We start from the raw sequence: 56,841 nt of genomic DNA, 5'->3' as shown, positions 1-56,841 counted from the left end.
TGGCGCGCGGCGAGCTGCCCTCGTCGCCGAAGGCGATCATGTGCTCGCTGAGGATGCCGGCCCCGGCGCTGGTGCCGCCGACCGTGATGCCGGCGGCGCTGCGCAGCCGGATAAGTTTGGCGACGGGCGTGCCGCCGATCAGGGTCGACAGGCGCAACTGGTTGCCGCCGGTGAAGAACACGCCGGTGGCCCGTTCCAGGCGGGCCAGCCGTCCGGGCTCGTGGCAGTCGCGGCGGGTGTCGAAGTCCATCACCTCGACCTGCCCGGCGCCCAGCCCGGGAAACAGCTGCGCATAGGTCTCGCCGGTGGCGAGCAGGCGGCTGGCGGTGGGAATGACGACGATGTCGGCGTCGGCGCCGCCGCACAGCTCGACGAAGCGGCGCAGGATGCGCGGATCGGTCTCCTTGTCCTCGGCACCGCCGATCGGAACGATCCAGCCCCGCTGTTCCCCGTCCGCCACCTTGCTCGGCATGCCCAGACTCCTGTCGCCGCAGGCGCTGCGCATCCTGCTCCGGCCGTTACGCACATACGATCCGCGGCGCGATCTGCGCGCGGACCCGCTTCCCCCCGACCCCCCGCGGCGGCGCCTGCCGGATGCCCTCCGGACCTGGCCGCCCGCCCGCTCAGCGCGCGGGCGCCTCGAACATACCATGGCGCAGCGCGCGGCCCTCGGCGACGTGGCGGATGCCGCCCAACCACACCTCGGCCGCCCGGCCGTCGCCGTCCAGCGCCACCAGGTCGGCGTCGGCGCCGACCGCGATCACGCCCTTTCCAGGCAGGCACCACAGCCGCGCCACATTGCTGGTGAACGCGGGCAGGACCTGCGCCAATGTCAGGCCGCGACCGACCAGTTCGTGCACGGTGGCAAGGAGGGCGCCGGCATCGCCGACGCCCATGCCGGTCACCCGGCCGGTGTCGTCGAAGCAGGGCAGGCAACCGCCGGCGTCGGAACTGACGGTCACCCGATCGGCCGGCGCGCCGCTGTCCAGGTAGCGGACCAGGGCATCGGCGGCCGACCAGGCGTCCTCGCCATCCTCGACCGGGAAGGCCGTGATGTCGATGCTGCTGCCGCGCCGGGCCAGGTCGATGGCTTCGTCGAACAGCGCACGGCGGCGGTTGACGTGGGTGGGATGGAAGACGCGCGGCGGCAGCTCGCTGCCATCCAGCGCCCGGCGCACCAGATCCAGGCCGCGCGGCCCGTCGCCCAGGTGCAGGTGGACGATGCCGGCCTTGCCGGTCATCAGGCCGGCGACGTGCGCGATGGATGCGATGCGCAGCAACTCGTCCAGGGTCGGCTGGCTGGAACGGTGGTCGCTGAGCGCCAGCTCGCCGACGCCGACCAGGGCCTCGACGAAGGCCAGGTCGGCGCGCAGGTCGCCACTGAGGGTCGCCGGCGGCAGATGGTAGCCGCCGGCCAGCGCCCAGGCCGACAGGCCCTGCTCGCGCAGGCCGTGGACATTCGCCAGCAACTCGCGCAGGCCGCGGCCGACGTCGTCGGTGCCGAGCAGGCCGATCACCGAGGTCACCCCGGCGCTGGTGTAGCGCGACAGCATCGGCGCCGGCACCCGCGAGGCGAAACCCGACTCGCCGCCGCCACCGGTGACATGGACATGGCCGTCGACCAGGCCGGGGATCAGGACCGCGCCAGCCAGGTCGACCTGGTCGACCGGCAGCGTCGGCGGCAGAGGCGCCAGGCCCTCGCCCAGCCACAGGATCCTGCCGCCGCCCAGCAGCAGGTCGCGGCGGCCCAGCGCCTCGGGGGCGTAGACCTCGGCATTGCGGATCAGGGTCAGGCTCATGGCCGGGCTTATAGCAGACAGCGGGCGGGCGCCGTCGACGAAGCGGATGCCGTGCCCGGGCAGTCGCCTGCCCGGGCGCCTCGCCATGACCCTCCTTTCCGCCCGGGGCGACGCCGCTGCGGTGCCTGTCGAACCGCTGCCCGGGAAGATTCCATCCCACGCTGCCGCGATGTCCTGCCGGCCGCCCCCAGCCTGGAAATCGCATGAGCGCAGGGGTCGGGCGCGCGCATCGTGTTGGGAGAGCCAACGACCGCAGCGCTGGCCGCCCAGACGGTCTGCCGGAGGCCTGCGGGAGGGACCCAGAAGGGCCCGGCGCGCAGGCGCGGCAGCGATCGATGTAAATGTCGCTTGACATTGGCCCGGAAGGATGGAAAGCTCGCTTTACTTTCAGTCAAGGAAGCTCCCCATGACCCGCTGCGCCAGCCCCGCCGCCCGCCGCTACGCGCGCCGCCTGTTCGTCGCCATGGGGGCCTACCTGGTCACCCTGGCCCTGGCCGTGGCCTTCGTCCGCGACGGCGGCGTCACCGGCCCGCTGGCCTGGCTGCTGGCCCTGCTGCCCGGCCTGAGCGTCGCCAGCATCTTCTGGATCATCGGCCGCCTGCTGGTCGAGGAAAGCGACGAGTACCTGCGCATGCTGCTGGTCCGCCAGGCCCTGTTCGCCTCCGGCTTCGCGCTGTCGGTGGCGACCCTGTGGGGCTTCCTGGACACTTTCGGCCTGGTGCCCCGGCTGCCGGCCTTCTACCTGGCGGTGCTGTGGTTCCTCGGCCTGGGCCTGGGCAACTGCTGGACCTGGCTGTCCGACCGCGACACGGGGCGGTCGGCATGAACAACCGCCTGAAGGTGCTGCGCGCCGAACGCGGCTGGAGCCAGGCCGACCTCGCCGAACGCCTGGGCATCTCGCGGCAGAGCGTCAACGCCATCGAGACCGGCCGCTACAACCCCAGCCTGCCCCTGGCCTTCCGGATCGCCGCGGTGTTCGGCCAGCAGATCGAGGCGATCTTCAGTCCGGCACCCGATCGCCAGGAAGCCTGACCATCGGCTCGGGTGCCATCGACGACTGTCCGCCGCCGGTGCCGGTGCCGGTGCGCACGGTCAGGCATGCGTGCACGTTTCCAGGCGGAGGGGCCGGGGATCCGCGTACCGGGTACACCAGGCCCGCGGGGAACCGGGCGTCCCATGAACGCCCGCCCCTACGCCTCGATCCGGGTCACCCGCGCCAACCGCTCGCCTCAGGCCACGACAGACGCGGCGCGCCCCGGCCTGGGCGTGGCCGGGTCGTCAATGCACGCGGTTGTTCGCCACCGGGTAGTCGCCGTTCGTTCCATGCGGCACTTCCAGCAGGGGGGCCGGTGCCGAACTGCGGCGCACCACGAACTGCGATTGCCCTGGCGTCACGCTCGGTCCCCAGTAGGCATAGTCGTCGAGACCGTCGCCATCGTAGTCCCCGGTGACCGGGAAGGAGGTCGCCGACGGTCCGAGCAGCAGCGCCGGTTCGACTGCGCCGGTCTCGCCATTGCGGGTCGTCCACTGGACCTGTCCACCGACGCCACGCGCCACGGTCGTATCGGCCCGCGGCGAACCGACGTGGTTGCCCAGCACGATCACGTCGGTCGGCGTACCGAGCAGGAAGGTGGTCACCAGCGCGCCGCTGACGCCGTTGAAGATGTTGAACGCACCCTGTCCACCCCCGGCATTGGACTGGATGGCGATGTCGGCGCGGCCGTCGCCCGTGTAGTCGCCGCCGATCGAGGCGAAGTGGCCATTCTGGCCGGTGATGAAGTCGCGATCCGGCCCGCCGCCACTGGGTCGGATAAGCGTCCGCGAGACATCGCCCGGCTGCGCCCCGGCGCGGTAGACGGTGGCGTCGTCGATGCGGTCGCCGTCGAAGTCGCCGATCTGCGCCGGATCGTCGCCGGACTGGCCCCAGGGCAGCACCAAGACGGCATCGAGCGGGCGACTGGAGCGCCGCACCAGGAACTGGCCGGTCGGCCCCGGCCGCCACACCACCGCGTCGGTCAGTCCGTCGCCATCGAAATCGCCGTCGACGAAGAAGTCGCCGGCCCGACCATGCACGAACTGCTCGACGGTGCCGCCGGTCGTGCCGTCGTTGTTCTTGATGAACCAGGTCATGTCGCCGGTGGGGCCGCCGCCGGTATTGCGCACCAGCACGTAGCTGGTGCGGCCGCTGCCGGTGTAATCCATGCGCGCCGCCTGGCAGGTGCCGCGCACCGGCGCATCGAAATCGTCGTCGAACAGATCGTCCTGGCTGCCGCGCACGCTCAGCACGGCCGCATTGAGCGTACCGGTATCGCCACCGGCCAGGTCCGAGACGGTCAGGGTCCAGGTGCCATTGGCCTGCGCTGGGGTCAGCCCCGCGAAGGCGCCTGCCAGCCAGGTGCTGCAACCGCCGCGCTGGGTCCCCGCCGCTGCGCCGGTGCTGGTCCGGTAGCGTCCGGGCGGAACCACCGCAGCGGTCGCCAGCGGCGCAGCCACCGCGCGCAGGTCGCCCGGTGCATCGTCGGCGAAGCGATAGGAACCACCCAGGTTTGCAGGGGCGCCGAAATTCGCGCCGGGCTGCAACCCGATCCGGCTGAACACGACCAGTCGTGCCTGACCGCCGGGCGAGCGCAGAACCGCCGAGAGGTCGCCCGTGAAGCTGTGGGTGATGTCGAGGTCCAGCTCCACCGAGGTCACCGGCGAAGTCATTCCGGCCAGGGCAAAGCTCACGGTCAATCCCGCCGGGTTGTTGTCCGGAACCGGTCCGCTTCCGGTGCCGACCACATCGATCGCCGGTGCGGCGACCGGCAGCAGCGCGACCAGGAACGACAAGGCACGCAGCCCCGGGCGACGGCCCAGGCGCACAGGCAGCAGACGCATCTTCGGACCCCTCCCCAGGGTGACTCGGGCCGGCGGCGCCGTCCCTGGCGCGGATCATGCGCTGGCCACCACTCGTCCCGCAAGCGCCCGGGCGCCACGGCCGCCCGCATGGCTCTACAACCCCGCCACCGCCTGCGCCACGGCGCGGAACAGGGCGCGGCCCTTGTTCATGGTCTCCTCCCATTCGCGGGCGGGGTCGGAGTCGGCGACGATGCCGGCGCCGGCCTGGACGTGCAGCTGGCCGTCCTGGATGACCGCGGTGCGGATGGCGATGGCGAGGTCGGCGTCGCCGTGCCAGCCCAGCCAGCCGACCGCGCCGGCGTAGACGTTGCGGCGCACCGGTTCCAGTTCCTCGATGATCTCCAGGGCACGCACCTTGGGCGCGCCGGAAACGGTGCCGGCCGGGAAGGTGGCGCGCAGCACGTCGAGGGCGTCCAGGCCCTCGCGCAGGCGGCCCTCGACCTGGCTGACGATGTGCATGACGTGGCTGTAGCGCTCGATGACCATGCGCTCGGGCACGGTCACGCTGCCCGGCTGCGCGACCCGGCCGACGTCGTTGCGGCCGAGGTCCATCAGCATCACGTGCTCGGCCAGCTCCTTGGGGTCGGCCAGCAGCTCGCTCGCCAGCGCCGCATCCGCCTCGGCGGTGGCGCCGCGCGGCCGGGTGCCGGCGATAGGCCGCACGGTGACGGTGCCGCCGGCCAGGCGCACCAGGATCTCCGGCGAGGAGCCGACCACGTGGCTGCCGTCGAGGTCCATGAAGTACATGTAGGGCGAAGGGTTCATCGCCCGCAGCGCCCGGTACACGTCCAGCGGCCGCGCCCGGAACGGCACGCTCAGGCGCTGGCTCAGCACCACCTGGAAGATGTCGCCGGCCAGGATGTACTCCTGGCAGGTGCGCACCGCCGCCTCGAAGGCCTCGCGGCTGAAGCCGGACACGAAATGGCTCTCGTCGATCGCCGAGGGGTCGAGCACCTCGGGGTAGCCGGGCGCACCTCCGCGCAGCCGGTGCACCAGGCTGTCCAGGCGGCGCTGCGCCTGGACGTAGGCGCCGGCCTCGCGCGGGTCGGCGTGGACGATCAGCGCCAGGGTGCCGCGCAGACTGTCGAACACCGCGAGGGCGTCGGACTCCATCAGCAGGATGTCCGGGCTGCCCAGGGCGTCGGGCTTGTCGCGGCGGGCAAGGCCGGGCTCGATGTAGCGGATGGTCTCGAAGCCGAAGTAGCCGACCAGGCCGCCGGTGAAGGCGGGCAGGCCGTCCAGCACCGGCACCGAGTACGCGGCCTGCAGGCGCGCGACCTCGGCCAGCGGATCGTCGACCTCGCGTTCCTCGACGGTCTCGCCCAGCACCTGGGCACGCCAGGTATGGCCGTGCACGGTCCAGGTGCGCCGTGCCGGCAGGCCGATGATCGAATGCCGACCCCAGGTCTCGCCGCCCTCGACCGACTCGAACAGGTAGGCGTAGGGCCCGTCGGCCAGCTTCAGGTACACCGACAGCGGCGTGTCGAGGTCGGCGTGGACCTCGCGCACCAGCGGGATGCGGGTGTGGCCCTGGCCGGCGAGGGCGTCGAATTCGGAACGGCTGAGCATGTCGGCGGCGACGGCGGGACGGCCGGGGATTATCGCCGCTGCCGGGCGCGGCTGCGCGAACGGACCGACCCTCGCGCTCAGGTGCGCGCCGCGGGCGTCGCCAGGCGCAGCTCGAACTCGACGCCGCTGCCGTCGTCCAGGTCGCGGGCGCCGGCCTGGCCATGGTGCAGGCCGGCGACCAGGCGGACGATGTGCAGGCCCAGGCCCAGGTGCACACCGCCGGCGCGGTGCTCGCGCACCGACACCAGGGAATCGAACAGGCGCTCGCGCATCGCCGCGGGCAGGCGCGGGCCGCTGTTGGCGACGCGGATGACGGCGCCGCGCGCGCCGGCGTCCAGGGCGATGCGGATCCAGCCGTCGGGCGGACAGAAGCCGCGGGCGTTGTCGACCAGCTTGTCCAGCGCCTGGGCGATCAGGTCCGGGGCGCCGGTGAACGGAAGCGGCGCGGCCGGCAGCGCGACCTCCAGCCGGCGCGGCGCCAGCAGCGGCCGGTAGCCCTCGGCGCAGTCGGCGACCAGGGCGCGCAGGTCGAAGTTCTCGATGTCGGCACCTGCCACCGTCTGCTCGATGCGGGTCGCCTCGCCCAGGGCGCGGACCAGACCGGCCAGGCGCTCGACGCCGGTGCGGGCGCGCTCCAGGTAGATGCGCGCCTGGGCGCCGCCGGGATCGGCCTCGAGGTTCTCCAGCGAGCCGCGGACGATGGCGATCGGCGTCGACAGCTCGTGGCTGAGGGTGCCGGCCAGGCCGCGCAGGTAGCCGGTGTAGTCGCGCAGTTGCGCGAGCAGGCGCGCGAAGCTGCGCGACAGGTCGCCGATCTCGTCGCCGGCGCGCGCCGCCGGCAGCACGGCGATGCGGCCGTCCTCGCCGAGCGCGCCCTCGACGCCGTCGCGCAGGGCACGGATGCGGCCGCCCAGGCGCGCCGCGAACAGCAGCAGGGCCGCCACTACGACCAGCACCGCCAGCGCGGTGACCGCGAACACGCCCGAGAAGGCGCGGTCGGTCAGGCGCAGCAGGGCGTCGCTTTCGCGCTCCAGGCGCAGGCTGGCGCGCACCACGTCGTTGATCCGCACCGGCACCGCGGCCGCCAGCACCGGACGCTGGCTGTCGCCGTCGCGCCACCAGGCGGTCGCCACCGCGCCTTGCGCCACCTGCGCCTGCAGCGCGTCGTCGGCGCGTCCGAGCACGGCATGACCCGGCGGCAGCGGGTGAGAGGCGTCGAACAGCAGGCGCTGGTACAGCCAGCGCCGCCACAGCGGCACCGCGCCATCGATGCGCAGGGCGCCGGGCTCGCCGGCCTGGGCCAGCGGCCAGCCGGCCGGATCGTGGACGCGCACGCGGCTGCCGGGCGGCACCAGCTGCGCCAGCGTCGAGGCCAGCGCACCGGAAGGCTCGACCACCGGCCAGGGCCGCCCGTCGTTGCCGTCGCTGCTGTCGGCGACCCGTGGCGGCCCGGCTTCGTCGGCATCGTGCATGCGGATGGCCAGCGCGCGCAGGCCGTAGCCCTGGGGGAGGGCCAGTTCCACCCGGTAGCCGCCGGCGCGTTCGTGCCAGCGGCCCTCGAGCTGCAGCGGCGACTGGCCGCCGCCGGCCGGCGCCGCCTGCAGCGGCCCGGCCTGGGCATTGGCCAGGCGCAGCTCGACCAGGCCCTGGCGGCCGTGCAACGCCAGCCACAGGTGGTCGAAGCGGTCGGCGATCGACCAGTGGGCGTCGCCGCGCTGCGGCGTGTCGTCGGCGACGTCGATGCGCAGGTACAGGCGCTCGGCGTGGCTGCCGAGCAGCACGCGCACGGCGTCGCCGCCGGCGCGGGCGCTGCCGAAGCCGCGTTCCCCGGCCAGGCCGTCGCTCCAGGGCCGCTCGTCGCCATCCAGTCGCGGCCGCGACCGCAGCGGCTGCACCGGCAATGCGGGTCCGGCCGACGGCAGCAGGGCCGGCTGGCGCGCCCGCGCCCGCGCCAGTGCCTCGGCCGAGGCCAGGAGGGCGCGCTCCTCGCCCTCGCGCAGGACCTCGCCGACCAGGCGCAGGTACTGCCAGCCGGCCCAGGGCAGCACCAGCAGGCCGAGCGACAGCAGCAGCAGCTTGCCGCGCAGCCTCACCGCGGGCGGCCGGCGCTCACGGCCGCCACCGGTAGCCGGCGCCGTGCATGGTCTCGATCTCGGCGAACGCCGGGTCGGCGGCCTCGAACTTGCGGCGGATGCGCTTGACGTGCGAGGTGACGGTGGCCTCGTCGACCTCGACCTGGGCCTCGCGCATCAACTGTTCGCGGCTGCGCACATGGCCGGGATGGCGGACCAGGGCGTGCACCATCCAGAACTCGGTGACGGTCAGGGCGATCTCGGCGTCGTGCCAGGCGACCCGCATGCGCTCGACCTCGAGGGTCAGGCCGCGCAGACGCAGCACGGTCTCCCGCGCGGCCGGGCCGCGCTGCGCGTCCAGGCGCCGGAACAGGGCCTGGATGCGCGCGGTGAGCTGGGCCAGGCTGACCGACTTGCCCAGGTAGTCGTCGGCGCCCAGGCGCAGGCCGGAGATCACGTCCAGGTCGGTGTCGCGGGCGCTGAGGAACAGGATCGGCAGGGTCGGCGCGCGCACGCGCAGTTCCCGGCACAGCTCGAAGCCGCCCTCGGCCTCGGCGCCCAGGCCGACGTCGATCACCACCAGGTCGGGCAGGCGCAGGGTGAACGCCGCCAGCGCACCGGCGCGGTCGGCGAAGGTCGCCACCTGGTAGCCGTAGCGGCGCAGCGCCTCGGCATAGTTGGCGGCGATCGCGGGTTCGTCTTCGACGATGGCGATGGTACGGCTCATGGCGCAAGCATAGCCGCGGCATCCGTGGCCCCGGCTGCGCTGCCCGGAAATCGCCACATCCGGCCAGCGTGCCGCCCGTCGCCGCCCCGGCGCCGTCCGGCCACGGCGCTGCAATGACCCTGCCCCAACCCGAGGAGCAGGCCATGAGCAGCATCCGTATCCCCGATCCCGCCACGCCCGCGCCGCGTCGCGTACGCAGCCGGCGACCCGCCCGCGTCGCCCTGCGCCTGTGCGCCTGGCTGGCCCTGGCCGCCAGCCTGGCCGGCAAGGCCGGCGCCGACGACAACGCAGGCCTGCAGGTCCGCGACTTCACCGGCGAATGGCGCGACCTGGTCGCCCTGGAAAGCAGCGTCGACCTGCGCGTGCGCGGCATGGTCAACCGCGGCACGGTGCGCCAGCGCTACGTCAACGACACCGGCGAGTGGCTGGAAGGCCGCTACCTGCTGCCGCTGCCAGGCGACGCCGCGGTCGACACCCTGCGCATCCGCGTCGGCGACCGCCTGATCGAGGGCGAAGTCCAGGAGAAGGCGCAGGCGCGCGCGATCTACGATGCCGCCGCCGCCAGCGGCCAGGTCGCGGCCCTGGTCGAACAGCGCCGCGACAACCTGTTCAGCACGGCGGTGGCGAACATCGGTCCGGGCGAGCTGGTCGAGGTCGAGATCGCCTGGTGGCAGTCGGCGCGCTTCGATGACGGCGCCTTCTCGCTGGTGCTGCCGCTGACCTTCGTGCCGCGCTACCAGACCGTGGTGGCCGATCCGTTCGCGGCCATGGATGCCCCGGCGGTGGTTGCCGCCCCGACGCCCGTCGCGGTCGACCTGGAAACGGCCTGGGAGCCGACCGTCGCCCTGGCGGTCGATCTCGATCCCGGCCTGCCGCTGGCCAGCCTGACCAGCCCCACCCACGACATCGAGGTCGAGCCGCTGGCGACCGGCTACCGGGTGCGCCTGGCCGGCTGGGTGGAGCGCGCCGACCGCGCCTTCGAGCTGCGCTGGACGCCACGGCCCAGCGCCAGCCCCACCCAGGTCGTCTTCTCCGAGTCGCTGGACGACGGCCACTACGCGATGGTGATGATCGTGCCGCCGACGCTGCCTGTCGCGCCGGTGCCGCGCGAGCTGCTGATGGTGGTCGACAACTCCGGCTCGATGAGCGGCACCTCGATGCAGCAGGCGTCCGCCGCGGTCGACCGTGCGCTGTCGCGGCTGCGTCCCGACGACCGCTTCAACGTGATCCGTTTCGACCATACCTTCGAATCGGTGTTTCCCGAGTCGGTGCAGGCCTCGGAAGGCAATGTCGCGGTCGCCCGTCGCTTCGTGCAGGCGCTGCGCGCCAATGGCGGCACCGAACTGCTGGCGCCGCTGGCCCATGCGCTGTCGTCACCGCCGGTGCCCGGCCACCTGCGCCAGGTCGTGCTGATCACCGATGCCGGCATCGGCAACGAGCAAATGGTGCTGGACCACATCGAACGCCACCTGGGCCAGGCGCGGCTGTTCGCGGTCGGCATCGGCAGCGCCCCGAACGAACACTTCCTGCGCCGTGCCGCGGAACTGGGCCGCGGCAGCCAGGTGGTGGTGCGCGCCCTGCACCAGGTGGATGCCCAGACCGACCTGCTGCTGGCACGCCTGGACCAGCCCGCCCTGCGCGACCTGGCGCTGGCCTGGCCGACGGCGGCCGAGGTGTTCCCGCAGCGCCTGCCCGACCTGTACGTCGGCGAACCGCTGCAGGTGCTGGCGAAGCTGCCGGCGCTGGGCGGCGAACTGCGCGTGCAGGGCAATGGCCGCGCGCATGCCTGGCGCACCCAGGTCGCGCTGGGCGGCGCCCGGCCGGCCGAGGGCGTCGGCCGGCTGTGGGCGCGCGCCAAGGTCGCGGCCCTGGAAGATCAGCTGCGTCGCGGCGGCGACGAGGACGATGTGCGCTCCACCGCCCTGCCGCTGGCCCTGCGACATGGCCTGGCCAGCCGCTGGACCAGCCTGGTGGCGGTCGAGCGGGTGCCGGTCCGGCCGGCCGACGCCGACCTGGCCTCGGTGGCCTTCGCCAATGCCACGCCGGCCGGCACCCTGGCCCTGGCGCAGGGCGCCACCGACGCCCGCCAGCGCCTGGTAATCGCCCTGCTCCTGCTGTTCGCAGCGGCCCTGGTGCTGGGCCGCCGCCGGCGGCCGGCCGGCGACGCCGCAGGGGAGGCCTGAGCCATGGCGCCTTCGCGAACGGTTCCCGCACGCGGCGCATTCCCCGCGCCGCGGCCGCGCCGGGTCGGCTTCGAGCCGGCCGCCGGTGGCCGGCAACTGCGCTACCGGCCGCGGCCCTCGCCGCGACCGGCGGCGCTGTGGCCGGCCAGCTTTCCGCGCCGCCGTCAGCGCAATGTCGAGTACGACTGGTGGCCGCTGTGAGCGCGATCGCGGTGTCGGTCGGCGATCGCATCCCCGTGACCCGGGGTCCGGGCCCGGTTCCCGGCAGCCCTGCCGATGCATCGCCGGCTGGCCGTGAGCCTCATCCAGAGTCTTCGCGAACCGGTGCGGCCTGCCGGATCCGTCTGCTGCTGGCCGCGCTGCTGGGAATTGCGGCGCTCGCGACCGCCGCCGACGCCGGCTGGATCCACGGCAAGGCGGCGCTCGCGCAGTGGCTGCTCGAACGCGCCTGGCAGCGCGGCCTGGTGCAGGGCGAGGCGCCGCCGCCCTGGCCCTGGGCCGACACCCGGCCAGTCGCCCGCCTGCTGCGCCCCGACGGCGGCGCGCAGATCGTTCTGGCCGGCGACAGCGGCCGGGTGCTGGCCTTTGGCCCGGGCTGGGCACCGGCCAGCGCCGCGCCCGGCCAGCCCGGCACCACGGTGGTCAGCGGCCATCGCGACACCCACTTCGCCTGGCTGCGGCAACTCCAGCCGGGCGACCGCATCGGGCTCGACGACGGCACGATCCGCCGCGACTACCTCGTGCATGCATCCCGGGTGGTCGACAGCCGCCGCACCGGGATCGGCCTCGACCACGAAACCGGCGACCGCCTGCTGCTGGTCACCTGCTGGCCCTTCGATGCGGTCAGCGCCGGCGGCCCGTTGCGCTACGTGGTCGAGGCGGTGCCGGCGCCGGGCCCCGCGTGAGGGAGCCGGCCGCACCCGACGCGATGTGAGGAAGCGCCGCGCTATTCGAAGCCGTCGTGGAAGATCACCGGCGCAAGCAGGACCGCCGGTTCGCGGACGATGTCGAAGTTGCCCGAGGGCGGGCTCTGCGCGGCGCCCCAGTAGATCTCCGCGGTGCCCGGATCGGGGCCGCGCAGGGCGTGCGGCTGGACGTTGAACAGGCCCGGCCGGTCGCTGACCTGGATCGCCGGTTCCCAGGCGATGCCGTCGCGCGAGCGGATCGAGAAGACCTGGAAGGCATTGCCGACCACCTGCGCCCAGAGCAGGGCGAAGCTGCCGTCGGACAGCACCATCGGGAAGCCGTCGTGGTTGTTGCCGGCGGGCAGCAGGGGCCGCGCCGTCGCCGACCAGTCCAGCGGATCGCTGCTGGTCTTGATCCAGCCGCTGACCGGGTTGCTGCCGGTCTGGTACACCAGCAACCAGGTGCCGTCGTCCGGACGGAACGCGATGCGGGGCAATGCGGCGTTGCCCGGGCTGACCTGCGTTCGCAGCGTGTCCCAGGTGGCGCCGCCGTCGGTCGACTGCGCGATATAGGCGGCGCCGGAAAGCCGCTGGTAGGTCATCACCAGGGTGCCGTCGGGGTGGCGCATCACGTGCGGGTTGACCTCGCCGCCCGTGGCCCAGCCCAGGTCGACCGCGCCCTGGGCGGTGAAGACGGTGCCGTCGGTGGAGGTGGCGCGATGGATGCGGAAGCTGCTGCTGGCGCCGGTGCCGGCCAGGTGGAACAGCGCCCAGGCCTGCGCTCCGGTCTGCACCAGGGCCGGATGACGCTCGTTGGCGGCGGTGCCGATCGCCAGGGCCGGCGTCGTCCAGGTGGCGCCGCCGTCGCTGCTGCGGGTCACGTAGAGGTCGCCGGACAGGGCGCCGTCGAGCCGCTCGAACACCACGATGCGCGATTCCGGCGCATCCCAGGGAATGGCGACGTCGGCCTGGTAATCGTTGCCGGGACCGCCGGAGACGGTCTGCTGGGCATGGACCGGTGCGGCGGCCAGCGCGGCGGCAAGGAGCGGGCCGGCGGCGCGCCGGGACGGACGGGATCGACGGGCAGGACTGTTCATGGCGGTCGAGGATAGCCGGCAAGCGCACCCGCGTGGACGGACTCACCCCTTGCCCGCATCGCTGCGGTCGTGACAGCCTTCCGCACCGTCAAGCCCGAGCCGGACTCCTTCATGAAACGCATGGCCGCCCTGGTCCTGATGCTGGTTTCGCTGTCGACTGCCGTCATCAGCGACGACTCGCCAACCACGCAGGCGCTCGGCCAGTTCGCCTGGAGCCTGGCCGATGCCCTGCCGTCGGTCGCCTGCCGAGGCCAGGATGCCGACCTCGATGCCGCCGCGACCGCGCTGCTCGCGGACCCGCGCATGGACGTGGTGCGCGCCTGGCTGGAACACGTCCGCCTGCCCCTGCCGCCGCAGGCGCCCCCAAGCGACTGGCCGGTGGCGCGCTGCATGGCCGCCGTGCAGGAGACGCGCGACCTGCTGGATGCCAACGTGGCGCATCTGGAGCGCATGGCGGCGCAGTTGTCGACCGGCGACTGACGGGGCGCACGGACGTCGCCCGCAATGTTCGAATGAAGGTCTGATCAATTCAGCCCTTCCCCCGGCCCTTGGGTCGGTCGACGTGCATCAGGCACGCCAGCCCGGACAGGTGCCTGAGCGGGCGGGTCTGATCAAGGCCAGAACGGCCTGGGTCAGACCCTCCCCCAGGCCAGGCCGGTCAGCCGTGTGGCACGGTGCCTGGAAACAGCGCCGATTCCGGCGGCACCGCCGCCGTGGCGATCGCCTCGCGCATCGCGGCGATGGTGGCGGCGTAGTCGCCGCTGCCGAAGATGGCGCTGCCGGCCACGAAGGTGTCGGCGCCGGCCGCGGCGATCGCGCCGATGTTGTCGGCCTTGACGCCGCCGTCGACCTCCAGGCGGATGGCGCGCCCGGATTCGTCGATGCGCCGGCGCACCGCGCGGATCTTGTCCAGGGTCGAGGCGATGAACGACTGGCCGCCGAAGCCCGGGTTGACCGACATCAGCAGCACCAGGTCGAGCTTGTCCATCACGTGGTCCAGCCAGTGCAGCGGCGTCGCCGGGTTGAACACCAGGCCGGCCTGGCAGCCGCTCTCGCGGATCAGACCCAGGGTGCGGTCGACGTGCTCGCTGGCCTCGGGATGGAACGACACCAGGCTGGCGCCGGCGCGCGCGAAGTCCGGCACGATGCGGTCGACCGGCCGCACCATCAGGTGCACGTCGATAGGCGCTGTGATGCCGTAGTCGCGCAGCGCCTGGCAGACCATCGGGCCGATCGTCAGGTTCGGAACGTAGTGGTTGTCCATCACGTCGAAGTGCACCCAGTCGGCGCCGGCGGCGAGCACGGCGGCGGTGTCCTCGCCCAGACGGGCGAAGTCGGCGGACAGGATCGACGGGGCGATGATCGGCGGCTGGCTCATGGCAGGGCGGTTCGGATCGGCAGCGGCCATGGTGCCGCAGCGCGGCGCCGGCTGCACCCCGGCGCGGCGCCCCGCGCGGCCGGATCGCCTACGGCGGGTGCGGATCGGCCGTGCCGGACCGGGGGCAGGGCACGGCGTGCATGGGGAACCGGATGCGCCGCATCTGCCCGTCACCGCCCCCTTCGATCCAGCCGAGCAGGCGGTTCCCCGGCTCGCGGCGGTAGCCGATCCGCTGCGGGAAGTCGTGGGCCGGATTGCCGAATACGACCTCCCGTGGCGACAAGGACTCGAGCGCGAAGCGTGCCGCGGGCTGTCCGGACGGCAACGCCTCGAGCACCAGGCCGTGCTCCGCGTCCTGGCGGATGAGCAGGAATTCGTGGCTGCTGCGGCCATCCGCGCGCAGCGTGCGCGCCATGCCGGGCATCAGGCCGCCTGCCGGCACCATCCAGTGCTCGCCACTGCCGGGCGGGGCATCGTCGGCCTGCCAGCAGCCGGCCATGAAGTCGGGCCAGGCCGCGTCGCCGGCGGCTGTCGGGTCGCAGGCCACCCCGCCAAGGACGGTCAGCAAACAACGGGCGAGCGTACGCATGGCCAGGCTCCAGCGGGACGTCTGCGGCACGCTAGCAGGACGGGTCGGGCGCGTCGCCGTGGCGACGTCCGGGTGCCGCTCAGCGCATGCCGCGGGCGCTGCGGATGCGTTCGTAGGCGGCCAGGATCTCCTGGGTGCGCGCCTGCGCCAGGCGGACGGTCTCCGGGGCCTCGCCACGCGCGGTCATGCGGTCGGGGTGGTGGCGGCTGACCAGGCTGCGGTAGGCGCGCCGCACCTCGGCATCGCTGGCGCGATGGTCCAGGCCCAGCACCGCGTAGGGGTCGTCGGCAGCGGCATCGGCGGGCGTCTGGCCGGCACGGCCGCCGGCCCGGCGCCGGTGCAGCATCAACTCCAGCGTGGTCTCGCGCACGCCCAGCATCCAGGCGCACTTGCCGAGCAGACGGCGCTCTTCCGGTGCCAGCACGCCGTCGGCCAGCGCCATGTCGATGAAGACCTCGATGAACAGCGGCGCATGCGCGCGCGCGCGGCGCAGGTCGACCCAGGCCCGGTCCAGCACGGCCTCGTCCTGTTTGCCAGCATTGAAGGCCGCCACCGCATCGGCACGGCCCTGGGCATCCAGGGCCAGGCGCTCCATCAGGCGCTCGCACACCGCGATCTCGCTGGCATCGACGCGGCCGTCGACCTTGGCGATGCGGCCGAGCACCATGAACAGCGCCGGCACCGGCGATGCGCTGCCGGCGCCGAGCAGGCGCGGCAGCACGACGGCGGCCAGCAGCCAGCCCAGCCCGGCCCCGAGGGCGGCGGCCAACGGATGGCGGCCCAGCAGCAGGCCGAGCACGGCGCCCAAGGCGACCGCGAGGCGGGTCACGAGGGTGGCGGGCCGGGCTGCCTGGCGTACCAGTTCGCCAGTGCCTCGCGCTCCTCGACGCGGATCGGCCCCAGCATGGCGCGCATCGGCGGATAGTCCCTGCGGCCGTCCAGGTAGGCGGCCATGGCGTCGAGCAGCTCGGCCGCGTCGCGACCGGCGAGGTCGGGCACGTTGGCGATGGTCGACCGGCCGTCGCGGCCGTGGCAGGCGGCGCATTGGCCGAGCCGGGCAGGCGCGGCCGGTTCCGCCGCAGGTTGCGACTCCGCCGTGCGATGTGGCGAAGGCATCGCCCCCGGGAGGCTTGCGGGTGCATCGGCCTGGCCGCCGCACCCGGCCAGTGCGGCGGCGATCGGGAGCAGCAGGCGCAGGGTGCGGGACATGCGGCGATTGTAGTGGCGCGGGCTGGCCCGGATGCTTCCATGGCACGGCGCCGTGCGGCGCCCTGCACCGTTCGACTTCGACACCGGCATGCAGGTATCGGCCGGTCGGACCGCATCCCCGACGGCGGGCCGTTTCGATCGCGCCAGCGGCGGGCCACCCGGACCGGCCTGGTCGGGAGCGCTACACTGCGCGCCTTCCCGTCGTCACCGCTTCCGCCATGGCTTCCGTGCTGTACCGGTCCGACCTGCCCGGCCTCGACCTCGTCCACCGCGGCAAGGTCCGCGATGTCTACGCGCTGGACGCCGGCCGCCTGCTGATCGTCGCCAGCGACCGCCTGAGCGCCTTCGACGTGGTGCTGCCCGATCCGATCCCGGGCAAGGGCGAGCTGCTCACCCAGCTTTCCAACTTCTGGTTCGCGCGCACCGCCCACCTGGTGCCGAACCACCTGACCGGCGACGACGTCGCCGCGGTGCTGCCGGCCGGCGTGGATGCCGGCCAGTACCTGCGCCGCAGCGTGATCGGCCGGCGCCTGCGCATCCTGCCGGTGGAGGCGATCGCGCGCGGCTACCTGATCGGCTCGGGCTGGAAGGACTACCAGGCGACCGGCGAGGTCTGCGGCATCCGCCTGCCGCCCGGCCTGCGCCAGGCCGACCCGTTGCCGGAACCGATCTTCACGCCATCGACCAAGGCGCCGCAGGGCGAACACGACGCCAACATCGGCTTCGATGCCATGGTCGAACTGGTCGGCGGCGAGCTGGCCGAACGCGTGCGCCAGGCGACCCTGGCGGTGTACGGCTTCGCCGCCGCCTACGCGCGCGAGCGCGGCCTGATCATCGCCGACACCAAGCTGGAGTTCGGCCTGGACGCCGATGGCAGGCTGTACGTGGCCGACGAGATGCTGACGCCGGATTCCTCGCGGTTCTGGCCGGCCGACGCCTGGTCGCCGGGCCGCAGCCCGCCGAGCTTCGACAAGCAGTTCGTGCGCGACTACCTGGAGACGCTGGACTGGGACAAGACCGCGCCGGGACCGCGTCTGCCGGCGGCGGTGATCGCCGGCACCGTGGCCCGCTATCGCGAGGCCCTGGAACGCCTGACCGCCTGAGCCCCGCGGTCCGCCCGGCGGCCGCCCCGGCCGAGCGACCCGGATCGACTGCAGGTCATCCGATCGCCCGGGCCACCGGCTTGCCGGCCGGTCGGCGACCGCGGACCGTCAGGCGGCGTCGCGATCGCCGCCGTTCATGGCTTTCTGGCGACCACGAACAGCCGGGTGTCCTTCCTGCCACTGCCGTGGCGCTCGGCCGCATCGATGCGCAGACCGTGGCGCGTCATCGCCGCCTGCAGCGCCGCCCCGTCGAAGCACAGCACGGACGGGGCCTTGCCGAGCATCCGCATCAGCGGCAGCGCAAGGCGGGGGATCACTGGATTCATCTCGCCGATACAGGGCGTCTTGGAGATCAGCAAGCCGCCCGGCTTGAGTGCCGCCACAGCCAGCTCGAGCGTCCGGTCCAGATCGTCAACGAGATGCAGCATGTTGAAGGCCAGCACCGCATCCCAGGCCTCGTGGCCCAGCGTGCCGGCATCCGCCTCGGCCACCGCGAACTCCAGTTGCGGCAGCGGTGAACGGGCATGCTTCTCGCGGGCGATGGCGATCATCTCGCCGGATACGTCGGTGGCGAGCAGGCGCCGGGTGCCCTGTGCCAGGCGCAAGGCCGTGCTGCCGGTGCCACAGCCGATCTCCAGGACAAGCTGCTGCGGCGACAGCAGGTTCTGTACGCGCTCCAGCGTTCTCTCGTAGCCGACCGGGTCGGCGATCGGATCGGCGGCGTACTTGCGGGCGATGCGATCCCAGAAGCGGGCCTTGCGCCGCCGGGCAGTGGCCTCCAGGTCCGGATGCTGCGCGCCAGCGCCGGGGCTCGGGTCGGTTGTGGTCATGATTCGGGTCCAGGAGCAGGTGGGGATCGTATCGATGCGGTTGCATTCAATGAACGCCCTAGAATGCAGGCATGTCATTCAGGAGCGCATGAATCGGTGGACTGGAACCTACTGCGCGCCTTCCTGGAGACCGCCGAGTCCGGGTCGTTGACGGCGGCTGCCGCGCGCCTTGCCCTGTCGCAACCCACCCTGAGCCGCAGGGTCGCCATGCTGGAGCGGCAGCTCGGCGTCGCCCTGTTCGAGCGGGTGGGCCGGACCCTGGTGCTCACCGACAGCGGTGGCGATCTGCTGGAGCACGCCCGCGCCATGGGCGCCGCCGCCGATGCGCTCGGACTCAGCGCCGCAGGGCGCTGCCAGGCCGTGAGTGGTGTGGTCACGGTTTCCGCCAGCGATGCCGTGGCGAACTGGCTGCTGCCACCCCTGCTGGAGCGTCTTCGCGATCGCGAACCGGACATCGCCGTCGAGCTGGTGTCCTCCGACCAGCTCAGCGATCTCCAGCGGCGCGAGGCCGACATCGCCATCCGCCACGTCCGGCCCGAGCAACCTGCGCTGGTCGCCCGCCTGCTGCGCGAGACGACCGCCAGCTTCTACGCCAGCGAGGGCTGGCTTCGACGATGCGGCCATCCCCGCACCGTCGCGGCAGCCGCCGGCCTGCCCTTCGTCGGCTACGACCGGTCAGGGCGCTTCCTGGCCCACCTGCAGCAGCACGGCCTGCCGTTGACGCAGGCGAGCTTCAGCTGTTTCTGCCCGCATTCGGCCGGGTATCTCGCCCTGGTCCGCCAGGGACTCGGCATCGGCGCCGTGATGGACGACGTTGCCCGTCGCCTGCCCGACCTGGTGCGCGTACTCGACGAGGTGCCGCCGGTGCGGCTTCCGATCTGGCTGGTCGCGCACCGGGAACTGCGCTCGGCGCGCCGCATCCGCGTGGTCTACGAGACCCTGGCGCGGGGGCTGGCGCGGGCAGGGGCGCTGCGCTGACCTCGTTCCCGCCGCCTGCCTCGCCGCGGCGATCGCCGGGCAGCCCTTCCAGTCACGCCGAAGGGCTGCCAGCGACCGTCAGCGTCCGGGCCGCGGGCCGGACTGGGTGGCAGGCCGGCCCGAGGCCCCTGTCTCCGCCATCCCGGGCTGGCCGTGGGCAGGCGGTCGAGGGGCGGTGCGCTGACTGCGGCCGCAGCGGCCGAGGGGGCTCGCTCCCTCGACCGCCGGCGGCCGGCGCCGTCACTCGTCCCCGCGCTGCCGGCCGTGGCGCTTGCCGTGGCCGCGATGGCCCTCGCCGCGGCGGGCCTGCCAGGCCTCACGGCGCTCGGCGCGCAGGGTCTCCATTTGCGCCTTCTGCTCGGCGCTCAGGATGGCGTCGACCTGGGCCTTGCCCTGGGCGTGCAGGGCGCGCGACTCCTCGCGGTGCCGCTCGCGCAGCGCCATGCGCTCGGCGTGCTGGGCGCGCATCACCGCCTCCAGCTCGAGCTTCTGCGCCTGGGTGAGGTTGAGTTCGGTGGCCATGCGGTCCAGGTGCCGGGCCATGTGCTGCTCGGCGCGCTCGGCGCGATCCGGGCGGGCGCCACGGTCCTCGGCCGCCGGCTGCGCATGGGCGAAGGCGGACAGGCCCAGGGCCAGGGCGGTGGTGGTGGCGAGCATCAGCTTGTTCATCGACGTCTCCTTGGACGGGCCGGGCAGCACCATGCGTCCCGTGCTGGCCACCTTGACCGCCAAGCTGGCAGCGAACATGGAGGAATCGTGGCGTGGCGGGCGCGATTGGGCCGCCGTTCACGCCGGCGGGCATGAACCCTGCGCGCGGTCCTGGACGACCGCGCTGCGTCGATGCGGTGGCGCCTGCCGCTCCCCGGGCAGCGCGGCGTTTGCACAGGGCGCCGTCACCCGGGTTGTTCGGCAGCGACCGCAGCCGATGGCAGCGGGTTCACGTGCGGCCGGGTTCGCGTGATGGGGTCGAAGAGGGCGCGGCAGGCGGATCGAACGGCAGCGGGGCCAGCCCTGCGGCGGGTGCGGTAGGTTGTGGCGGAGGCCGCCGTCCGGCCAGGGCGCGCAGGGCGATCGCCAGCACGCCGGCAAGCACCAGCGCACCGCCGGTCAGCAACCGCGGGCCGGGGCGGTCGCCCCAGAACAGCACGCCCAGCAGCACCGCCAGCACTGGCGCCAGCAGCAGATAGGGCGTGATCGCCGAGACGCCATGTCTGCGCACCAGCCAGAAGTAGAGGCCGTGGCCCAGCACCGAGGCCGCCAGCGCCGAGTAGGCGGCACCGGCCCAGGCCAGCAGCGGTGCGGCGGCGAGCAGGGGCAGCGGCGCACCTTCCAGCAGCCATGACAACACCAGCAGGGGCGGCAACCCGACCGCGGCTGCCCAGGCCTGCAGGGAGAAGGCGCCCACACCCTCCAGTCCGCGCATCAGCACCGAACCCAGCGCCAGCGCCAGGGCCGCCAGAAGGGCCAGGCCCAGCGCCCCGGGCTGCGTCGCCACCTGGGGATCCAGGCCCAGCACCAGGACGCCGGCGAAAGCCACCGCCACCGCCAGCCCGGAACGCCAGCCGATCCGTTCGCCGAGCAGCCAGACCGACAGCAGCACGCTCATCGGCACGTAGCTCTGCATGGCGATGGCCACGGTGCTGAGGTCCCCGGCGGCGCGCAGCGCCCAGAAGTTCAGGGCGAAATGCAGCCCGCCATTGAGCAGTGCAACGGCCAGCAGGCGCGGCCAGTGTCCGGCTGCCGGGGGCCTCAGGAAGGGCGCCAGCACCGCCAGCACGATGGCCAGGCGCAGCGCCGTGTAGAGCAGCGGTGGCAGGGACAGCAGGGCAGTCGCCGATGCCAGGAAATTGCCGGCCCAGGCCAGGCACACCAGCAGGACCAGCAGCAGATGGGACGGCGGCATGGCGTCAGGGCGGGCTGGGGATACGTCCGGGGCGCCCGGACGGGTACCGGCCGCCGGTGCCGGCCGCAGCCGGCACGTCGAACCTGTGCGCCGGGCGGTGGCGTGCCGGCGCCGGGTTGGCGATGCTTGTGCGGGGTCCTGGCGGCCCGGGTCGGCGACCCGGGCGCGCCAGGGAGCCGGTCAGTTGCCGCCGCGCGGGGCGGTGACCACCGACAGGGTGTAGCCGCCCTCACCGCCGCCATAGGAGGTGGCGACCAGACGGCCATCGCCGTCGGAATCCAGGGTGATCGTCAGCAGGGCGCTGTTGCCGCCGCCGCTATCGTCGTCACGCGCCTCCTCGCTGAAACGGTCGCCGTCGAAGGTGCCCCACTTCAGCAGCGGATCGAGGTCCTGGGACTCCATCCGCACGACCACGCGCTGGCCCGGGTTGCCCTTGATCCGGTAGACGTCGAAGCGGATCTCGTCGGCATCGAAGGGATCGGAATCGTCGAGTCGGCCGCGCACCGACTCGCCCACGTTCAGGTCGGAAACCGTGATCGGCTGCGGTCGCGGCGGATCGCCGACCAGCAGGGTGTAGGCACCGCGCGCGCTGGTGCTGGGCGTGGTCACCTTGATGGTGGCGTTGCCGCTGGAGCCCACGCGCGTCGACAGGCGCGCATTGAGACCGGAGCCGCCATCGTCGTCGGAGGCTTCGGAGATGAAGCTGTCGCCCTGCATGCGGCCGAACTCGACCAGCGGGTCGAAATCCGTGGAGTCGAGGCGGATCACCACCGCCTGGTCGGCACGGCCCTCGAAGCTGTAGAGGGCATAGGGACGGTCGTTGTCGTCGGTTGCGGTGTTGTCGTCGAAGTTGCCGGTGGCGGCCTGGTTCATGCGCACCGGGCGCACCGTGGGCCGGGCCTGCGGCGGCAGCTCGGTGACCTGGACGGTGAACGCGCCGGTGGCGTCGGAACCGACCGAATTGGCGCGGATCTGCACCTGGCCACTGGCCGGCAGGGTGTAGGTCAGCCGGCTGTTGAGCCCTTCGCCGCCGTCGTCGTCGGTGCGGCAATCGCCCGGGCAGCCAGGCGCGGCGACGGTGCCAACGGCCAGATAGGCGTCGAAATCGCTGGACTGCATATCGACCCGGATGCGATCGCCGGCGCGGCCGCGGAACGTGTAGAGGACATAGGGCGTGCCGTCGTCGGCGCGCGGGCTGTCGGCCGACAACGTGCCGTTCACCGTCTGACCGGCACGGAGCGCGGTCTGCGCGGAAGCGGCGCCGGCTGCAAGTGCAGCGAGCAGGGCAAGGGCAAGTGCTTTGCGGGTGGGCATGGCCTGACTCTCGGTAAGAAGCTGCTTGGCCACCGGCGGCGCCGGTGGAACCGGGCGGTCGCGGAAGACCGCCGTGACGGCAAGTTTCACACGACCGTGATGGTGGGCGCCATCATCCAGGGCGCTGCCATCGGGGAAGTAAACGCCGAAACGGCCGGTGCGGGGTCAGTACGGCACGCGCAGGCGGCGCATCGCCTTGCCCATCAGCCAGGCCGGACCGACCAGGAGGTAGAAAAGGTCGGTGAAGAAGGACGGCTTGCGGCCCTCGATGCGATGGCCGATGAACTGGCCGATCCAGGCCACCACGAACACCGCGACCGCCAGCCAGGCTAGGTCCCGGGGACCCAGGATGCGGAACAGCAGTTCGGTGCCGAAGGCCATCAGGACGAACACCAGGGCCATCGCCAGGCCGAGCCGCCGCGACTGCCGGTAGTACCAGACGAAGGCCAGGAACATGGCCAGCGCCGACCACAGGCCCGGCCGGCCCAGCAGGGCCGGGACCGGCACGGTCCAGAGCAGGGCGATCACGCTCCAGAGGATGGCCGGCACGCAGATCCAGTGGATCAGCTGGTTGGTGGCGTTGCGGTGGTCCGCCCCGTAATGGGCGAAATAGCGGTCGATGCTGCGCGGTTCGGCGTTGGGGTCCATGGCCGTGAGCATACGACGGAACGGTGGGCGGTCACGCCGCGGCGCAGCGAGGCCCGGTCGGGTCGACCGGACGGCCCTGGGGCCGCCACTGCGCCCTCATGGACTATCCGGGCTGGTAGCGAACTGATCGACGCGGTGGGCGACTGGGGCAGACACGCGTGCCGTCGGGAGTCTTGTCTGCGCCCGTGCGCCGAAACCAGTTCGGCATGGGACTCAGGGCAGCGCCGGGGACCGGGGACCAGATGCGGATCGAAGATGCGAACAGGGAGTATGGACCGGGGGCGTCGCGGCCAGTGAGCGGAGTGCGCTCCGCGTCTTTCACCCTCTGGGAGACCTGATTGGCCTCGTGTCTCCGCCCGCTGCCAGGCGGCTTTTCGCCAGAGCGACGACACCGCACTTCTCCCCTCCCGGCCTGCAGGAGGGGCGGGGGAGAGGGCTGACTCTTGCCATGATCTGCATCGCCGCCGGTCCAGAAGCGCGCACGGGCTGGGGCGGCCCTCTTCTCCGCCCCCGCAACGGACGCAGCAGTCGGACTTTCGCGACGCAGGCGCTCAGTCGCGGCGCAGGCGTTCCAGCACGCCCTCGAGCTCGTCGAGGCTGTGGTAGCGGATCACCAGCTGGCCCTTGCCGGCGCGGCCGTGACGGATGCTGACCGGCGCGCACAGCAGTTCGGCCAGCTCCTGCTCCAGACGGGTGATGTCCGGATCCGGGCTGGCCGGTGCGGGCCGGTTGCCGGAGCCGCCCGCAGGTGGCGCCTGGCGCGCCGCCTGCTCGAGCTGCCGGACACTCCATTCCTCCTCGGCGGCCTGCTCGGCCAGCCTCACCGCCTGGGCCTCGGGCAAGGTCAGCAGCGCCCGGGCATGGCCCATGTCCAGGCGGCCTGCCTCGACCAGGGTCCTGATCGCCGAGGGCAGCTCGAGCAGGCGCAGCAGGTTGCTGACCGACGCGCGCGAGCGGCCGACCGCCTCGGCGACTTCCTGGTGGGTCAGCTCGAATTCGTCGATCAGCCGGCGCAGCGCATTGGCCTCTTCCAGCGGGTTCAGGTCCTCGCGCTGGATGTTCTCGATCAGGGCCATCGCCACCGTGGCGCGGTCGTCGACGTCGCGGACCAGGCACGGCACCTTGTCGAGGCCGGCCTGGCGCGCGGCCCGCCAGCGGCGCTCGCCGGCGATGATCTCGAAGCCGCCATCGAGCGGACGGGCGATGATCGGCTGGATCAGGCCCTGGGCGCGGATCGACTGCGCGAGTTCCTCAAGCGCCTCGGGCGCGATCACCTGGCGGGGCTGGTAGCGACCCGGACGCAGGGCATCGATGGCCAGTTCGCGCAGCTCGCCCTCGTCGGCGGCGGACACCGGCTCGCTGGCGCCCGGACGCACGGCGTTGCTGCCCAGCAGGGCGTCCAGCCCGCGGCCGAGGCCGCGCTTCTTGGCGGCGGCCATCAGCCGTTCCTCCGGAAATCAGCCATGGGCGCCTCGCTGCCCGGCACCGGCCTGGGCGGCGCGTTCGCGCTTGAGCATCTCGCCGGCCAGGCCCAGATAGGCAATTGCGCCGCGCGAATCGCGGTCGTACAGGGTGATCGGCTGGCCGTGGCTGGGCGCCTCGGCCAGACGCACGTTGCGGGGAATGATGGTGCGGAACAGGCGGTCGCCGAAATGATCGGCGAGCTGCGCGGAGACGTCCTGGCCGAGGTTGTTGCGGCCGTCGTACATGGTCCGCAGCAGGCCCTCGATGGTCAGCCGCGGATTGGTGTGGGCGCGGATCGCCTCGATCGTCTTCATCAGCTTGGACAGGCCGTCCAGCGCGAAGAACTCGCACTGCATGGGGATCAGCACGCTGTCCGCCGCGGTCAGCGCGTTGATGGTCAGCAGGCTGAGCGAAGGCGGGCAGTCGATGAGGATGTAGTCGTAGTCGCCGGCGACCGCCTTCAGGGCGTTGCCCAGGCGATGCTCGCGGGCCAGGCCGTCCATCAGCTTGACCTCGGCGGCGGTCAGGTCGCCGTTGCCGGGCAGCACGTCGATGCCGCCGCTGCCCGGCACGATCGCGGCGCGCGCCGGGCACTCCTCCAGCAACACCGCGCAACCGTTCGGCGCCTCGGCGTCCTTGTCGATGCCGGCGGCCATGGTCGCGTGGCCCTGGGGATCCATGTCGACCACCAGCACGCGCCGACCCATCTCGGCCAGGGCGGCGGCGAGATTGACGCAGGTGGTGGTCTTGGCGACCCCGCCCTTTTGATTGGCGATGGCGATGATGCGGCTCATGGGCCTGTCGAGGCTCAGCCCGGGGCGGGGCCGGCCATGATGATGGCATGGCGCTGCCCTGCCAAGCCCGGCACGGCCAGGGCCTGGACGGCCTCGACACGGATATCGGCAGGCAGCGCCGCGATTTCGGCGTCGGGACGCTGGCCCTTCAGGGCCAGCCAACGGCCCTCCGGGGCAACCAGGTGGCGGCTGCTCGCGATGAAACGGTCGAGCGGCGCATAGGCGCGCGACAGCACCGTGTCGAAGCGCCGGTCCGGCGCCGGCGCGAACGCCTCGACGCGGTCCTGCACCGGATGGCAGCGCCCCTGCAGTCCAAGCTGGCGGACCGCCTCGCGCTGGAAACGCGCCATCTTGCCGTTGCTGTCGACCAGGGTGACGTCCAGGTCGGGGCGGGCGATCGCCAACGGGATGCCGGGCAGTCCTGGACCTGCGCCCAGATCGGCGATGCGCCTGCCATGCAGCCAGGGCAGCACGGCGAGGCTGTCCAGCAGGTGCCGAATCAGCATCTCGCGAGGCTCCCTCACCGCGGTCAGGTTGATGCGGCGGTTCCAGTGCGCCAGCAGGGCCAGGTAGTCCAGCAGCTGCCGGCGCGCTGGCGCGGGCAGGTCGAGACCGAGCGCGGCCAGGCCCTGGTCGAGCTCCGCCGACAGGTCGGGGAAGGCGTGCGTCATTGCGGTCATGTTAGCCGGGACCGCACCCTTGGCCGGCCGGCACGCAGAACGGCAGGGCGACACGAACCAGGACGCGGGCAACGGCGCCGGACCAGGCTGCCGACGCAGGCCGGCGGGTCCGCGCATCGGGCGGTTTGGCGGGCTTCGTGCACGGCCCGCAGGATGCGGGCGGAGCGTATCCAACCGGGCCCGTAGCGGCCCGGTCGGGCGGCCTCACGCCGCCTGGATCTGGGTCCGCGCGACCAGGATGCCGCGGCCCCGGAGACGCTCGTTCATCGACTGCTTGAGCGCGATGTTGAAGGAGTCGGCGGGATCGTCACGGTGGGCGCAGACGAACTCCGGCAGCAGGTCGTCCAGGGTGCGGGCAACGGTCTGCTCCAGGTGCTCGAGCTCGGGCGCAGCCTTGCGGGCGTCAAGAATCTGGTAATAGACGCGACCGTCGACCTGCAGGCCGTCGCCGGCCTGTGGCACGCGGTGCTCACGCAGCACCAGGCTGTGGCCGACGCTGTCGATGCGGCGCTCGATGCGGTCCAACCCGGGAATCACCAGGTGCAGACCGGGCAGCAGGACCTTGCGGCTGCCCCCGGAACGACGCAGCACCGCGACCTGGCCATCCTGGACCCGGACCAGGGCCAGCCAGGGCAGCACCACGACCAGGAGGGTCGTGAGCAGGGCCAGGGCGAGGGCGGTGGTCATGGCGGGCCTTATGCGGTGCAACAAGCGAGACAGGTCAGCAGTTTAGCGTGGCCAGCTGAACTTTCTGTGACTTGTTTTACAGAATCTTAAGAAAATCCCGTGGCACGGGTTGACACCGTCTCGCCCGGCGGCATCCCTTCCGGCCGCGCCAGCAGGCGGTTGAAAAACAGCCTGCTGGCGGCGGCCATGGATGGCCGCTCGGCGAAGCAAGTGCGTAAGCAGTTGATTCGACGGGAGCCCGTCCGGACCTGCGCCGGAGGGGCGACTTGAAAAACGGCCAGGAAGGTCGTTTTTCAACAGGCTGCTCCGCGGCGCCCTGGCCTGCACTGCGGGTCCCGTCGTGTCACGGAACGCGGCGGGCCGGAGCACGCGGGCAGTCCCGGCAGGCAGGCTTAAGAGCAACCCGCCGGCTGCGGCCATGGCCGGGCGTCGGTCAAGCCGTCTGCGCAAGCCGTTGATTCTCAGAGGGCGACTGGGGCAAGGACGGTACCGGCGGGCTGGAACCCATCCAGGGCGGCCGCTTCTCAGCGGAGTATCCGCAGCGCCACCTGCGCCGACCGCCACCCGGCGGAGCGATAATCCGGCCATGGAGTATCCCCTGACCCGACTGCGGCGGACGCGTCGCCACGAATTCTCGCGCCGCCTGGTGCGGCAGACCCGCCTGTCGGTGGACGACCTGATCCTGCCGGTATTCGTGCACGAGCCACGCGGCACCGCACCGGTGCCGTCGATGCCCGGTGTCGAGCGCCTCGACGCCGAAGCCCTGCTGCGCACCGCCGAGCAGGCCAGCGTCCTGGGCATCCCGGCACTGGCCCTGTTTCCGGTCACGGCACCGGAGGCCAAGAGCCTGGACGCCGCCGCCGCCTGGCAGGACGACGGCCTGGTGCAGCGCTCGGTGCGCGCGCTGAAGGCACGCTTCCCGCAGCTCGGCGTGATCACCGACGTCGCCCTGGATCCCTACACCAGCCACGGCCAGGACGGCCTGGTCGACGACAACGGCCATGTCCTCAACGACGACACCGTGCAGGCCCTGGTCCGCCAGGCGCTCTCCCACGCCGCCGCGGGTGCCGACGTGGTCGCGCCCAGCGACATGATGGACGGGCGGATCGGCGCGCTGCGCCGGGCCCTCGAGGCCCAGGGGCACGTCGACACCGCCATCCTGGCCTATTCGGCCAAGTACGCCTCGGCGTTCTACGGCCCGTTCCGCGACGCGGTCGGCTCCGCGACCGCGCTCGGCAAGGGCGACAAGCGCAGCTACCAGATGGACCCTGGCAACAGCGACGAGGCGTTGCACGAGGTCGCGCTCGACCTGGCCGAGGGCGCCGATCTGGTGATGGTCAAGCCCGGCCTGCCCTATCTGGACATCGTGCAGCGGGTGAAGGCGCGTTTCCAGGTGCCGACCGTGGTCTACCAGGTCAGCGGCGAGTACGCGATGCTCAAGGCCGCGGCCGGCAACGGCTGGCTGGACGAGCGCGCCTGCGCGCTGGAGGCGCTGGTATCGATCCGGCGCGCCGGCGCCGATGCGGTGATGAGCTACTTCGCGATCGACGCGGCGCGCTGGTTGCGCGAGGAGGGCGGCTCGCCATGAGCAGCGAACGGATACCGCCGGTCCTCGCCGACGATGGCGGCGCGCCACCGCCACCCCGGCGCTACGCCCTGTTCGGGGAGCCGATCGAGCGCTCGCTGTCGCCGCGCATCCACGCGGCGTTCGCGGCGCAGCGCCGCATCGCCCTGCGCTACGAACTGCTGCCGGCCAGCACAGGAACCTTCGCCGAGCGCCTGGCGGCGTTCGCCGCCGAAGGCGGTGCCGGCGCCAACGTCACCGCGCCGCTCAAGGCGCTGGCGGCGGCGCTGTGCGAGCGGCTGGAGCCCGCCGCGCAGCGCTCGGGCGTGGCCAACACCCTGACCCTGATACCGGGCGGCGGCTGGGCCGGCGACAACACCGACGGCGCCGGCTTCATCGCCGATGTCTGCCTGCGCCTGCGCCACGACGTGCGCGGCCGGCGCGTGCTGCTGCTGGGTGCCGGCGGTGCCATCGCCGGCATCGTCCCCGCCCTGCTCGATGCCGGCGCCGGCGACCTGGTGATCGCCAATCGCCATCCCGAACGCGCCGAGGCCCTGGCGCTGCGCATCGGCGAGCCGGCGCGGGTGCACAGCGCCTACTGGCAGGACCTGGACGAAGCCGGCGAGTTCGACCTGGTGGTCAACGGCACCTCGGCCGGCCACCGCGGCGAGGACATCGCGCTGCCGATGGGCCTGCTGGCGCCCAGGGCGATGGCCTACGACCTCAACTACGGGACAGCGGCCGTGGGTTTCCTGGCCTGGGCGCGCGCCGCCGGCGCCACCGACGTGCACGACGGACTGGGCATGCTGGTCGACCAGGCGGCGGTCGCGTTCGCGCACTGGCACGGCGTCGAGCCGGACGCGGACGCCGTGTTGGCGTCGCTGCGCGTCGATCTGCCATGACCGCGTTGCCGGCCCGCTGCCGGGTTCGCGGCTGCGCCTCGACCTGCGTGTCGCGCCGGCCCGGCTGACCGTGGACTGCCGGCCCCACTGCGCCGCCTGCTGCATCGCCCCGTCGATCAGCTCGCCGATCCCCGGCATGCCGGACGGCAAGCCGGCAGGCGTCGCCTGCGTGCAGCTCACCGTCGACCTGCGTTGCGCCCTGTTCGACCGCCCGGAGCGGCCTGCGGTCTGCAGAAGCCTGCGCCCGGAGCCGGCGATGTGCGGCGCGGATCGCGACCACGCCCTGGCCTGGCTGGGTCGGCTGGAACAGGCCACCGCTGCTGCACCCCGGGCCTTGTGAGCAGACAGGGTCGCCCATCCGTTTGCGGTCCACCTCGGGCCGGCCGGTCCGGACATCGAGCGAAGGACCCCCCGGGCAGTGTGTTGAGAACAGCGCGTCGGCGTAGAACTCCAGAGCGCCCGCCCGGCGCGTGCCGCCATGGGCTTCCGGCGACCTGCCGGGGCCGCAGCGCGCAGGCGGCCTTTCGACAGCCGGCCAGCCTGGATATCTCAGAAACTGCCACTGCGGCCGCCGATCTTCGCGCGATGGCGCGATCTCGATGGCCTCGCCACCCGTCCTCATGAAATTTCCAGGCTAGGGCGCCGCGAGATCGCCGCCGCGCATCGCCACCAGCAGCGCCTCACCGTCGGCGCCGACGCGCAGTTCGCCATGGCGCGCCGACTGGTAGCGCTCGGCCTGGCCCTCGGGGAAGAACCAGGCGTTGGTGACGATGCGCACGCGACCGCCGCGCAGACGCCAGCGCAGCGCCACCTCGCCCTCGGCCACCGGACCCGCCTGCGCCTGGTTGCGCAGGAACGACGTCGTGCCATCGGCCGACAGGGCGAGCACGGCATAGCCATCGCCATGACGCGGCCGCTGCTCGCCGAAGTTGGCTTCGACATCGCGGGCGATCGCCCAGTCCAGCGCCATGTAGTCGCCCTGCAGCAGGGCGCGCGGATCGACCGGGGCCAGGGCCAGCAGCACCGGCGTTCCCTCGCGCAGCAGCCGCTCGCGCGCGCCGATCGCCATGTTCACGACGGCCAGTGCCAGCAACAGGCCGGCGATCAGAAGAATGTCGCGCACTTTCATGGCGACGCCTCGCTGCGCGGCGCCCAGGGTCGCAGCAGCAGGTGCGCGGCCAGCAGCACGCCGCCGGCGAGCAGCAGGGCATGCGCCTTGTCGAGCAAGGGCACCGCCAGCTGGAAGTAGTAGGCGACCAGGTAGACGGCCAGCGCCAGGATAGCCAGCGCCAGCAGGACGACCTGGCCGGTCGCGAAGGCGACCAGCATCATCGCCAGGGTGAAGGTCACGCCGGGCGCCGGCAGCCACAGCCAGGCCAGGACGACGGCGGCCAGCACCCAGGTCAGCAGTCGCCAGGCGGGGACCTCACGGCGCTGCGGCCAGGCCAGCAGCAGCGCGGTGCCCGGCAGGACCGCGGCGGCGGCGTAGCGGCTGGCCAGCCAGACCGACCAGGGCAGGCCGTCGGCGGCGGGTTGCCACGGCGGCGACCACACGACCAGCACCGATGCCGCCAGCGCCAGCGCCCAGGCCAGGGGCGGCAGGCTGTGGCGCCAGAACGGCTGGCCGGTCCAGTGACGCGTCCAGGCCAGCCAGACCAGGACGGTGGCCCAGGCCAGGATCGGCTGCAGCAGGACCAGCCGGTGCATTCCCAGCCCCCCCGCGATAAGCCAGCAGGCCGCGACCAGGCCGGCCAGGGCGACCCCGAAGCGGTGCACCGGCTCGAGCGACACGGCGAACACCAGCACGGCGGCCACCAGCACGGCCAGGGCCACACCGTTGGGTGCCAGGCGGGCCCCGAAGGCCAGGCCGACGACGAACAGGGCCAGCCCGGCCAGGCTGACAACGCCCGCCGCCTGCCGGGTGAATTCGCCGCGCGCCGGGTCGCGCAGCCAGGCCAGCGGTGCCAGCATCAGGATCGGGCCCAGCACCAGACCGGATGACTCACGCAAGGCCAGGTCGCCCAGCAGCAAGGCCAGGAAGCCCAGCAGCAGCGGCGTCGCCAGCCAGGCGCCGGCGCCTGCCAGCAGGCGGACCGGCCAGGGCGTCGCCGGTTCCGGGGGCGCCGGCGGCTCGCCGTCGACCAGACCCTCGACCGCCAAGCGCTGCCAGATCACGGTGGCATCAGCCATCGCCTGCCGCTCCTTCCGCGGGGACCGGCACCGGCACCGACCCGTCGCGCGCCAGCTCCCTCAGCCAGCGGGTGACCCAGGCGACCTGGCCGATCACGGCACCGGTCAGCAACAGGAAGGCCATCGCTTCCAGGCGCAGCTCGAACAGCAGCCGGCCCAGCACCGCGGTGTCGACGACGATCACCGCCAGCGCCACGGCGCTGAGCAGCAGCACATCGCGCGGCGACCGCCAGGCGGTCCAGGCGATCGCGCAAGCGCCCAGCGCACAGGCGAGCAGGCCGGTGCCGTGCAGGCCGCGCCAGGCGAACACGTCCGACAGCGCCGCCGGTACCAGAACGGCCAGCGCGGCCAACGCCAGCAGCCGCGGACCCAGGGTCCCGGCCAGCCCCGGCAGGCGCTGGCCGGGCCCGTGCCAAGCCAGGTGCAGTCCGGCATTGAGCAGGCCCACCAGCAGCCAGATCAGCCGGGTACCGTCCCCGTGCTCGCCCAGCCACAGCACCAGCGCGAGCTGGGCGACCACCAGCCACAGCAGGGTCATGGCGGTGCTGCGCGCGGCGAACAGCCACGGCACCAGCAGCGCAGCCCACAGCGCAAACAGCTGCCAGGTGTCGGCACCGGTCTGGTAGGTCTGCCCGAGCAAGGCGAGCAGGCCGCCCAGCGCAACCGCCGCCAGCATCAGGGCGGCCTGGCCGCCGGCACGCGCCAGGCCCAGGCGCCACGCCGCGATCACGGCCAGTACCAGGATCGCCTGACCGCCGTACAGGCGGGCGCTGCGGCCGAGCTGCTCCCAGTTGGCCGCCACCAGGCAGACCAGGCCGGCCGCCAGCAGGGCGACCGCAAGCCACAGGCTCAGGTGCTGGAGGAAGCCGCGCCACAGGACGGTCGAAGGCTGCCGCCCGGCCAGTTCGCCGGCGCGATGCGCGGCGGCAGGCGCCAGCGCCCCGCTGGCCTGCCAGTCGGCGATGCGGGCCTGCACCGTCGTGGAATCGCGCCATTGGCGCCACCAGGTCATCGTCGCCCCTCCCAGGTCGACCGCGGCGGCGCCCCCTTGGCGTCGCCCCCGGGCTCGGCCCGGATCGCCGGGATGCTACGCCCACGGTCCGGATCATGAACAGTGCCGGAAGCAACCCCCGGGGCGGGCCGCACCGGCGCGGCCCGACCGCGCGGCGTCGGCCGGGCTCAACGAGGTCCTTCCGCGGGCGCCTCGATGCGCAAGGCCGGATCGTTGATCGCGAAGTAACGCATCCGGGTCACGCCCGCCTGGCGATCGTCGTCTGGATGCAGATCGACCTGCACGGGGTGGCCCTCGACCATCAGCACCCGCGCGAAACCCTCGCCACCAGCCCAGCGGGCCCGCACGCGACGGGCGCCGGGGGGGTCGCCCGCCTCCGGGGCTTCCGTGACAACCCGCAGTCCCGGCAACTGCAGCATGCGCACGGCATGGCTCCACTGGCCGCGCAGCGCGTCCAGCGCACCCGGCGTCAGGGCCTGCCGGTGCATCTGGCCATCGAGCTCAAGGTACATGTCGCTGCCGATCAGGGTCTGCACGCCCTCGGCGGTGCGGGCGCGCAGGCGGTCCGGCGCGACGAACTCCAGTTCGATGCGGGTCGGCACGTCCGCATCGTCCTCGATGGTGGCCCGGTAGCTGCTGGCCGCGGCCAGGCGTTCGAGCGCGGCGACCAGCGCGGCGCGCGCCGCCGGGTCGTCGGTCGTCCCCGGCGCGCGCCCGGGCAGGGCCAGGCAGCAGACGAGCACGGTCAGCCACAGCGCGCTGCGCATGGCCAGGGGGAATCGGGACATGGGGACCTCCTGGGTCGCGGGGTCAGCCGGGGCAGGCCGCCTGACTGCGCGCCTGCCCGCACCTGGAACACGCCGGGCGCACCCGGATCCCGACATCCCGGTCTTTGCCCGGGCAGGCGCGGCCACACTCCGGTTGCCCTCGCGAGGGCGCGGCGCGGGCTCAGTCCGCGTGGGCCAGGCGCGCCAGGAGATCCTCGGCTGCGGCCCGCTCCGGACTGAGCGGATGCTGGAATCGCCGGCAGGCCGCCAACGCCCGGTCGGCATGTTCGCGCGCCTGTTCCCCGGCGCCGGTCGCGGCCAGGGCCTCGGCGTGGAGCAGCCACAGCATCGGCAGGGTGCGCGGATCGGAAGGGGGCGGCAGGGCGTCCATGCGCGCCAGCACCTGGCCGCTCAGGGCCAGCGCCCGGCGGGCATCGCCCCGCGCCAGCGCCACCCGCGCCTGGCCCGCGAGGGCCAGGGCATGTGCCAGCCCGGCACCGGGCACCGGGGCACCGAGGATCGCCTCGAACTCGCGCTCGGCCTCATCCAGCCCGCCGCGCCGGGGCAGCAGCCGCGCGGCGCGCTCCCGAGCCATCAGGGTGCCCACCGAATCGGCCCCTTCCCAGGCGACCACCTCAGCCAGGGAGAGCGCGAAGGCCTCGGCAGCCTCCGTATCCCGGCCGGTCGCCTCGTAGGCCTCGCCAAGCATCCGGTACAGGTAGCCAAGGCGATGTCCCCGGTGCGCCCGCTGATGGCCGAGCAGTGCCCGTTCAAGGTGTTCGACGGCGGCCCCGGGCTGGCCGTCCTGGACCAGCAATCCGCCGATCATGGTCCGCACCAGGGCGACGTTGTCCTCGTCCTGCAGCGAAGGTTCCGCCGGCAGCAGGGCCAGGATGCGCGCGACCAGGTCAAGGGCCTGCTCGCGGTCGCCGCGGCCGTGCAGGTTGCCGGCGCGGGTCGCCAGCGCATGCCAGTACTTGGGGCTGTCTTCGCCATGGGTGCGCAGCGCCAGGTCGATGGCGCGGCGGCTGGCGGCATCGGCGGCCTCATGGTCGCCGAGCGCGGCCTGGGCGTGACCGAGGTTGGCATAGATCACCAGCAGCTCGCCGTCAAAACGGTCGATCGCCTGCTCGAGGACCGCCGCCGCGCGCGCCAGGTTCTCGCCCGCGCGGCGATCGTCGCCCGGCCTGCCACGCTCCCAATGGGCGGCACCCAGGTTGGCCAAGGCGACGCCCAGCTCGCGATCGCCCGGCTCGGTGCGCTCGAACAGCTCGACCGCGCGTGCCAGCGCCGCGATGCGTTCCTCGATGCGGGCCGGATCGGGCTCCAGGGCGCTGCCGAGTCGCATCCACCAGCGCGCGCGCACCACGCTCCGGTCCAGGCCGGCCTGCCGGATCAGCGGGTCGACCTCCCGCAGGATGCGCTCGGCGCCGGCATAGTCGAGCATCAGGACGGCGTCGTCGGCCTCCAGCAGACGACCCTCGATGACCGTGGGATGGCGCTCGCCGAGCCGTGCCCGTGCCAGCGCCATGTGCCGGTGCTGGAACGCCCGGTAGCGATCGTGCTCGCCCAGGGCACGGAACAGGCTGGCGGTCAGGCCCAGCAGCTCGGTTTCCAGCGCCGGTTGCCCGGCGAAGTCGCTGCTGATCCGGGCGGCGCCGCGATCGAGCAGTTCCCGGGCGGTGATCTGGCCGCCCGGGGTGTCCGAGGCGACGTGCGGGTCGCTGGCCCGGAACACCCGCACCAGGAAATCCTTGGTCGCCGTGGCCCGCGCCGCCTGGTCGCGCGCGAGGCTCGCCTGCCAGGCCACCGCCGCAGTTCCCGCGAGAAGTGCCGCCAGCACCATGCCACTGGCCGCCACCGGCCAGCGGTTGCGGCGCAGGAAGCGGCGCAGCACGTACAGGCCGGCGCCCTGGCGCGCATGTACGGGACGGTGCGCCAGACAACGACGCAGGTCGGCCGCCAGAGCTCGGGCATCGGCATAGCGCTGCGCGGGCTCGGGCCGCAACGCCTTGCCGACGATGGCGTCGAGGTCGCCGCGCAACAGGCGCGGGGGGACGCCATAGCCCGGCCGGCTGGCCTGGCTCGGCAAGGGCGGCGTCGATTCCAGCAGACGCTGCACCGCCGCGCCCAGCGGCAGGCCGGCCACTGGCCAGGGCAAGGTGCCGGTCAGCAGCTCGTGGAGCACCACGCCCAGCGCATGGACGTCGGTTGCGACACTGATCCGGCCGCCGGTGAGCTGCTCCGGCGCCGCGTAGGCCGCCGAAAGGTGCAACGTGCCGCTGGCGTCGCCGAGCACCGGGTCCTCCAGCAGGTGGGCGATGCCGAAGTCCAGCAGCTTGATGCGGCCGTCGCTGGCGACCAGGATGTTGGCGGGCTTGAGATCGCGGTGCACGACCAGTTGCGCGTGCGCGTAGGCGACCGCCTCGCAGACCTGCAGGAACAGGTTCAGCCGGGCGCGCAGATCGGCACGGGTACGCCGGCACCAGGCGAGCAGGTCCTCGCCGTCGACGTATTCCATGGCCATGTAGGCCACGCCCTCCGGCGCCACGCCGCCATCGCACAGGCGCGCGATGCCGGGATGTTCCAGACCGGCCAGGATCGCGCGCTCGCGGTGGAACCGGCCATCGTCGGCCACTCCCGCGGCCAGGACCTTGATCGCCACCTGCTGGTCGAAGCCGCCCTCGACACGCTCCGCCAGCCAGACCTCGCCCATGCCGCCGGCACCCAGCGGCCGTTTCAGCTGCCAGGGACCCAGCCGCTGACCGGCCGCCATCCGCGCGGCGACGCCGTCGACCGGCCCAGCCGATGGCGGGGCAGCGTCCAGGAAGCCATCGTGCCGCTCGGCATGCACCAGCAGGGTCGTCAGGCGCTGGCGTCTGGCCACATCTCCGCGGCAGGCCCGCTGCAGGAACTCGGCGCGGCGTGCCGGCGCCATGGCCAGTGCCCGGTCCAGCAGGCGCTCATCGGCAGGGTCGAGCTCGAGCCGTGCCATCCAGGTCGCATCATGTCCGCGAAGCCGGCCCACAGGATAACCGGGGACAACGGGCCGGCAGCCCGTGCCGGCCCGCCGGCGATGATCGACAGACCCGGCGGCAGGGGCGCTCAGCCCTGCCAGGCATGGCACGACGCCCACCGGTTCCGGGGTCGCGGGGGGAACTGCCACAATCGGTGGCATGAGCGAGCCGTCGCCCGCCATCGATGAACGCGATGTCGGCCTGCTGGTCGAGCTGTTCTATGCCGACCTGCAGCGCCTCGCGCATGGCGAACGCGCCCGCGTGCGGCATCGCCCCGAGACCATGCAGACCACCGCCCTGGTGCACGAGGCCTATCTGAAGCTGGCCGGGCAGACGCGCTTCCGCAGCCAGGGCCACTTCCTGGCGACAGCAGCGCTGGCGATGCGCCAGGTGCTGGTGGGCCGGGCGCGGCAGCGGATGGCCGCCAAGCGCGGCCAGGGCGTCGCACCGCTGCCGCTGGATGTGGTGCTGCTGGCGGGCGTGGAGGGTGCCGTGGACGACGAGCGCCTGATCGCGCTCTCGGACGCCCTGGAGACACTGGAGACCCAGCACCCGCGGCTGGCGCGCGTCATCGAATGCCGCTGGTTCGCCGGCTACAGCGAGGCGGAAACCGCCGTGGCACTGGGCGTCACCGACCGCACGGTGCAACGCGACTGGGCCAAGGCCAAGGCGCTGCTCTACGAGGCGCTGGGCGCCTGACAGGCTGTTGAAGAACAGTCTGCTTGGCTGCGGCGATGGATGGCCGACCGGCGAAGCAACTGTCTAAGCCGTCGATTCGAGGGGAGCGCGTCCGGACCTGTGCCGGACGGGCGATTGGAAGAACGACCGGGACGGTCGTTTCTCGACAAGCTGCCAAGCGCGGTCAACCGGCTGGCGGTTCCGCCAGGTACTCGTCCTTGAGCTTCACGTAGTTCTTCGAGGAGTAGTACAGCGACTCGATCTCGACGTCGCTGAGCCGGCGCGCGAAGCGGGCCGGGCTGCCCAGCCACAGCTCGCCCTCGCCGAGCACCTTGCCGGGCGAGAGCAGGGCGCCGGCGCCCAGGAAGCCGTGCCGGCGCACCACCGCGCCATCCAGCACGGTGGCGCCCATGCCGATCAGGCAGGCGTCCTCGATGGTGCAGGCGTGCACGATGGCGCCATGGCCGATGGTGACGTCGGCGCCGATCAGGGTCGGGAAGCCGCCGGGCGTGTAGGGACCGTCGTGGGTGACGTGGACGATGGTGCCGTCCTGCAGGTTGCTGCGCGCGCCGATGCGGATGTGGTGGACGTCGCCGCGCACCACGGTGGTCGGCCACAGCGAGGCGTCGTCGCCGATCACCACGTCGCCGATCACCAGCGCCGCCGGGTCGACCCAGACGCGTTCGCCCAGGGTGGGCGAGATGCCCTTGAAGCTGCGGATGCTCATGGCGCGATTGTAGCGGTGGCGGGGGCGAAGCCCGCGAACAGCGCCACGGTCCGCGCGATGCCCTCGTCATCCACGTCGAGATGCACGACCAGGCGCAGCACCGGGCCGTCGCCGCCCGGCAGCACGATGCCCGCGGCCTGCGCGGCGGCCGCCAGCGCCGGCCGCCACGCCGGGTCGATGCGCACGAACACCATGTTGGTGTGGGCGCCGTCGACCTCGAGCCCGGGCAGGCCGCGCAGGCCGTTGGCAAGGCGCGCGGCGCGGGCATGGTCGTCGGCCAGCCGGCCGACATGGTGGTCCAGGGCATGCAGCGCCGCGGCGGCCAGCAGGCCGGCCTGGCGCCAGCCGCCGCCGAGCATCTTGCGCCAGCGCCGGCCGGCGTGGACGAGGTCCCGGGTGCCCACCAGCACCGAGCCGACCGGCGCGCCCAGGCCCTTGGACAGGCAGACGCTGACGCTGTCGAACGGCGCCGCCACCATCCGCACCGGCACGCCGCAGGCGACCGCGGCGTTGTACAGGCGGGCGCCGTCCAGGTGCAGGCCCAGGCCATGGCGGTCGCACAGGGCGCGGGCGCCCGACAGGTAGTCCAGCGGCAGCGGCCGACCGTGCCAGGTGTTCTCCAGCGCCAGCAGCCGGGTGCGCGCGAAATGCGGGTCGTCCGGCTTGATCGCCGCCTCGACCGCGGCCAGCGGCAGGGTGCCGTCGGCGGCCTGCGGCAGCGGCTGCGGCTGGATCGAGCCGAGCACGGCGGCGCCGCCACCCTCGTAGCGATAGGTGTGGGCGTCCATGCCGACGATGTACTCGTCGCCGCGCGCGCAGTGGCACAGCAGGGCGACCAGGTTGGCCTGGGTGCCGCTGGGCAGGAACAGGCCGGCCTGGAAGCCGAGGTCGGCGGCGACCCGCTGTTCCAGCGCGATGACCGTCGGGTCCTCGCCGTAGACATCGTCGCCGACCTCGGCCGCGGCCATGGCGGCGCGCATGGCAGCGGTCGGGCGGGTGACGGTGTCGCTGCGCAGGTCGACAGGCTTCATCGGGTCGGCATCCGGCTGGGCCGGCCACTATCGCGCATCGCGGCGGTGATGGCGCCCCGGCCATCGCCAGGCGGGCGGTCCGGCGCGCCACCCCGTGCCAGCGGGCCGGTGCCGGCCGCCGCCGCTACACTGCCGTCATGAAGATCGCGAGCTGGAACGTTAACTCGCTCAAAGTCCGGCTGCCGCACCTGGGGCAATGGTGCGCGCAGGCGCAGCCCGACCTGCTCGCCCTGCAGGAGACCAAGCTCGACGACCCGGCCTTCCCGGCCGCAGCGATCGCCGAGCTCGGCTACCAGGCGGTGTTCTCCGGGCAGCGCACCTACAACGGCGTCGCCCTGCTGGCGCGCGCGCCGATCACCGACGTCGTGGCCGGGGTCCCCGGGCTGGACGATCCGCAGCGCCGCTATCTGGCCGGCACCGTCGGTGGCGTGCGCGTGGTGAACCTCTACGTGGTCAACGGCCAGGCGGTGGGCAGCGAGAAGTACGAATACAAGCTTCGCTGGCTGGCGGCGGTGCGCGAGGCGCTGGCGGAGGAGCTGGCGCGCCACCCCGACCTGGTGGTACTGGGCGACTTCAACATCGCCCCCGACGACCGCGACGTCCACGACCCGCAGGCCTGGCACGAGCAGATCCTGTGCTCGACGCCGGAACGCGAGGCATTGCGCGGCGTGCTCGAGCTCGGACTGGTCGACAGTTTCCGGGTGGGCAACGACGAGAGCGGCCACTATTCCTGGTGGGACTACCGGCAGGCGGCGTTTCGCCGCGACCTCGGACTGCGCATCGACCTGGTGCTGTTGTCGGACGCCCTGCGCGGCCGCCTCACGGCGGCTGGCATCGACCGTGAACCGCGCACCTGGGAACGGCCATCCGACCATGCGCCGGTCTGGGTCGACCTCGCCTCGTGAGCCGGCGCCTGCTGCCCGAGCTGGCCGAATCGCTCGACCAGGACGAACTGGACGAGCTGCACGACGCGCTGTACGCGCGCAATGGCGAGGACGGACCGCTGCTGGACGGCATGCACGGTCTGGTCACCGCGATCCTGGTCGGGCCGGACAAGGTGCCCGCCGAGGAATGGCTGCCGCTGGTGCTCAATCCCGAGGAGCCGTTCGGCAGCCACCTGGAGGCCGACCACCTGACCCGCCTGTGCCTGCGCCTGTACCACGCCGTCGAGCGTGGCCTGGAACAGCTCATGTACGAGCCCATCCTGTCCGAGTACGGCGAGGAAGGCGAGGAGGCGGAGGTCGAGGTCGATGCCCGCGGCTGGTGCGCCGGCTTCGCGCTGGGCATCGACCTGCGTGCACGGCTGTGGGAGCCGCGCCTGCGCTTCGATCCGCGGCTGACCGACCTGATGGCGCCGATCATGGCGCTGGCCTTCGCCGAGGGCCTGTTCGAGGAATTCAGCGACCCGCACTGGCCGCCGCTTTCGGACGCCGAGCGCGAGGCCTGCCTGCAGATGATCCCGAGCTGCGTGATGGACCTGCAGCACTACTGGCGCGAGCACCCGGTCGAGCACAGCCTGGTCGCCCCGCAACCGGTGCGCCAGCCGCGCAAGCGCGGTGGCCGCTGGGTGCACTGAACCGAGCCTCGCCGGGCGCCCGCAAGACAGGGGACGAACGCGGGGGAGAGTGCCGGCTGGCGGCACGGGAAACGTTCCGCCGAACAGGCGCGGCCGGTGCAGCCGCGGCCGGGTTTCAAGGAGCCAGGACGCGCCAGTCGTCGCCGCCGGCGCTCTTGACCTCGTAGAGGGCCAGGTCGGCGTGGCTGTACCAGCTGGCCCAGTCGCTGCCGGGCGGACAGGTGGTGCCGCCGATGCTGACGGTCAGCTCCGGGCAACCGGGCAGGCGCAGCGAACGCACGCCGGCGACGATCTGGCGCGCGCGCGCATGCAGTTCGTCAAGGTTGGCGATCTGGGTGATCATTGCGAACTCGTCGCCGCCCAGGCGGCACGGCAGGTCGCAGGGCAGGGATGCGTCCTGCGCCTCCATCGCCACCGCACGCAACACCTGGTCGCCGACCAGGTGGCCGCAGCGGTCGTTGATCTGCTTGAACCTGTCGAGGTCGATCAGCAGCAGCGCCAGCTGCCGGTCGGGCATGCGGTGCTCCTCGAAGCGCTCCAGAAACAGGTAGAGCCCGCGGCGGTTGCACAGGCCGGTGAGCTCGTCGGTACGCACCAGCCGTTGGGCCGTGCTGAGTTCCGACTCGGTGCGCCGCAGCGAGTCCAGCGTCACCATCAGGTCCTCGTTGCGACGCTTCAGGTTGGCGATCAACTGTTGTTCGCTGGCGACCAGGTAGGAGAACGAGCGGCGCATGAACTGCGCGAGCAGCCTGGGCTGGGTTTCCAGCAGATTGTCGAAGGCCGCATGCTCGATGATGTGCAGCACGCAGGGCGAGTGCGCGATCGCGCTGGCCACCCGCGAATGGTTGCCGATGAACAGCGCCAGTTCGCCGAAGAACTCGTGCGGCCCGAGGATCTTGTCCGGTTGGCCATCGCCGAACTCGAGCTGCACCTGCCCGGTGTCGATGACGTACATGGCCCGGCCCTGCTCGCCGCGCCGGAAGATAGATTCGCCACGGCGCAGCTCGCGCCGGTCGCCGGCGGCCGCCAGCAGCGCGAACTCGCCCTCTGACAGCTGCCTGGGCAACAGCGATTGCCGCACCGGCGCACTGAACACCGGCGCCTCATCCTTGGCCATGGCTCCCGCTCCCGCTTGCCGCACCATGTCCAGCCCCCTGACCATGGACTCCGTGAAGGATCATAACGCAAGCAGGCAGGGAGACCGGACACGTCGCCCGTGCACCGGCACGCAACGCCATCCCGCGTTCCCTCTCGATGCACCGGACGGGCTGCGCCACGGCAGCCACCCCGCTTGGCCGGGCGCCCGCGCAAGGTCCGGGTCCGGACCCAGCGCCAGGTCCACCCCGCCACGGCCGGCGGGCCTCCGGCCCACCCGGCAACCGACCCCAGGCGTCTTCAGTTCGGGGCGTCGGTGGCGCCACCCGCTGCTCGGTCGCCGCCGACTTCCCATCCGCGCCAGCTGCCATCCGACAGGTCCACGGCGACGAGCAACTCGCGGCGGTCGCTGCGCCCGGGCGGCGCGTCGTCCACGTGACCGTAAAGCAGCAGGGTCGCAGGCAGCGGCCAGCGATTGGACAGTTCGGCCAGCGGCAGTTGCGTCTCCCACAGTGGCGCGAGGTCCGCGCCCAGGCGCCCGAGCGCAAGCCGGCCACGGGTATCCAGGCGGGTACGGTGCAGGACCAGCACGCCCTCGGGCGAGGACATGCGCATCGGTTCGCCCGGCGCCGGCCGCCAGGTGTTGCCGCGCTGGAGCCACTGCGGATCGCCGGGGGCGGACGGCGCCTTCAGCAGCCGCCCCTGCAGCCATTCGCGTTCCGGGCCGATCGGCTCGAGCGAAAGCAGCCGCGGATGGCTGCCCTCGCTGAATTCACGGGTCCTGCCCAGGGTCGCCTTCCAGAAGCGGCGTCGCGCAGACGCCCCCTCATCGGCCACTTCGGCGGAACTGAACAGGTGGTCGCCCCAGGGATCGTTGGCCGCATCGGACGCTTCCGACGCGCTGAACAAGCCGACCCAGTCATTCCCGAAACGACCGTGGCGAACGCCGAAGTCGGCCGTCGCGTAGCCACCATGCCAGGTCGAAGTCTGCCGGCCGGCATGTTCGAAGCGCTCGCGATCGACCACCTCATGCGGGTGGGCCAACAGGGTGGCGGCATCCAGCCGCACCAGTCGGCCGTCCGCCAGGCGCACGAACAGGGACTCCATCCACGTCCAGTGCCGCAGCTCGCGGGGAAACAGGCCGGCCAGGTCGGGGTTGGCGGCCTCCAGGTCGGCCAGTCCTGCGCGCTGCACGCCGCCGACGGCGGCCAGCAACACCGGCGCGTCGTTCAGCCACAGCCAGATCGCGTCGCCCTGTTGCCCCAGGATGCGCAGCACGGCCTGGTGTCCCGAATCCTTTTCGTGGACCACGGCCAGGGTCCGGGAGAGCGTCGGCCGCGTCGTGTCCGGTGCATGGACCTGCAGGCGCAGGTGGTACAGGCGCTCGGTGATCCAGCGCCCGCTGCTGTGCCGGCCGCCGCCGATCCGGCGGCTGCGCACCTCGGTCTGGTGCAGCGCCAGCCACAGCGCATGCCCGCCATCGGGCGCATGCACCAGGAGCAGCGGACCGTTGCGGCGCGCCGGCTCGAAGTCGCTGCGGGTGCCCCCCAGGTACATCGCCAGCCCGGCCGACACGATCACCGCCACCACGATGGCCAGGGCGCGAAGGATGGGATTCGGGGCGTCGGGGGCGCTGGGCACACTGCATTGTCACGGCAGAAGTCGCCCGTTGGGGCCATCCTGGCCTGAGGAACCCGGCGACGCTGCGCCGCCGGCTGGATCGACCGGTGCCCACTCGCCACGCCGGATCCCGCCGCCGGACCGGCGCCCGGCAGGTTCAGTCGGGCGGCCTGAGCCGCCGCCGCCCCGCGCGCCAGCGGCCCAGCCGGCGCCAGACCAGCAGCCCGCGGGCATGCAGCAGCACCAGCATCAAGGTGGCGAACAAGGCGGTGGCGAACAGGTCGAGCTTGAACTTCAGCCACTGGCCGTCGACGCCGGCGTCGACCAGCTGGAAGACCAGTTGCAGCAGGCCCAGGAAGGCGACGTAGAACAGCACCCGACCGACGAAGCGCTCGGACTTCTTGGCCTCGTTGCCGCGCAGGTCGTCGATGGTGCGCTCCAGGTCGCCGACCACGCCGGCCCAGTAGGCCTCGCGCTGGGCGATGCCGCGCACCGCCTCCACCGAGTCGTAGAACGCGCGCTCGGTGTCGTAGCGCAGAACGTTGAAGTAGCGGTGCTTGGCGATGCTGGCGAAGGTCTCGATCCGGAAGCGGCGGAACGCGTCGAAGGCGTCCTCGGCCAGCGAGGTGGCGTAGATGCCGGATCCGGCAGCCGCCTCGGCATCGAGCAGGCCGTCGCCTTCGAGCCTGTCGATCAGCGCCCGCACCATCGACTCGTAGCGACGCACCAGCAGCTCGTTGTGCAGGGTCATCAGGTGCACGAGGAACAGGTACGGACAGGTGCCGATCCAGCCGCGCCCGACTTCCAGGCTGCGCGAGCCGGCGACCACCTCGTAGATCACCGACTGGGTCGCATAGACCAGGAAATGACTGCCGCCATCGGCCTGGTCGGCGGGCGGATAGATGGGGTCGGTGCCGTCCTTGATCTCGCTGACGTCCTGGCGCAGGAAGTCGACGATGTTCTGGAAGAATCCGGACAGGAAGTAGTAGTCGAGCTGGGCCGGCGGCAGGTGGGCGGCGTCGAGGTCGGCCAGTCGGTAACGGCGCTGCAGCGGCGCCTGTGCCTCCCGGGACGGCTCGGGGCGCGCGAAATCGCGTAGTGCGGAGCGGATTTCGGGCGCCAGCAGCGCGAAGAACCAGGGGTCCTCCAGCAGGCAGACCACGCGGGCGCCGAGCTGGGACAGCGGGGTTGCGGGCAATCGCCCACCGCGAGCCGACGCCTCCCCTTCCGGCAGCAGCAGCGCCCAGGGCCGGCCCAGTGCCCGCGCCGCCGGCAACTCGATGCCGCGCCCGGCCAGCAGCCCGGCCACCGCCCCGGCCAGGTGCCGGAAGTGGCCGTCGAAAGTGGCCTGCAGCCAGTCCATGAAGGTCTGTGCAGGCGCCTCCGCCCTGGCCCGGCGGGAACGCACCCACAATGCGCTTTCGGCATCGTCCAGAAGCCAGGCGGTGCCCTCGGTGGGCGACATCGCCTTCTGCAGCATCGACAGCGCGTAGTAGTCGCGATGACCATGCCGGTAGGCCAGCTCCAGCGACAGGTGCCAGGTCAGCGCGGTGTTGGAGTGCGCCACCCAGAACGCCCGGCAGCGCGCCGGCAGCCGCACCGGGGCATCCAGGTCCAGCGCGAACGACTCGCCCTCGGTCTGCCAGCGCAGGCCGGCCGGGATGCACAGCTCGATCTCGTCGAACACGTTCTCGCCGTCCGGGTCGTCGGGAACCGGTTGGCTGGGCGTGTCGATCAGGAAATCCTGCACGAACAGGCCGCGCTGGCGGTCGGCGATGTCGTTGAACAACGGTTCGATGGCGGCGCCCAGGCGCCGGCTGTCGCCGTAGCCGCTGCCGTCTCGGCCGCCCAGCCGCTCGAACAGCGCGCGGTCCCAACCGCTTCGGCCCTGGGCATCGGCGAAGTGCGCCTGCAGGCGCCGGTGGTCGACCGGCAGGGAGACGGTCAGGTGCAGGCGGCCGCCGTGTGCGCGGAGCGGCGCGATGCCGGCCAGCGCCCCGGCCAGGGCCGGCCCCAGGTCGGCGTGCGGATCGTGGGATCCGGTGGCAGCGGCGTCGGCCAGCGGGGCGTCCATGCGGGACTTCCGTATGTCTTCAGGGATCTGCGGCACGCAGGCGTTCGCGAAGGCCGCGCGCCGGGTCGGCGCCCAGCCGTTCGCGCTCGGCCCGCAGCCGGGCAAGCCGGGGCAGCGGATCGAGCAGGGACAGATGCCGGCCTGACGCGCAATCTGTCGCGCATGCGCGCAATTGCTTCGCCGCCTCGGCGTTGCCGTGGGGATCGGCCCCCTTCAGTACCGAGATGCCGAAGAAGCGCGCCAGATGGTGCTGCAACAGGCAGGCGTCCAGATCGTCGCCGGCCACCCCCAGCACCGCCATCAGCAGGTCGTGCGCCGGCGCCTGGCCGGCCGACAGCGCCGGCTGCACGTAGGGGAAGTCGATGATGCGCGCGCCCAGCCGCGCCCAGATCGCCACCCGGTCGAACTGGTCGAGTCCGGTGGCTGCGGTGTCCGCCGCGTAGTCGGCATCGCTGACCCGCAACGGATCGTTGATCTCCATGAACACCCGGTCCGGTACCGCGTCGGCCCCGGCCAGCGCGTCGGGAAACGAGCGCCGCGCCACCGCGCGCACCGCGGCGACCAGGTCGTGCAGGTGGCCGTGGCTCCGGTGCCCGGCAGCGACGAACACATAGTTGAGGTTCTGGTCGACGCCCAGCGCCCGGCCTGCCGGGTCGACCTGCAGGTGACATAGCAGGTTGGCACCACCGACCGTTGCGCCGTTGCGCTCCAGCACCAGCACCCATTCCCGGAACGGCCCGTAGCGCGCCAGCAGCGCCGCAGCCGCGTCGCCATGGTTCAGTGCCAGGCACTCGACGAAGCCGGCCCGGTCCTCCTTCTCGTTGGCCAGCACGAAGGCGCGGTCGTAGGCGCCGTGGAACCGCTCGAACACCGCGTCTTCATGCGTGGAGGCCCGCACCCGCAGGACCTCACCGCCGCGGTGGGCACGGAGGTGGAATTCGAGGGTGGTGGGGAGGAAGGGAGCCATTACTTGCGAGGCGTTCGTTTTGGATGGCCGTGATCGGCTGAGTTTAGCCAACGGGACGCGCGGGAAGCACAGTCTTCCTGGGTGTGTATCGGAGCCAGACAGTCTCAGTACGTTCAGCAGCAAGCTGCCACGGATTGAGCAGGGCTGAAATCCTGACTCGCGTGTGCGTTCGCAAAATCGGCGGTTGAACGCAGGAGCGCCCGCCGCGGGCGGACATTAAACAGGCGCATTAGTCCGTGTGCTATCGCGGGTGAGCACCCTTTTTGCGCACACGCCGGTACTGCATCACGAGCTAGGCGACAATCTCAATCTCTTCTTCTGAAAACCAGCCCTGCCTCACAATCCCTGCCCGTGCGGCCTCGACCGCCTCGGCGTAATAGACCACCGCTAAACTTTTCTCGGCTCGACTGCACGTCACATAGAAGAGCCGCCGGGTCCGGTCGATGGAGGTTTCCTTGCCGGCGGCCTCGTTCTTCAGATCCGCTTCACTTTTCCCCTTTGCGCCAAACAGCTTTTCATAGGCGAACATGAAGCCACGGGCTTCCTCGTCGCTTACGATCACCATCACGCGAGGGAATTCCAGCCCCTTTACCCCTTGGTGCGTGTCGAAGCTGGAGGCGCCTTGAATATAGCGATCATAGCGCTCGATTTCGTCTAACGGCGCTTCCAGCGCCTGCCGCCATGCGCCGAGTTCTGTCTTGAGGTTCACTTCCTCCTCGTCCTCGCCAGGAACGCCTTGCTCTGCGGCGGGCGCGTCCGGCGCGGTGAAGGGCGCCAGCACGTCTGGGATCGTGAAAAGCCGCTTCTCGGCGATGTAGCGCAGCACCTCCCGCGCCGTGGGCACGGAATCGCCCGAGACTAGGTCTAGTAGGCCATCGCACGCCGCCTTTGCGGCGGCGAGCACCGCGGCCTGCTCTTCGCCAGCCTCCTCAAGCGAATTGCGGTCGAGGAGCGGCGACGTCTTGCGAACGATCGACGCTACCGCGAACCGGTCGGATTCTCGAAGTGCTTCGATGAGCGGCAAAACCTCGCGAGTAAAGAAGCCGATCCCGGCCCCTGTACCCTGCAGAAAGCTCGTTCTGATCTGCTCGACGGCGTAGAGCGGGCCGAAGAACCCTTCGAACCCGAAACGCCGAGCGGACATCAGGTGCTCAAGCGCCAGAATCTTTATAGTTTCGGAGTCCTCGGACCAGCCTTCGTCGCCAGTAATCTCCCGCATCCTTCCGGCGACAGCGGCTTCAGTTGCCGGTTTGTCCGCCCTATGTGGCGCTACGAACAGGCGAGCGGTGCCCACTGCGGCATCGGTCCGTGGCACCTGCGTTTCGCCGTCGTCGTCTCGCCGGACGCGATTGATCAGCTCAACAACCCTTATCGGGCAGCGATGGTTCATGCTTTTGCGCGGTCGGGCCCAGACCTCTGGAATGGCTTCGGCCAGGCGTTCTTTCCCGTCAGCGTAGATCCTTTGCATCATGTCGCCGAAGAGTCCGAGGCAGAAGCTTTCTCGGTGCGCCGCCTCGACCTCAAGCAGCACATCCATGAGCCGGCGGTTCGTGTCCTGGCTCTCGTCGATCAATAGCACGGGGAACCTCGTGACGAGGAGGCGGCGCAAGCCCGGCTTCCCGGCGAGGAAATCGGCCGTCATGGCGATCACTTCGGCGTGGCTCAGGGAGTCGCGCGTCCGGTTGTCTCCCGTCGGGCTATAGATAAAGCGGATGATGGATCCCAGGTTTTCGTATCGACGCCGCTTGCTCTCGATCGAACGAGCGCGATCGATGGCTGCCTTGCTTGCCGTGCGCCCTTTCGCCTGCGCTTCCTCCAACGCTGCAACGTCCTGAAGCAGCCGGCCGGCCAGCCATCCCCGGATATCGTTGTCGTAGCCGGAGATCAGAGACCAAGCGAAAGCGTGAATCGTTGACACCTCAACGCGAGGATCGAACTCCAAACGCTGCTTGATCTCGTCGCAGGCCGCATTGGTGTAGGTGATCACGCCGATTTTCTGGCCTCTCAGCGATAGATCACGGCCTTGCCGTTCACAGACTTTTCGAATGGCCTCGACGAGCGAACGCGTCTTGCCTGACCCCGCGCCCGCATACAGGAAAAAGCTGCGCGGCTTGAATAGATCAAGACAACCGATAATCGTCTCATCGGCCGCGGAGTCGTGGAGATCGTCCGCGGCAGTCATCGCGCGAACTGCTCGGGCTGCAGTGCGCTCGGCTCGGAACGCTCGATTTCAGGCAGGATTTCAACCTGCTTCTTCTTCAACTGTGCTAACAGCCATTCTAGGCCTTCGGCGATGTACCGTGGCACAACGAGGTCATCGAACCCCTCGGCCTCCAACACATCGAGGGCAAACTCGGCCTTCTTGCCGTGCTTCAACTCCAAATACATGCGGCTGCCAATTGCAGCGGCGTCGCCTCCTGCTTCGATCGCCGCCCCGAATTTCCGCACCAGCCCGGTCCCCTGAAGCGCTGCAAAGAACGCCATGTTCTCGAACGCAAGCGCATCTTCAAAGGTGTACGGAAATGCGGTGTCCGGGCCGGCGGCTCCGGGAAGTGTCACCTCTACCGGTACCTGATAGGCAACGCGGACTGCAAAGAGCGGATCGCCGTTGGAGCGCCAGGTCTTCGCCTCATCATCAGCATTAATGAGGGCGTCGATGTCATCCGTTGCCGGAATCCACGTCTTGAGCGTGGCGTTATTGGTCTTCTGGCCGGTCCCCTTCGCGGGCTGAGCAGAAACGCCGTCCTTTCCCGTCAAGGAGTCCAAATCCGTGATGACGAGCGTCAGAAGGCCTAGGTGCTCGATCAAGGGCCGCAGCCGGTGAGCGTGGCTCCCGCCGATTTCGAGCAGCGTGATGTAGCACTGGTTCAGCTCGTCAAAGTGCGCCCGTATGAAGTTGGGGACGAGCATCCGCTCTGCCGGTCCTTCCACGAGGATGGCGGCGTCGGCGAAGAACAGGTCGGCGTGTTGCGCACGCAGGTATCGAGTGACGAACCGCTCCGTTTCGCCATTGACCCCGAATACCTCAGACATGTTGATGACGGTCGAGACGGGCACCTTCGCGACCATTCCAGCCGGGAGGCGACGGAAGTAGCGGAGACACGAGAACGGCGTTTCGTGTGCCACATGACTCGAATGCGTGCTCACCACGAGTTGGGTCCGCAGCTTCGCATTGTCTCCAAGGTCCTCATGGGCGCGCAGCACGGCATAGGCCTTCTTGATGAAGACCTGCTGGACCTGGGCGTGAAGGTGGGCCTCCGGCTCCTCAATCAACACCAAGTGGAGCGGTTCGGTATGTACTGCCGAGGTTGTTTTCGAAGCCTTTCCGACGCGCATCCACGCATCACGGAAGCTCATCAGGCGAAAAATCATCGAGATGAGATTCTGATAGCCCAAGCCGTTGTTCGCTTCAGGCAGGCGCAGCATTGGCGTCATTGCGCCGTCCTCAGCGATCACGTCGACCTCGAACGTGATTGCAGCGCTGTGATTGAGGCCGTCGATCGCCTTCAAGCGAGTCGACACCCGCGGCCGGGGATCGGTCACGCCGGGATAGCCCATGCCCTCGACCTCGGTAAAGGCGGCCTTGAAACTTTCAGTAAGGCGCTTGTCAAATGCATCCTGCGCGGCCTCGATCGCCTGCAGCGCGCCCAGGTCTTTGGGGTCGGGTCCTTTCGTCGGATCGAGGTGTTTGGCGTAGTAGCTCTTCAGTTGGTCTGAAAGGCGGCTTCCGGTCGCAGCCGTCGGCACATCTTCGTCCTCCTGCGACGGTTGCTGCTCGCCGAATCCGCGCTGTGCCGGAATGTCGTGCACGCGAATTAGGCCGGCCAAGACGTCGCTTCCGATCGGGAGCGATGTTGGCGGCAGAACCTGAGGCTGGGCCTGCGACTTGCTCGGCTCCACGAGCTTGGCCGGATCGAGCGAGTAAGCCTGAACCGTGAAGTAGGCCGCCAGGCGCTTACTGAGGAAGTCGACGAGACTCTCTGGCCAAATGGTCAGCTTGGGCGGCACCGGCGGCGGATCGGCGTCCGGGTGCTCGGCCGCCACAGCGGAAATTGCAGCCGCCCGCATCGCCTCGGCATCGCTGAGTGCTCCCATGAAATCCTTATAGAGGAGCTTCAAGTCCTTCGGTTCATGGCGGAGGCGGACGCCAAGACTGCCGCCTTCCCAGTCGAGCGTCGGAATTAGGTCGCGCACATGATGCATCTCCCCAGGTTCGACGTGGAGCCAAAAATCCAGCGTCGGTAGTACTGAAAGCCACGGGTCAATAACGAGATCGACAACCTTTTGCTGGTCCCGCGCCTCGATCCAGCTCTTCCCAATGTCGATGATCGTGGGCCAGTGGCAGAGGGTGAAGTCGTGCATCTCGAAGGGGCAGCGCCGAGGCGATAGGAAGCGCCGCAGGGCAAGCATCGCGGAGGTCTTGCCGCTGTTGTTTGCACCCACGAACAACGTTGTCGTCGCGGCAAGGTCGACTCGGATCGACAACAGTTTCCGGAAATTGGCTATCTCGACGAACTTTATGTACATCCTCTCCACCACATTGCCGGAGTCGCACTTTACGCGGAGTACTTCGCGAGAGAAGTCGTCCGCACCCACTCAATATTCGCAGCTATTGTCAATTCTGCCAATATCACAAGCGAGCGTCCGGCGACGCTAATTCCGTCCATAGCTGTTGGGAGGTTCTTGTCTGTGTTCCACCGAACACAATTCGAGAATTTTGCGGCTAGACACTAAGGTCCCGGCGACTTAGTTATTCGGTAGTCGTCGGCGACAGTTGCCTTGCTGGCCTCAGCGCACATTCGTTGCGCCCTATGGGCAAGCTGGCGCGCCCGGAGGGATTCGAACCCCCGACCAATGGCTTCGGAAGCCACTACTCTATCCGGCTGAGCTACGGGCGCGTTGTCTGTTGCCGGCCGGCCGTCCTGGCGGGCGGCGGGCCCCGGCGCCGCGGGCGCGGGCCGGCCCCGGGGGACCGGGGCCGCACAGTCTAGCGCAAGGGCGGCAGTGGTGGCAGCCGCCGAGGGCGGGCGTCGACCAGCCGGCCGCGCCCTCCGAGGGGCGGAATCGCCCCTGCGCGGAGGACGGTCATTCCAGGCCGCTGCCGAAGATCAGTTCGGGGTCGACGACCACCCGCTCGGTGCGGAACTTGGCCCAGCGCTTCTCGGCCAGGTCCTTGGCGGCGATGCCGTCGCCGTAGAAGGCGAAGTCGCCGTTGTCCACCACCAGGTGCACCGGGCTGCCGGCCAGGAAGGGCGCAGGCACCTCGACGATGCCCTCGAAGCTGCCGCCGGCCAGGCGCTTGGTGAGGTCGATGCCAAGGTCGACCGGCGCCTGGGCCGGGGCGCCGCTCCATTGGAACAGGCGGAAGTCGCCCGGCGCAGTGCCGGACTCGCTGCCGGTCGGGCCGGCCACCAGCAGGTACTGGCCCGCGCCATTGCGGGCCATGGCACGCAGGGCGCGGCCGCCGAGGTCAAGCAGGATCGGCGTGCCGAACTGGGCGCTGCCGGGCGGCAGCGTACCGGGCGTCGCACCGGTCACCAGGGCGTCGAAGTCGCGCACCGGAACGACCAGGGCACGGTCACGGTTCGGCGCCGGCAGTGGCGCCCGGAAGCCGAGGTAGACGGTGACGCCGTCCGGTGCCGCTGCCATGGCCTCGATGTTGAAGCCGGTCGGCGTGGTCGGCAGCACGCCGGGCTGGCTGCCCGCCACGAAGCCCAGGGCATCGGCGCCCAGGCCATGGCCGTTCGACGCGTCCCAGGCCAGCAGGTCGTTGCGCAGGTGGTCGTAGCGGCCGGCGTAGGCCAGGCTGGCCACTTCGCCGCTGCCGGAGAGGTCGGTGGCGAACACGCGGCGGGTATTGGGGCGGGCCTCGCCGCCGCGGGCGTTGCCCTGCGAGCCGCTCCAGTAGATGCGCTCGCCGATCCGTGCCGAAGACTCGATGTCGACCTCGCGCGGCACGCCGCCGGACAGGTCGGTGAGCCCAAGCTGCGCGGTGAAATCGAAGGCCGCCACCGGCAGGCCGGAGCGGGCGCGGTCGTACAGGCGCAGCGCCTGGTTCTCGTCGTCGGCGACCAGCATCCAGCCGGCGTCGACCGCCTGGGCGGTGGAGGCGTCGCTGGCGCCGGTGTGGAAGCGGCTGCCGGCGGCATCGACGGCCGGCGCCGAGACCGCCAGTTGCAGTGCGTAGGTACCGACCTTGCCGTCCGGGTCGGTGGCTCGCACCAGCACGGTGGCCTGGCCGATGCCGACCGGGAACAGGCGCAGGCGCCGCTGTCCGCCACTGCCGGTCAGCAGGGCCTGGGCGACCGGCAGCACCTGCGGGTTGCTGCTGGCCAGCTCGACGTGCAGGGTGTCGGCGGCGTGGTCGTCGTCGGCCAGCAGCAGCAGGAGGCCACGGCTTGCCAACGGGTCGGTGGGATCGGCGATCGCCGCACTGGCGCTGCCGATGCCGTTCACCGGCAGGTCCAGGGAGTGGCCGTGCCAGATCGGGTCGAGGGTGATGCGCGGGCCGCCCGGCACACCCACGCAAGGGTCGTAGTCGACCAGGGCACGCGTGCTGCGGCCGGGGCTGCCGAGGTCGCCGCCGCTGCTGGCAATGCTGTCCTCGGCATCGCCGAGGGCCGACAGGGTCCAGGCGAAGGGGTCGTTGCCGCCCAGGCCGGCGGCGTCGACCCAGCCACTGCGACCCTGGGTGCGGATGCTGCCCGGAAAGCTCTGGTCGCCATAGGTGAGCCGATCGACCAGGTCGGCGCGGTTGTCGTAGAGGTTGATCTCGTCGGCGCGCCCCAGGTTCTGGCTCAGACCGCCGATGATCTTCACGCCAGGACACAGGCCCCAGGCAGCCCGGAAGGCCTCGGCCGGACTCTCGGTCAGCACCACCGACTCGCCGGGCTGCACCAGGGCCCAGGCGGACAGCGGCTGGCTGCCCGGCACCCGCGCGCTGTCCGAGAAGCTCCAGCCCAGCACGCCGACCGGCGCGTCCCCGACATTGGTGAACTCGATGAACTCGCCGTCGGCGCCCTGGTACATGTACTCGGTGATGCGCAGCGCGCCGCCCAGTCCGCATGGCGTGTAGGACACCGTGGCGCGGCTGCTGCGCCCGGGATTGCCGATCGCGCCGCCGACGCTGGCGACGCTGTCCTCGATGTCGCCGGCCTCGGCCAGCACCCAGGCGGTGACGTCGTCGACGATGGCATCGGGCGACACCGCCCCGGGACCGGCCCAGCCGCTGCGCCCCTGCGTGCGGATGGTTCCCTGCGGGAACGGCGGCGGCCGGTTGTCGCCATAGGTCAGCCTGTCGACGAGGGTGGCCGCGGCGTCGTAAAGGTTGATCTGGTCGGCGCGGCCCAGGTTGTTGGTGTAGCCGCCGACGATCTTCTGCGCGCTGCAGAGGTTCCATTCGGCGCGGAACGCCTCGGCATCGGCCTCGACCAGCAACACCGATTCGCCGGGCTGCACGGTGCCGAAACCGGTGAGATCGAAACCCTGGGCGAAGTCGGCGCTGTCGTCGTCGTAGCGCCAGCCGGCCAGGCTGACCGGCAGCTCGCCGATGTTGGTGAACTCGATGAACTCGCCACCGGGGCCGTCGTACATCCATTCGGTGATGCGCATCTGGGCGCTGGCGACGCTGCTGGCGAGCAGCAGCAGGGCCGCGACGAGGCGGCACGCGGTGACGGAGTTGACCATGAGCGGAGTCCCTGGGGCTTTACGCCAAGTCCCGGAGCGGGGCGGCGAAGGCGCGCAGTTTCCGCGCGGGAGATTGCCCCGGGGTGACGTCTGCGTGGCGCGCGGATGACGTTCGCCGCCGAGCCCGTGCCCACGGGCTTGTAATCGCCCGCCGCGAACCCGGTACCCGGTCCTTGCCCGGCCGCTGCGACGCCCGCCGGTCACCCGCCGCAGGCGGGCGCATCGCACTCCGCCATCGACAGGACCCGATCATGAACGTGCCGACCCTGCTGTTCCGCTCCGCGCTGACCGCCCTGGCCGCGCTCACGCCACTGGCCGCCGCGCAGGCCACGCCGCTGGCCGACGATCCCTACTGGCTGGCTCCGGATTTCCTCAATGGCGAGGCGATCCGCGAGGACTTCGACCGACCCACCCGCGACCATCTCGGCCGTCGCGCCGTGCGCATGTTCGACAACGCCACGGTGATCGCAGGCGTCGGGCAGCCGCCCAACCTCAACCAGACCAACGGCTTCTACAACCTGGTGATGACCAAGGTCTGGGACTCCGGGGCGGCCTATCCCTGGCTCGCCGATGAGAACAGGCCGGGCGTCACGCGGCAACTGGTCTACCCCAACCAGACCAGCGCCCGCTACACCGACGTGCGCGGCCTGGCCACGCACGGCGAGTTCATCCTGGTCCAGGTCGATGCCGACGATCCGGTCAGCGGACCCTACTCCACAATCGAGGTGTTCAACCGGCCCGGCCAGCGCGTCGGCGGCTTCCAGTTGCCGCTGGCGCAGCGCGACCAGCGCGGTGCCGGCCTGGTGGTCTGGGAAAACAACGGCGTGACCCGGGTGTTCGCCGCCAGCACCGGCCTCAGCGCCGACAACAGCCGCTGGATCCCGCGCTGGAAGCGCCTGCTGCTGTCCGGCAGCGGCCAGCTCACGCTGGAGGCGCAAGGGGAAATCAGCCACCCCAGCTGCACGGCCTCGACCTCCTGCCAGGTCTACGATCTGGCGGCGAGCAGGCCGTCGATCCTGGATCCGGGCAACCCGCGCTTCTATCTGGCGATCACCTGGCGCAACCTCGCCAATGCCAATCGCCAGTTCATGGCGATGCGCGTCAGCAGCAGCGGCGTGCCGGAACCCGCGTTCGCCGGCGGCGCGGTGGTCCTGGGCTTCGACCAGCCAGGCTCGGACCTCTCCGATGTCGCCACCCGCATCGCCGTGCGCACCCGCACCCAGGGCGGCATCCAGGACGACATCCTGCTGGTCGGCCGGGTGGCCCGGGCCTGCCGGACCGGCGTCGGCGTGGTGCGCCTGCGCCACGACGGCCAGCTGGAGACCGCGTTCGGCAACGGTGGCCGCCTGCTGTTCGGCGGCAGCGACACCGCGTCGGTGGGCGTGTGCGCCATCGCCAACCCCGCGCAGGACCTGGTCAGCGGTGCGGCGATCAGCGGCCACCGGCTGGCCCTTGCGGGAACCAGCAACTGCGTGGATTGCCCGGGCGAAGGTTTCCTCGCCATGATCGACATCGAGGCCGGGGCGGGCGCCCTCACCGATTTCCGCCGCCTCAGCTATCCGCTCTCGGGCGGAACGCCGATCGCCACCAGCCTGACCGATGCCATCCCGGCGCCCGACGCCAGTTTCTGGCTGGCCGGTCACACCCGTACGCCGGAAGGTGCAATCGATCCGGCGACCCGTAACAAGACACAGTTCCTGATGTTCCGCGTGGCGCCTGACCGGTTGTTCGGCGATGGGCTGGAGTGAGCGTGGCCTCGGGCCGCAAGGAGATGTCGCCATGACCCTGCCGTGCGCCCCCGCCAGGCGACTCCGGCGCCTGCCGGTGGCCCTGCTGGCCCTGGTCCTGGCGCCTGCACCAGCCCTGTCGCGACCGCTGCTGGCCGACCCGATCGCGCCCGATGCCCTGGCCAACGGCGGCGCCTGGCGGGTCGACGACTACGGCGGCAGCACGCGCAGCAAGGTCGCGCGGTGGGTGGCCGAGCTGCCCGAGGGCCACCATGTCGTGATCGGCCTGGACAACCTGCCCGGCGGCGCGGTGTCGGGCACCTACCGCAACCTGGCGCTGGCGCGCTTCGATGCGCAGGGCGAGCCGGTGCCCTGGCTGGCGCCTCCGCTGCTGCTGCCGGTGGATGCCAACCACGTCGTGGTCGACCTCGGTGCCGACACGCCGGGGCTGGACGTGCGCGCTGTCGCGGTCGGCACGAACCGGCTGTACGTATTGATCGACCGCCTGTTCCAGGGCACCCGTCAACCGCATCTGTTCGCGTTCGCCTTCCATGGTCCGCTGGCATACGAACAGCCGCTGTCGACCGGCCATCACGGGTCGGGCCTGTCCTTCGTGCGCTTGTCCGGGGGCGACCGCCTGTACGTGTTCACCTCGCACGCCCCGGACGGCGTCCGCTGGAGTCCGCACGTGCGCCATTTCCAGGTACCGGCTGCGGGCGATCCGCAACCGGTCGACGAATGGTGGGTTCGCCCTGCGGCCTGCCAGCTCGGCCAGTCCTGCCGGATCCACGGCGTCACCACCAATGTCCATGGCGCACTCACCGGGCTGCCGCCGCGGATCTACCTGGTCGGCAGCCACGCCATGGCCAGCGACCCGGGCAACGAGGATTTCCTCGTCATGCGCCTGGATGCCAATGCCCAGCCCGATCCCGGCTTCGGCATCCATTCGACCCTGGTGCACGGCTTCGACCGCCCCGGCTCGGCACGCGCCGATGTCGCCCTGCGGGCGGTGGTGCGTCCGCGCTTCCTGGCGGGCGGCCAGGTACGCGAACACCTCTACGTGACCGGCCGCTTCGACCAGTCCTGCCGACCCGGCACCGCCGTGCTGGCGCTGGACGACACCGGCGCGCCGCTGTCCGGGTTCGGCGTCGCCGGGGCCCTGCTGTTCGGTGGCAGCGCGGCGAGCGCCAGCTTCTGCGCCGGCTTCAACCCCAGCCTCACCCTGGTGCCGATGCCGCTGCTCGACGACAACCGCCTGCTGCTGGTCGGCTACCGCCAGTGCCAGGGCTGCCCGACCGTGGCCGCCCTGCCGTCGATCGACCTGGCGCGCGGCCAGCTGGCCTGGCAGCGCGACCTGCCCTACCCCCTTGCCGGTTCCCCC

General features: G+C 71.6%; 50 protein-coding genes and 1 tRNA gene (2 of these 51 running past the window's edge). 16 read left to right on the top strand and 35 right to left on the bottom strand.

The window, feature by feature from the left end; translation table 11 throughout:
- Window positions 1-472: the 5' portion of a cyanophycinase gene (locus KF823_00480; protein MBX3724378.1), read on the bottom strand. It extends 368 nt beyond the left edge of the window; the window shows 472 of its 840 coding nt (coding positions 1-472); the start codon lies at window positions 470-472; its stop codon lies beyond the left edge, outside the window.
- Window positions 473-623: 151 nt separating this feature from the next.
- Complete coding sequence (iadA, locus tag KF823_00475; GenBank protein MBX3724377.1) at window positions 624-1,886, bottom strand: beta-aspartyl-peptidase; 1,263 nt, start codon at window positions 1,884-1,886, stop codon at window positions 624-626.
- A 319-nt stretch (window positions 1,887-2,205) separates the two neighbouring features.
- Between iadA and KF823_00470 the strand changes: the two genes are divergently transcribed.
- Window positions 2,206-2,625, top strand: a complete 420-nt coding sequence (locus tag KF823_00470) for a hypothetical protein (GenBank protein ID MBX3724376.1) — start codon at window positions 2,206-2,208, stop codon at window positions 2,623-2,625.
- Window positions 2,622-2,831 carry a helix-turn-helix transcriptional regulator gene (locus KF823_00465; GenBank protein ID MBX3724375.1) on the top strand — a complete coding sequence of 70 codons (210 nt, stop codon included), beginning with the start codon at window positions 2,622-2,624 and terminating at the stop codon, window positions 2,829-2,831. The genes KF823_00470 and KF823_00465 overlap by 4 nt, the downstream gene beginning before the upstream one ends.
- 246 nt (window positions 2,832-3,077) lie before the next feature.
- On the opposite strand, the gene KF823_00460 is transcribed toward KF823_00465, so the two are convergent.
- The 4 genes from KF823_00460 to pdsR form a co-directional block, all read right to left on the bottom strand.
- Window positions 3,078-4,676, bottom strand: coding sequence for a hypothetical protein (locus KF823_00460; protein ID MBX3724374.1), 1,599 nt, complete (start codon window positions 4,674-4,676; stop codon window positions 3,078-3,080).
- Between the two features lie 114 nt (window positions 4,677-4,790).
- Window positions 4,791-6,266, bottom strand: coding sequence for an anthranilate synthase component I (locus KF823_00455; protein MBX3724373.1), 1,476 nt, complete (start codon window positions 6,264-6,266; stop codon window positions 4,791-4,793).
- A gap of 77 nt (window positions 6,267-6,343) precedes the next feature.
- The gene (locus tag KF823_00450) at window positions 6,344-8,359 is read right to left on the bottom strand and encodes a histidine kinase (protein ID MBX3724372.1); all 2,016 of its coding nucleotides are present in this window, start codon (window positions 8,357-8,359) and stop codon (window positions 6,344-6,346) included.
- Between the two features lie 16 nt (window positions 8,360-8,375).
- Complete coding sequence (gene pdsR / locus KF823_00445) at window positions 8,376-9,065, bottom strand: proteobacterial dedicated sortase system response regulator (GenBank protein MBX3724371.1); 690 nt, start codon at window positions 9,063-9,065, stop codon at window positions 8,376-8,378.
- 143 nt (window positions 9,066-9,208) lie between these two features.
- On the opposite strand from pdsR, the gene KF823_00440 reads away from it, so the two are divergent.
- From KF823_00440 to KF823_00430, 3 genes are read left to right on the top strand one after another with little or no spacing between them, the layout of a single operon-like run.
- Window positions 9,209-11,248 carry a marine proteobacterial sortase target protein gene (locus KF823_00440; GenBank protein MBX3724370.1) on the top strand — a complete coding sequence of 680 codons (2,040 nt, stop codon included), beginning with the start codon at window positions 9,209-9,211 and terminating at the stop codon, window positions 11,246-11,248.
- Window positions 11,249-11,251: 3 nt separating this feature from the next.
- The gene (locus KF823_00435) at window positions 11,252-11,449 is read left to right on the top strand and encodes a hypothetical protein (protein MBX3724369.1); all 198 of its coding nucleotides are present in this window, start codon (window positions 11,252-11,254) and stop codon (window positions 11,447-11,449) included.
- Window positions 11,437-12,153 carry a class GN sortase gene (locus KF823_00430; GenBank protein MBX3724368.1) on the top strand — a complete coding sequence of 239 codons (717 nt, stop codon included), beginning with the start codon at window positions 11,437-11,439 and terminating at the stop codon, window positions 12,151-12,153. Before KF823_00435 ends, KF823_00430 begins: the two co-directional genes overlap by 13 nt.
- A gap of 41 nt (window positions 12,154-12,194) precedes the next feature.
- On the opposite strand, the gene KF823_00425 is transcribed toward KF823_00430, so the two are convergent.
- A complete protein-coding gene (locus tag KF823_00425) occupies window positions 12,195-13,250 on the bottom strand; it encodes an exo-alpha-sialidase (protein ID MBX3724367.1) in 1,056 nt (351 codons plus the stop codon).
- Between the two features lie 111 nt (window positions 13,251-13,361).
- Here KF823_00425 and KF823_00420 point away from each other — a divergent pair, with 111 nt between their 5' ends.
- Window positions 13,362-13,730 (top strand): hypothetical protein, encoded by a 369-nt coding sequence (locus tag KF823_00420; GenBank protein MBX3724366.1) that lies wholly within the window; start codon window positions 13,362-13,364, stop codon window positions 13,728-13,730.
- A gap of 178 nt (window positions 13,731-13,908) precedes the next feature.
- On the opposite strand, the gene rpe is transcribed toward KF823_00420, so the two are convergent.
- The 4 genes from rpe to KF823_00400 all read right to left on the bottom strand — a co-directional run bounded on the left by rpe (window position 13,909) and on the right by KF823_00400 (window position 16,333).
- Window positions 13,909-14,628, bottom strand: coding sequence for a ribulose-phosphate 3-epimerase (gene rpe, locus KF823_00415; protein MBX3724365.1), 720 nt, complete (start codon window positions 14,626-14,628; stop codon window positions 13,909-13,911).
- An 88-nt stretch (window positions 14,629-14,716) separates the two neighbouring features.
- Entirely contained in the window at window positions 14,717-15,217 is a 501-nt protein-coding gene (locus KF823_00410; protein ID MBX3724364.1) for a hypothetical protein, read from the bottom strand.
- Window positions 15,218-15,296: 79 nt separating this feature from the next.
- Entirely contained in the window at window positions 15,297-16,046 is a 750-nt protein-coding gene (locus tag KF823_00405) for a TerB family tellurite resistance protein (GenBank protein ID MBX3724363.1), read from the bottom strand.
- Window positions 16,043-16,333, bottom strand: a complete 291-nt coding sequence (locus tag KF823_00400; GenBank protein MBX3724362.1) for a cytochrome C — start codon at window positions 16,331-16,333, stop codon at window positions 16,043-16,045. Before KF823_00400 ends, KF823_00405 begins: the two co-directional genes overlap by 4 nt.
- 311 nt (window positions 16,334-16,644) lie before the next feature.
- Between KF823_00400 and KF823_00395 the strand changes: the two genes are divergently transcribed.
- Window positions 16,645-17,529 (top strand): phosphoribosylaminoimidazolesuccinocarboxamide synthase, encoded by an 885-nt coding sequence (locus KF823_00395; GenBank protein MBX3724361.1) that lies wholly within the window; start codon window positions 16,645-16,647, stop codon window positions 17,527-17,529.
- A 134-nt stretch (window positions 17,530-17,663) separates the two neighbouring features.
- On the opposite strand, the gene KF823_00390 is transcribed toward KF823_00395, so the two are convergent.
- Window positions 17,664-18,359 (bottom strand): class I SAM-dependent methyltransferase, encoded by a 696-nt coding sequence (locus KF823_00390; protein MBX3724360.1) that lies wholly within the window; start codon window positions 18,357-18,359, stop codon window positions 17,664-17,666.
- Between the two features lie 96 nt (window positions 18,360-18,455).
- Here KF823_00390 and KF823_00385 point away from each other — a divergent pair, with 96 nt between their 5' ends.
- Window positions 18,456-19,337, top strand: coding sequence for a LysR family transcriptional regulator (locus KF823_00385; GenBank protein MBX3724359.1), 882 nt, complete (start codon window positions 18,456-18,458; stop codon window positions 19,335-19,337).
- Window positions 19,338-19,577: 240 nt separating this feature from the next.
- Here the strand turns inward: KF823_00385 and KF823_00380 are convergent, their stop codons facing one another.
- From KF823_00380 to KF823_00345, 8 genes are all read right to left on the bottom strand, one after another.
- Entirely contained in the window at window positions 19,578-20,084 is a 507-nt protein-coding gene (locus KF823_00380; protein ID MBX3724358.1) for a hypothetical protein, read from the bottom strand.
- Between the two features lie 190 nt (window positions 20,085-20,274).
- Window positions 20,275-21,240 carry a DMT family transporter gene (locus tag KF823_00375; GenBank protein MBX3724357.1) on the bottom strand — a complete coding sequence of 322 codons (966 nt, stop codon included), beginning with the start codon at window positions 21,238-21,240 and terminating at the stop codon, window positions 20,275-20,277.
- 180 nt (window positions 21,241-21,420) lie between these two features.
- A complete protein-coding gene (locus KF823_00370) occupies window positions 21,421-22,554 on the bottom strand; it encodes a hypothetical protein (protein MBX3724356.1) in 1,134 nt (377 codons plus the stop codon).
- A gap of 165 nt (window positions 22,555-22,719) precedes the next feature.
- Window positions 22,720-23,202 carry a DUF962 domain-containing protein gene (locus tag KF823_00365; protein ID MBX3724355.1) on the bottom strand — a complete coding sequence of 161 codons (483 nt, stop codon included), beginning with the start codon at window positions 23,200-23,202 and terminating at the stop codon, window positions 22,720-22,722.
- Window positions 23,203-23,753: 551 nt separating this feature from the next.
- A complete protein-coding gene (locus KF823_00360; GenBank protein MBX3724354.1) occupies window positions 23,754-24,641 on the bottom strand; it encodes a ParB/RepB/Spo0J family partition protein in 888 nt (295 codons plus the stop codon).
- Window positions 24,642-24,659: 18 nt separating this feature from the next.
- Window positions 24,660-25,460: a ParA family protein gene (locus KF823_00355; GenBank protein ID MBX3724353.1), complete on the bottom strand. Its 801-nt coding sequence runs from the start codon at window positions 25,458-25,460 to the stop codon at window positions 24,660-24,662.
- Between the two features lie 14 nt (window positions 25,461-25,474).
- Window positions 25,475-26,131, bottom strand: a complete 657-nt coding sequence (gene rsmG / locus KF823_00350; GenBank protein ID MBX3724352.1) for a 16S rRNA (guanine(527)-N(7))-methyltransferase RsmG — start codon at window positions 26,129-26,131, stop codon at window positions 25,475-25,477.
- Between the two features lie 213 nt (window positions 26,132-26,344).
- Complete coding sequence (locus KF823_00345) at window positions 26,345-26,827, bottom strand: hypothetical protein (protein ID MBX3724351.1); 483 nt, start codon at window positions 26,825-26,827, stop codon at window positions 26,345-26,347.
- Between the two features lie 586 nt (window positions 26,828-27,413).
- On the opposite strand from KF823_00345, the gene hemB reads away from it, so the two are divergent.
- The 3 genes from hemB (at window position 27,414) to KF823_00330 (ending at window position 29,633) form a co-directional block, all read left to right on the top strand.
- A complete protein-coding gene (gene hemB / locus KF823_00340; GenBank protein MBX3724350.1) occupies window positions 27,414-28,415 on the top strand; it encodes a porphobilinogen synthase in 1,002 nt (333 codons plus the stop codon).
- Window positions 28,412-29,293: a shikimate dehydrogenase gene (aroE, locus tag KF823_00335; protein ID MBX3724349.1), complete on the top strand. Its 882-nt coding sequence runs from the start codon at window positions 28,412-28,414 to the stop codon at window positions 29,291-29,293. The genes hemB and aroE overlap by 4 nt, the downstream gene beginning before the upstream one ends.
- 70 nt (window positions 29,294-29,363) lie before the next feature.
- Window positions 29,364-29,633, top strand: coding sequence for a YkgJ family cysteine cluster protein (locus KF823_00330; GenBank protein ID MBX3724348.1), 270 nt, complete (start codon window positions 29,364-29,366; stop codon window positions 29,631-29,633).
- Between the two features lie 294 nt (window positions 29,634-29,927).
- Here the strand turns inward: KF823_00330 and KF823_00325 are convergent, their stop codons facing one another.
- From KF823_00325 to KF823_00305, 5 genes are all read right to left on the bottom strand, one after another.
- Window positions 29,928-30,422: a GDYXXLXY domain-containing protein gene (locus KF823_00325; protein ID MBX3724347.1), complete on the bottom strand. Its 495-nt coding sequence runs from the start codon at window positions 30,420-30,422 to the stop codon at window positions 29,928-29,930.
- Window positions 30,419-31,483: a DUF4401 domain-containing protein gene (locus KF823_00320; GenBank protein ID MBX3724346.1), complete on the bottom strand. Its 1,065-nt coding sequence runs from the start codon at window positions 31,481-31,483 to the stop codon at window positions 30,419-30,421. The genes KF823_00325 and KF823_00320 overlap by 4 nt, the downstream gene beginning before the upstream one ends.
- The gene (locus tag KF823_00315) at window positions 31,476-32,495 is read right to left on the bottom strand and encodes a DUF2157 domain-containing protein (protein MBX3724345.1); all 1,020 of its coding nucleotides are present in this window, start codon (window positions 32,493-32,495) and stop codon (window positions 31,476-31,478) included. Before KF823_00315 ends, KF823_00320 begins: the two co-directional genes overlap by 8 nt.
- 167 nt (window positions 32,496-32,662) lie before the next feature.
- Window positions 32,663-33,283, bottom strand: a complete 621-nt coding sequence (locus tag KF823_00310; GenBank protein ID MBX3724344.1) for a hypothetical protein — start codon at window positions 33,281-33,283, stop codon at window positions 32,663-32,665.
- Between the two features lie 160 nt (window positions 33,284-33,443).
- On the bottom strand, window positions 33,444-36,257 hold the full coding sequence (locus KF823_00305; GenBank protein ID MBX3724343.1) for a protein kinase: 2,814 nt from the start codon (window positions 36,255-36,257) through the stop codon (window positions 33,444-33,446).
- A 181-nt stretch (window positions 36,258-36,438) separates the two neighbouring features.
- Here KF823_00305 and KF823_00300 point away from each other — a divergent pair, with 181 nt between their 5' ends.
- Entirely contained in the window at window positions 36,439-36,978 is a 540-nt protein-coding gene (locus KF823_00300) for an RNA polymerase subunit sigma (GenBank protein MBX3724342.1), read from the top strand.
- 163 nt (window positions 36,979-37,141) lie between these two features.
- On the opposite strand, the gene KF823_00295 is transcribed toward KF823_00300, so the two are convergent.
- Window positions 37,142-37,684 carry a gamma carbonic anhydrase family protein gene (locus KF823_00295; GenBank protein ID MBX3724341.1) on the bottom strand — a complete coding sequence of 181 codons (543 nt, stop codon included), beginning with the start codon at window positions 37,682-37,684 and terminating at the stop codon, window positions 37,142-37,144.
- Window positions 37,681-38,715 (bottom strand): low-specificity L-threonine aldolase, encoded by a 1,035-nt coding sequence (gene ltaE / locus KF823_00290; GenBank protein MBX3724340.1) that lies wholly within the window; start codon window positions 38,713-38,715, stop codon window positions 37,681-37,683. The genes KF823_00295 and ltaE overlap by 4 nt, the downstream gene beginning before the upstream one ends.
- A gap of 137 nt (window positions 38,716-38,852) precedes the next feature.
- On the opposite strand from ltaE, the gene xth reads away from it, so the two are divergent.
- On the top strand, window positions 38,853-39,620 hold the full coding sequence (xth, locus tag KF823_00285; GenBank protein ID MBX3724339.1) for an exodeoxyribonuclease III: 768 nt from the start codon (window positions 38,853-38,855) through the stop codon (window positions 39,618-39,620).
- A complete protein-coding gene (locus KF823_00280; GenBank protein MBX3724338.1) occupies window positions 39,617-40,291 on the top strand; it encodes a YecA family protein in 675 nt (224 codons plus the stop codon). Before xth ends, KF823_00280 begins: the two co-directional genes overlap by 4 nt.
- A 115-nt stretch (window positions 40,292-40,406) precedes the next feature.
- Here KF823_00280 and KF823_00275 read toward each other — a convergent pair whose 3' ends face one another.
- The 8 genes from KF823_00275 to KF823_00240 form a co-directional block, all read right to left on the bottom strand.
- Window positions 40,407-41,408: a GGDEF domain-containing protein gene (locus tag KF823_00275; protein MBX3724337.1), complete on the bottom strand. Its 1,002-nt coding sequence runs from the start codon at window positions 41,406-41,408 to the stop codon at window positions 40,407-40,409.
- A gap of 278 nt (window positions 41,409-41,686) precedes the next feature.
- A complete protein-coding gene (locus KF823_00270; protein MBX3724336.1) occupies window positions 41,687-43,027 on the bottom strand; it encodes a hypothetical protein in 1,341 nt (446 codons plus the stop codon).
- Between the two features lie 136 nt (window positions 43,028-43,163).
- Entirely contained in the window at window positions 43,164-45,080 is a 1,917-nt protein-coding gene (locus KF823_00265; protein ID MBX3724335.1) for a hypothetical protein, read from the bottom strand.
- Between the two features lie 19 nt (window positions 45,081-45,099).
- A complete protein-coding gene (locus tag KF823_00260) occupies window positions 45,100-46,047 on the bottom strand; it encodes a hypothetical protein (GenBank protein MBX3724334.1) in 948 nt (315 codons plus the stop codon).
- A 292-nt stretch (window positions 46,048-46,339) separates the two neighbouring features.
- The gene (locus KF823_00255) at window positions 46,340-48,229 is read right to left on the bottom strand and encodes a UvrD-helicase domain-containing protein (protein ID MBX3724333.1); all 1,890 of its coding nucleotides are present in this window, start codon (window positions 48,227-48,229) and stop codon (window positions 46,340-46,342) included.
- Window positions 48,226-50,574, bottom strand: a complete 2,349-nt coding sequence (locus KF823_00250) for an AAA family ATPase (protein MBX3724332.1) — start codon at window positions 50,572-50,574, stop codon at window positions 48,226-48,228. The genes KF823_00255 and KF823_00250 overlap by 4 nt, the downstream gene beginning before the upstream one ends.
- A gap of 294 nt (window positions 50,575-50,868) precedes the next feature.
- Window positions 50,869-50,945 (bottom strand) — tRNA-Arg (locus KF823_00245).
- A gap of 187 nt (window positions 50,946-51,132) precedes the next feature.
- Window positions 51,133-53,733: a lamin tail domain-containing protein gene (locus KF823_00240; protein ID MBX3724331.1), complete on the bottom strand. Its 2,601-nt coding sequence runs from the start codon at window positions 53,731-53,733 to the stop codon at window positions 51,133-51,135.
- A 251-nt stretch (window positions 53,734-53,984) separates the two neighbouring features.
- On the opposite strand from KF823_00240, the gene KF823_00235 reads away from it, so the two are divergent.
- Together KF823_00235 and KF823_00230 are read left to right on the top strand one after the other, a co-directional pair.
- Window positions 53,985-55,481, top strand: coding sequence for a hypothetical protein (locus tag KF823_00235; protein ID MBX3724330.1), 1,497 nt, complete (start codon window positions 53,985-53,987; stop codon window positions 55,479-55,481).
- Between the two features lie 31 nt (window positions 55,482-55,512).
- Window positions 55,513-56,841: the 5' portion of a hypothetical protein gene (locus KF823_00230; protein ID MBX3724329.1), read on the top strand. The gene runs 174 nt beyond the window's last position; only the first 1,329 of its 1,503 coding nucleotides appear in the window; the start codon lies at window positions 55,513-55,515; the stop codon falls past the right edge of the window.

It is taken from the genome of Lysobacterales bacterium (assembly GCA_019634735.1).
In the GTDB taxonomy this organism is placed as follows: domain Bacteria; phylum Pseudomonadota; class Gammaproteobacteria; order Xanthomonadales; family UBA2363; genus Pseudofulvimonas.
The sequence above is the reverse complement of the archived record's forward strand: the minus strand, read 5'-3'. Positions and strand labels throughout refer to the sequence as shown.

Bases quoted from the DNA above. Each gene is read 5' to 3' on its own strand.
- iadA (MBX3724377.1), bottom strand. From the start codon at position 1,886: ATGGCGAGGCGCCCGGGCAGGCGACTGCCCGGGCACGGCATCCGCTTC.
- KF823_00470 (MBX3724376.1), top strand. From the start codon at position 2,206: ATGACCCGCTGCGCCAGCCCCGCCGCCCGCCGCTACGCGCGCCGCCTG.
- KF823_00465 (MBX3724375.1), top strand. From the start codon at position 2,622: ATGAACAACCGCCTGAAGGTGCTGCGCGCCGAACGCGGCTGGAGCCAG.
- KF823_00460 (MBX3724374.1), bottom strand. From the start codon at position 4,676: ATGCGTCTGCTGCCTGTGCGCCTGGGCCGTCGCCCGGGGCTGCGTGCC.
- KF823_00455 (MBX3724373.1), bottom strand. From the start codon at position 6,266: ATGCTCAGCCGTTCCGAATTCGACGCCCTCGCCGGCCAGGGCCACACC.
- pdsR (MBX3724371.1), bottom strand. From the start codon at position 9,065: ATGAGCCGTACCATCGCCATCGTCGAAGACGAACCCGCGATCGCCGCC.
- KF823_00440 (MBX3724370.1), top strand. From the start codon at position 9,209: ATGAGCAGCATCCGTATCCCCGATCCCGCCACGCCCGCGCCGCGTCGC.
- KF823_00435 (MBX3724369.1), top strand. From the start codon at position 11,252: ATGGCGCCTTCGCGAACGGTTCCCGCACGCGGCGCATTCCCCGCGCCG.
- KF823_00425 (MBX3724367.1), bottom strand. From the start codon at position 13,250: ATGAACAGTCCTGCCCGTCGATCCCGTCCGTCCCGGCGCGCCGCCGGC.
- KF823_00420 (MBX3724366.1), top strand. From the start codon at position 13,362: ATGAAACGCATGGCCGCCCTGGTCCTGATGCTGGTTTCGCTGTCGACT.
- rpe (MBX3724365.1), bottom strand. From the start codon at position 14,628: ATGAGCCAGCCGCCGATCATCGCCCCGTCGATCCTGTCCGCCGACTTC.
- KF823_00410 (MBX3724364.1), bottom strand. From the start codon at position 15,217: ATGCGTACGCTCGCCCGTTGTTTGCTGACCGTCCTTGGCGGGGTGGCC.
- KF823_00400 (MBX3724362.1), bottom strand. From the start codon at position 16,333: ATGCCTTCGCCACATCGCACGGCGGAGTCGCAACCTGCGGCGGAACCG.
- KF823_00395 (MBX3724361.1), top strand. From the start codon at position 16,645: ATGGCTTCCGTGCTGTACCGGTCCGACCTGCCCGGCCTCGACCTCGTC.
- KF823_00390 (MBX3724360.1), bottom strand. From the start codon at position 18,359: ATGACCACAACCGACCCGAGCCCCGGCGCTGGCGCGCAGCATCCGGAC.
- KF823_00380 (MBX3724358.1), bottom strand. From the start codon at position 20,084: ATGTTCGCTGCCAGCTTGGCGGTCAAGGTGGCCAGCACGGGACGCATG.
- KF823_00375 (MBX3724357.1), bottom strand. From the start codon at position 21,240: ATGCCGCCGTCCCATCTGCTGCTGGTCCTGCTGGTGTGCCTGGCCTGG.
- KF823_00370 (MBX3724356.1), bottom strand. From the start codon at position 22,554: ATGCCCACCCGCAAAGCACTTGCCCTTGCCCTGCTCGCTGCACTTGCA.
- KF823_00365 (MBX3724355.1), bottom strand. From the start codon at position 23,202: ATGGACCCCAACGCCGAACCGCGCAGCATCGACCGCTATTTCGCCCAT.
- KF823_00360 (MBX3724354.1), bottom strand. From the start codon at position 24,641: ATGGCCGCCGCCAAGAAGCGCGGCCTCGGCCGCGGGCTGGACGCCCTG.
- KF823_00355 (MBX3724353.1), bottom strand. From the start codon at position 25,460: ATGAGCCGCATCATCGCCATCGCCAATCAAAAGGGCGGGGTCGCCAAG.
- rsmG (MBX3724352.1), bottom strand. From the start codon at position 26,131: ATGACGCACGCCTTCCCCGACCTGTCGGCGGAGCTCGACCAGGGCCTG.
- KF823_00345 (MBX3724351.1), bottom strand. From the start codon at position 26,827: ATGACCACCGCCCTCGCCCTGGCCCTGCTCACGACCCTCCTGGTCGTG.
- hemB (MBX3724350.1), top strand. From the start codon at position 27,414: ATGGAGTATCCCCTGACCCGACTGCGGCGGACGCGTCGCCACGAATTC.
- aroE (MBX3724349.1), top strand. From the start codon at position 28,412: ATGAGCAGCGAACGGATACCGCCGGTCCTCGCCGACGATGGCGGCGCG.
- KF823_00325 (MBX3724347.1), bottom strand. From the start codon at position 30,422: ATGAAAGTGCGCGACATTCTTCTGATCGCCGGCCTGTTGCTGGCACTG.
- KF823_00320 (MBX3724346.1), bottom strand. From the start codon at position 31,483: ATGGCTGATGCCACCGTGATCTGGCAGCGCTTGGCGGTCGAGGGTCTG.
- KF823_00315 (MBX3724345.1), bottom strand. From the start codon at position 32,495: ATGACCTGGTGGCGCCAATGGCGCGATTCCACGACGGTGCAGGCCCGC.
- KF823_00310 (MBX3724344.1), bottom strand. From the start codon at position 33,283: ATGTCCCGATTCCCCCTGGCCATGCGCAGCGCGCTGTGGCTGACCGTG.
- KF823_00305 (MBX3724343.1), bottom strand. From the start codon at position 36,257: ATGGCACGGCTCGAGCTCGACCCTGCCGATGAGCGCCTGCTGGACCGG.
- KF823_00300 (MBX3724342.1), top strand. From the start codon at position 36,439: ATGAGCGAGCCGTCGCCCGCCATCGATGAACGCGATGTCGGCCTGCTG.
- KF823_00295 (MBX3724341.1), bottom strand. From the start codon at position 37,684: ATGAGCATCCGCAGCTTCAAGGGCATCTCGCCCACCCTGGGCGAACGC.
- ltaE (MBX3724340.1), bottom strand. From the start codon at position 38,715: ATGAAGCCTGTCGACCTGCGCAGCGACACCGTCACCCGCCCGACCGCT.
- xth (MBX3724339.1), top strand. From the start codon at position 38,853: ATGAAGATCGCGAGCTGGAACGTTAACTCGCTCAAAGTCCGGCTGCCG.
- KF823_00275 (MBX3724337.1), bottom strand. From the start codon at position 41,408: ATGGCCAAGGATGAGGCGCCGGTGTTCAGTGCGCCGGTGCGGCAATCG.
- KF823_00265 (MBX3724335.1), bottom strand. From the start codon at position 45,080: ATGGACGCCCCGCTGGCCGACGCCGCTGCCACCGGATCCCACGATCCG.
- KF823_00260 (MBX3724334.1), bottom strand. From the start codon at position 46,047: ATGGCTCCCTTCCTCCCCACCACCCTCGAATTCCACCTCCGTGCCCAC.
- KF823_00255 (MBX3724333.1), bottom strand. From the start codon at position 48,229: ATGACTGCCGCGGACGATCTCCACGACTCCGCGGCCGATGAGACGATT.
- KF823_00250 (MBX3724332.1), bottom strand. From the start codon at position 50,574: ATGTACATAAAGTTCGTCGAGATAGCCAATTTCCGGAAACTGTTGTCG.
- KF823_00240 (MBX3724331.1), bottom strand. From the start codon at position 53,733: ATGGTCAACTCCGTCACCGCGTGCCGCCTCGTCGCGGCCCTGCTGCTG.
- KF823_00235 (MBX3724330.1), top strand. From the start codon at position 53,985: ATGAACGTGCCGACCCTGCTGTTCCGCTCCGCGCTGACCGCCCTGGCC.